At 60.8% G+C, this 57671-nt stretch carries 47 protein-coding genes (1 of these 47 only partly in view); 24 read left to right on the forward strand and 23 right to left on the reverse strand.

Annotated features, from left to right (window positions below; all coding sequences use genetic code 11):
• Window positions 1-1938, forward strand: a 1938-nt coding sequence (locus Q363_RS37350; RefSeq protein WP_245632668.1) for a beta-1,3-glucanase family protein, incomplete at its 5' end; no start/stop codon positions are given.
• A gap of 461 nt (window positions 1939-2399) precedes the next feature.
• Here Q363_RS37350 and Q363_RS34690 read toward each other — a convergent pair.
• A complete protein-coding gene (locus Q363_RS34690; RefSeq protein WP_169747252.1) occupies window positions 2400-4013 on the reverse strand; it encodes a hypothetical protein in 1614 nt (537 codons plus the stop codon).
• Window positions 3971-4348, reverse strand: a complete 378-nt coding sequence (locus Q363_RS47415) for a DUF1330 domain-containing protein (RefSeq protein ID WP_425387834.1) — start codon at window positions 4346-4348, stop codon at window positions 3971-3973. The genes Q363_RS34690 and Q363_RS47415 overlap by 43 nt, the downstream gene beginning before the upstream one ends.
• 142 nt (window positions 4349-4490) lie before the next feature.
• Between Q363_RS47415 and Q363_RS34695 the strand changes: the two genes are divergently transcribed.
• Entirely contained in the window at window positions 4491-5834 is a 1344-nt protein-coding gene (locus Q363_RS34695) for a DUF3300 domain-containing protein (RefSeq protein ID WP_245632669.1), read from the forward strand.
• A 90-nt stretch (window positions 5835-5924) separates the two neighbouring features.
• Complete coding sequence (locus tag Q363_RS34700) at window positions 5925-6890, forward strand: DUF2950 domain-containing protein (protein WP_245632670.1); 966 nt, start codon at window positions 5925-5927, stop codon at window positions 6888-6890.
• A gap of 586 nt (window positions 6891-7476) precedes the next feature.
• Here Q363_RS34700 and Q363_RS34705 read toward each other — a convergent pair.
• Window positions 7477-7770, reverse strand: coding sequence for a DUF1330 domain-containing protein (locus Q363_RS34705; protein ID WP_035359697.1), 294 nt, complete (start codon window positions 7768-7770; stop codon window positions 7477-7479).
• A gap of 301 nt (window positions 7771-8071) precedes the next feature.
• Between Q363_RS34705 and Q363_RS34710 the strand changes: the two genes are divergently transcribed.
• On the forward strand, window positions 8072-9946 hold the full coding sequence (locus Q363_RS34710) for a glycoside hydrolase family 2 protein (RefSeq protein WP_051979769.1): 1875 nt from the start codon (window positions 8072-8074) through the stop codon (window positions 9944-9946).
• A gap of 50 nt (window positions 9947-9996) precedes the next feature.
• Here the strand turns inward: Q363_RS34710 and Q363_RS34715 are convergent, their stop codons facing one another.
• Window positions 9997-13401 (reverse strand): TonB-dependent receptor, encoded by a 3405-nt coding sequence (locus Q363_RS34715; RefSeq protein ID WP_035359699.1) that lies wholly within the window; start codon window positions 13399-13401, stop codon window positions 9997-9999.
• Between the two features lie 471 nt (window positions 13402-13872).
• Here Q363_RS34715 and Q363_RS34720 point away from each other — a divergent pair, with 471 nt between their 5' ends.
• From Q363_RS34720 to Q363_RS34750, 8 genes are all read left to right on the forward strand, one after another.
• A complete protein-coding gene (locus Q363_RS34720; protein WP_035359700.1) occupies window positions 13873-15027 on the forward strand; it encodes a DUF2264 domain-containing protein in 1155 nt (384 codons plus the stop codon).
• 358 nt (window positions 15028-15385) lie between these two features.
• Entirely contained in the window at window positions 15386-16294 is a 909-nt protein-coding gene (locus Q363_RS34725; protein ID WP_035359761.1) for an OmpA family protein, read from the forward strand.
• A 277-nt stretch (window positions 16295-16571) separates the two neighbouring features.
• Entirely contained in the window at window positions 16572-16916 is a 345-nt protein-coding gene (locus tag Q363_RS34730) for a monooxygenase family protein (protein ID WP_245632671.1), read from the forward strand.
• A 1-nt stretch (window position 16917) separates the two neighbouring features.
• Window positions 16918-17583 carry a hypothetical protein gene (locus Q363_RS34735; protein ID WP_051979770.1) on the forward strand — a complete coding sequence of 222 codons (666 nt, stop codon included), beginning with the start codon at window positions 16918-16920 and terminating at the stop codon, window positions 17581-17583.
• A 419-nt stretch (window positions 17584-18002) separates the two neighbouring features.
• Window positions 18003-18242 carry a hypothetical protein gene (locus Q363_RS41850; RefSeq protein WP_157468271.1) on the forward strand — a complete coding sequence of 80 codons (240 nt, stop codon included), beginning with the start codon at window positions 18003-18005 and terminating at the stop codon, window positions 18240-18242.
• Window positions 18243-18296: 54 nt separating this feature from the next.
• Window positions 18297-18917: a KdsC family phosphatase gene (locus Q363_RS34740; RefSeq protein ID WP_245632672.1), complete on the forward strand. Its 621-nt coding sequence runs from the start codon at window positions 18297-18299 to the stop codon at window positions 18915-18917.
• Between the two features lie 106 nt (window positions 18918-19023).
• Window positions 19024-23439, forward strand: a complete 4416-nt coding sequence (locus tag Q363_RS34745; RefSeq protein WP_051979771.1) for a DEAD/DEAH box helicase — start codon at window positions 19024-19026, stop codon at window positions 23437-23439.
• Window positions 23439-23630: a C1orf53 family protein gene (locus Q363_RS34750; protein WP_245632673.1), complete on the forward strand. Its 192-nt coding sequence runs from the start codon at window positions 23439-23441 to the stop codon at window positions 23628-23630. Before Q363_RS34745 ends, Q363_RS34750 begins: the two co-directional genes overlap by 1 nt.
• Window positions 23631-23643: 13 nt before the next feature.
• On the opposite strand, the gene Q363_RS34755 is transcribed toward Q363_RS34750, so the two are convergent.
• From Q363_RS34755 to Q363_RS34770, 4 genes are all read right to left on the reverse strand, one after another.
• Window positions 23644-24549: a tetratricopeptide repeat protein gene (locus tag Q363_RS34755; RefSeq protein ID WP_035359703.1), complete on the reverse strand. Its 906-nt coding sequence runs from the start codon at window positions 24547-24549 to the stop codon at window positions 23644-23646.
• Between the two features lie 83 nt (window positions 24550-24632).
• Complete coding sequence (locus tag Q363_RS34760) at window positions 24633-26789, reverse strand: VWA domain-containing protein (protein ID WP_035359705.1); 2157 nt, start codon at window positions 26787-26789, stop codon at window positions 24633-24635.
• 18 nt (window positions 26790-26807) lie between these two features.
• Entirely contained in the window at window positions 26808-30305 is a 3498-nt protein-coding gene (locus Q363_RS34765; protein WP_035359707.1) for a TonB-dependent receptor, read from the reverse strand.
• 60 nt (window positions 30306-30365) lie between these two features.
• Window positions 30366-31154, reverse strand: a complete 789-nt coding sequence (locus tag Q363_RS34770) for a hypothetical protein (RefSeq protein WP_157468274.1) — start codon at window positions 31152-31154, stop codon at window positions 30366-30368.
• A 126-nt stretch (window positions 31155-31280) separates the two neighbouring features.
• Between Q363_RS34770 and Q363_RS34775 the strand changes: the two genes are divergently transcribed.
• Complete coding sequence (locus Q363_RS34775) at window positions 31281-32051, forward strand: VIT1/CCC1 transporter family protein (RefSeq protein WP_084081058.1); 771 nt, start codon at window positions 31281-31283, stop codon at window positions 32049-32051.
• A 126-nt stretch (window positions 32052-32177) separates the two neighbouring features.
• Complete coding sequence (gene egtB, locus Q363_RS34780) at window positions 32178-33563, forward strand: ergothioneine biosynthesis protein EgtB (RefSeq protein ID WP_035359709.1); 1386 nt, start codon at window positions 32178-32180, stop codon at window positions 33561-33563.
• 6 nt (window positions 33564-33569) lie between these two features.
• Here egtB and Q363_RS34785 read toward each other — a convergent pair whose 3' ends face one another.
• Window positions 33570-34334: a ThuA domain-containing protein gene (locus tag Q363_RS34785; protein ID WP_035359770.1), complete on the reverse strand. Its 765-nt coding sequence runs from the start codon at window positions 34332-34334 to the stop codon at window positions 33570-33572.
• On the reverse strand, window positions 34331-35104 hold the full coding sequence (locus Q363_RS34790) for a ThuA domain-containing protein (protein ID WP_035359711.1): 774 nt from the start codon (window positions 35102-35104) through the stop codon (window positions 34331-34333). Before Q363_RS34790 ends, Q363_RS34785 begins: the two co-directional genes overlap by 4 nt.
• 131 nt (window positions 35105-35235) lie before the next feature.
• Between Q363_RS34790 and Q363_RS45210 the strand changes: the two genes are divergently transcribed.
• Both Q363_RS45210 and egtD read left to right on the forward strand, forming a co-directional pair.
• Window positions 35236-36300 carry a YncE family protein gene (locus Q363_RS45210; protein ID WP_051979773.1) on the forward strand — a complete coding sequence of 355 codons (1065 nt, stop codon included), beginning with the start codon at window positions 35236-35238 and terminating at the stop codon, window positions 36298-36300.
• 124 nt (window positions 36301-36424) lie between these two features.
• Complete coding sequence (egtD, locus tag Q363_RS34800) at window positions 36425-37477, forward strand: L-histidine N(alpha)-methyltransferase (RefSeq protein ID WP_035359713.1); 1053 nt, start codon at window positions 36425-36427, stop codon at window positions 37475-37477.
• 88 nt (window positions 37478-37565) lie between these two features.
• Here the strand turns inward: egtD and moaC are convergent, their stop codons facing one another.
• The 11 genes from moaC to Q363_RS34855 form a co-directional block, all read right to left on the reverse strand.
• Window positions 37566-38030 carry a cyclic pyranopterin monophosphate synthase MoaC gene (gene moaC / locus Q363_RS34805; RefSeq protein WP_035359715.1) on the reverse strand — a complete coding sequence of 155 codons (465 nt, stop codon included), beginning with the start codon at window positions 38028-38030 and terminating at the stop codon, window positions 37566-37568.
• Complete coding sequence (locus Q363_RS34810; protein ID WP_211256495.1) at window positions 38027-38239, reverse strand: hypothetical protein; 213 nt, start codon at window positions 38237-38239, stop codon at window positions 38027-38029. The genes moaC and Q363_RS34810 overlap by 4 nt, the downstream gene beginning before the upstream one ends.
• Window positions 38240-38276: 37 nt before the next feature.
• Complete coding sequence (locus tag Q363_RS34815; protein ID WP_051979774.1) at window positions 38277-39545, reverse strand: molybdopterin molybdotransferase MoeA; 1269 nt, start codon at window positions 39543-39545, stop codon at window positions 38277-38279.
• Between the two features lie 72 nt (window positions 39546-39617).
• Complete coding sequence (locus tag Q363_RS34820) at window positions 39618-40799, reverse strand: tetratricopeptide repeat protein (RefSeq protein ID WP_035359719.1); 1182 nt, start codon at window positions 40797-40799, stop codon at window positions 39618-39620.
• A 97-nt stretch (window positions 40800-40896) separates the two neighbouring features.
• A complete protein-coding gene (gene queC / locus Q363_RS34825) occupies window positions 40897-41622 on the reverse strand; it encodes a 7-cyano-7-deazaguanine synthase QueC (RefSeq protein WP_035359721.1) in 726 nt (241 codons plus the stop codon).
• On the reverse strand, window positions 41619-41906 hold the full coding sequence (locus Q363_RS34830; protein ID WP_035359722.1) for a putative signal transducing protein: 288 nt from the start codon (window positions 41904-41906) through the stop codon (window positions 41619-41621). Before Q363_RS34830 ends, queC begins: the two co-directional genes overlap by 4 nt.
• 8 nt (window positions 41907-41914) lie before the next feature.
• Complete coding sequence (locus Q363_RS34835; RefSeq protein WP_051979779.1) at window positions 41915-42679, reverse strand: DUF3108 domain-containing protein; 765 nt, start codon at window positions 42677-42679, stop codon at window positions 41915-41917.
• Window positions 42680-42891: 212 nt separating this feature from the next.
• On the reverse strand, window positions 42892-43446 hold the full coding sequence (locus tag Q363_RS34840; protein ID WP_035359726.1) for a methyltransferase family protein: 555 nt from the start codon (window positions 43444-43446) through the stop codon (window positions 42892-42894).
• Window positions 43447-43589: 143 nt separating this feature from the next.
• Window positions 43590-44687: a glycosyltransferase family 9 protein gene (locus tag Q363_RS34845; RefSeq protein ID WP_245632674.1), complete on the reverse strand. Its 1098-nt coding sequence runs from the start codon at window positions 44685-44687 to the stop codon at window positions 43590-43592.
• Between the two features lie 29 nt (window positions 44688-44716).
• Window positions 44717-45754 (reverse strand): tetraacyldisaccharide 4'-kinase, encoded by a 1038-nt coding sequence (gene lpxK, locus Q363_RS37355; protein WP_051979775.1) that lies wholly within the window; start codon window positions 45752-45754, stop codon window positions 44717-44719.
• The gene (locus tag Q363_RS34855) at window positions 45751-47043 is read right to left on the reverse strand and encodes a 3-deoxy-D-manno-octulosonic acid transferase (protein ID WP_035359728.1); all 1293 of its coding nucleotides are present in this window, start codon (window positions 47041-47043) and stop codon (window positions 45751-45753) included. The genes lpxK and Q363_RS34855 overlap by 4 nt, the downstream gene beginning before the upstream one ends.
• Before the next feature lie 57 nt (window positions 47044-47100).
• On the opposite strand from Q363_RS34855, the gene Q363_RS34860 reads away from it, so the two are divergent.
• Both Q363_RS34860 and Q363_RS34865 read left to right on the forward strand, forming a co-directional pair.
• On the forward strand, window positions 47101-47799 hold the full coding sequence (locus tag Q363_RS34860) for a hypothetical protein (protein ID WP_035359730.1): 699 nt from the start codon (window positions 47101-47103) through the stop codon (window positions 47797-47799).
• Window positions 47800-47917: 118 nt separating this feature from the next.
• Window positions 47918-48424 carry a GNAT family N-acetyltransferase gene (locus Q363_RS34865; RefSeq protein WP_035359731.1) on the forward strand — a complete coding sequence of 169 codons (507 nt, stop codon included), beginning with the start codon at window positions 47918-47920 and terminating at the stop codon, window positions 48422-48424.
• Window positions 48425-48676: 252 nt separating this feature from the next.
• Here the strand turns inward: Q363_RS34865 and Q363_RS34870 are convergent, their stop codons facing one another.
• Window positions 48677-49177, reverse strand: a complete 501-nt coding sequence (locus tag Q363_RS34870) for a YqjF family protein (RefSeq protein WP_342667488.1) — start codon at window positions 49175-49177, stop codon at window positions 48677-48679.
• Window positions 49178-49519: 342 nt separating this feature from the next.
• Here Q363_RS34870 and trmFO point away from each other — a divergent pair, with 342 nt between their 5' ends.
• A complete protein-coding gene (gene trmFO / locus Q363_RS45215) occupies window positions 49520-51025 on the forward strand; it encodes a methylenetetrahydrofolate--tRNA-(uracil(54)-C(5))-methyltransferase (FADH(2)-oxidizing) TrmFO (protein ID WP_035359733.1) in 1506 nt (501 codons plus the stop codon).
• A gap of 311 nt (window positions 51026-51336) precedes the next feature.
• Here the strand turns inward: trmFO and der are convergent, their stop codons facing one another.
• Entirely contained in the window at window positions 51337-53133 is a 1797-nt protein-coding gene (gene der, locus Q363_RS34880) for a ribosome biogenesis GTPase Der (protein ID WP_035359735.1), read from the reverse strand.
• A gap of 125 nt (window positions 53134-53258) precedes the next feature.
• On the opposite strand from der, the gene yoaA reads away from it, so the two are divergent.
• The 5 genes from yoaA to Q363_RS34905 form a co-directional block, all read left to right on the forward strand.
• Window positions 53259-55304, forward strand: coding sequence for a DNA repair helicase YoaA (gene yoaA, locus Q363_RS34885; RefSeq protein ID WP_051979776.1), 2046 nt, complete (start codon window positions 53259-53261; stop codon window positions 55302-55304).
• 8 nt (window positions 55305-55312) lie between these two features.
• Window positions 55313-55558, forward strand: a complete 246-nt coding sequence (locus Q363_RS34890; protein WP_035359737.1) for a hypothetical protein — start codon at window positions 55313-55315, stop codon at window positions 55556-55558.
• A gap of 100 nt (window positions 55559-55658) precedes the next feature.
• Window positions 55659-56036 (forward strand): 6-carboxytetrahydropterin synthase QueD, encoded by a 378-nt coding sequence (queD, locus tag Q363_RS34895; RefSeq protein ID WP_035359738.1) that lies wholly within the window; start codon window positions 55659-55661, stop codon window positions 56034-56036.
• A gap of 8 nt (window positions 56037-56044) precedes the next feature.
• Window positions 56045-56728 (forward strand): 7-carboxy-7-deazaguanine synthase QueE, encoded by a 684-nt coding sequence (locus tag Q363_RS34900; protein ID WP_035359740.1) that lies wholly within the window; start codon window positions 56045-56047, stop codon window positions 56726-56728.
• A gap of 42 nt (window positions 56729-56770) precedes the next feature.
• Window positions 56771-57671: the 5' portion of a purine nucleoside permease gene (locus tag Q363_RS34905; protein ID WP_064742785.1), read on the forward strand. Its footprint extends 152 nt past the window's final position; the window shows 901 of its 1053 coding nt (coding positions 1-901); it begins with the start codon at window positions 56771-56773; its stop codon lies off the right edge, out of view.

A 57671-nucleotide genomic window follows, 5' to 3' on the forward strand; every position in this document is an offset into this window, starting at 1 on the left:
CGGTTGCACTTCGCTGAAAACTACTGGACTCAGCCGGGACAGCGCGTGTTCAACGTCAGCATCAACGGCACGCAGGTGCTCAGCAACTTCGATATCCTCGCTACTGCTGGTGGGAAGAACGTCGCGCTCGTCGAGCAGTTCACGACGACCGCCGATGCCCAGGGCCAGATCGTGATTCGGTTCACCACGGTCAAGGACAATGCGGAGGTCAGCGGCATCGAAGTACTCTCATCGACTCCGACGAGCGCGCAGCCGGCGGCTCCGAGCAACCTGACGGCGACGGTGGCTTCGTCCAGCCAGATCAACCTGAGCTGGACAGCTTCGGTGACGTCGGGAGTTACTTACACGGTGCTTCGCAATGGAACCGCCGTGGCCAGTGGCCTGATCGGAACCACCTACACCGATACCGGCCTGACGGCCTCAACCAACTACTCCTACACCGTCGGGGCGGTAAATGCGGCCGGCACATCGCCGGTCTCCAACACCGCCACGGCCACCACGTCCGCTGCAAACACGTTGACCATCACCACGCAACCTGTAAATCAGACTGCTAATGTGGGCAGCTCCGCGACCTTCACCGTGGTCGCGGGTGGCACGGGTCCTTTCACCTACCAGTGGCTGAAGAACGGCTCTCCGATCGCCGGAGCAACGTCTGCGAGCTACACAACGCCCACACTTGTATCCACCGATAGCGGAGAACAGTTCAGCGTCATCGTCGGCAATGCGACCAGCACCGTCACTTCAACTGCAGCTACTCTCACGGTCAACAACTCCGGATACCCCATCTTTCCCGGCTTCATCGGAGTCGATCTGAACAACAACACCAACGGTGTATGGGCCGATAACCAGATCTACGTCACTGTGATCGGCATCGATTCCAGCAACAACAAATTTGCCTATTTGAAGTTCGATGGCACAATCGTTGATTTCGCATTGAACGATGCTTCCGCAGCAAATCACCTGACAGGTCCGAACGGCCAGAATTACGGCAACTACTCATTCACACTCGCACAAAGCAAGCTGTTGAAGATTCCAACCTTTATCTCCGCCCGTGCGTACATTTCGCTCGGCAATCCTCTGTACGTGCAGGTCAACGGAGACGGTAATGGCAACGTGACGGGTTACGCAGGTCCAAACCCGCAGAACGGTACCGATCCAAATATCAACACTCACTTTGACTGGTATGAGTTCAACAACAACAACGGTATCTTCATCAACACAACGCAGGTAGACGAGTTCGGTCTGCCGCTGCTTCTCGATGTCTGGGGCGCAGGCGGCGCCTTCCACCAGCAGGTCGGCATCACCGAGTCGATCGCACAGATCGACAGCGAATTTGCCGCTGAGGTACCTGCGCAATTCCAGCCACCCACGATGTCCAACCTTCGCATTTTTGCGCCGGCGAAGCTTTCCATGGCTTCCGGCGGAACGAATGCGCACTACTTCGACAACTACATCGCAACTGCGTGGCAGCAGTTCAGCACGACCCCACTCACGGTAACCCTCAATGGTCGCCAGTTCCGCGGCACCACGTCGGGATCGACCTTCACGTTCACCGAGGTCAACCCGTCGTCGGCTCACGTTGGTGAGGTCTTTGTTGTCCAGCAACCCTCCACCCAGGACCTTCTGGGGTGCGCAGGAACGATGGCAACCGGAGTTCCGGGTACCACTCCGCAACTCCAGGATGAAAATGCAGTGCAGTTGCAACTGGAAAACCAGATCTGCTCCGCGACGAACCGCGGCGTCCTTCTCAACCCCGCGAATTGGACGAACGTATCGGCCTACTACGGTACGGCGCCGGCCAACTTCTACTCCCAGTTCTGGCACAAGCACTCCATTGGAGGGCTGGCATACGGCTTCTCCTACGACGACAACAACAACCAGAGCACAACCATTACTACTCCGCAGCCGGAGCATATGGCGTTCGGCATTGGCTGGTAGAGGCAATCGAAGACAGGGCGAGGCGGTCACTCCATGGCCGCCTCGCTTCTTTTTTAATATGGTGAATTCTGCTTTCTGCCCTTTCTCATTGCATACAGCAAGATCCGGTAGCAGGATTTTCTTTATCCTCTGCCCCAGACCATCTCCACCCGGGAGAGTAGTGGTCGACGTCTCTCGTCTTATCGGTAGCTTACTGATCGAACCGCTTGCTGATGTGCTCGACGGCTTGGTGGAACTTCAGCCTTATGGGTAAAAGCTCGGCGGAACTTCAGGATTATGCGGTAGTTTGCTTCAGTGTTATGGGGAAACGCGGCCGGAAAGTTATTGAAATATAAAGCATCCAACTTCAGCCTTATGGGTCAACCGACACGTTGTGGGTTTGCGCATAAGGTGAAACTTTCGTCGCAGCCGATTTCGCGAAAAAGGTTCCATCCACGATGCATAGTTATTGAATCTGCCATCTATTTGAGTTGCCACATTTCGTCCCGATTCGCAAACACTTGAATGCGCACATAATGATTTTTTATATAGTCACGAACGCGTTGTAGGTTATCCGCTTCCGGATGTTTGGAATCGGGTTGAAGCCAAGGCGACCATAGGATGTACGGAAGCTGGCTTTGTTCGATCTGTTGAATTGTTAGCGCTGCAAACTCTGGCGAGGTTCGTTCTGGAAGGAGCGTTTCCACGAAAACCGGGCTGCGAAGCCCTAGTGGCAAATACATGCTCGGCCACGTCGCTTGAAAAAAATCTTCCCCGGGTTTTGTGTGTGCCTCTAACCACTGAAACTCTTCCACGTCCGTGTGAGCAATGGCCATTGTTCCGCCATGAAGTTTTAACATCGTGTATTGCTGGCGGCGAACACTTCTTACCTGTAGTGCCGCGAGGCATACGGTAGCGCCGTACAGACTCAAGATCGTCCAGCGGCGGAGCTTGTGTGGGGTCAGTTTTAGCAGAAATCTCATCCAAAGGATGATCGCTGGCATTGAGACGGCATAGAGACGAGTCCAGTTGGATCTGGTAATGACGCTGAGTAAGAGGAATAGTCCTGCCGTTGCTAACAGCAGACTCTGGATGCCCTCCCTTGATCCTCTTTGTTGGTTACGCCAGCAGCCCCAAAACACCAACGGGTATACCGAGACGAGAAGGATGTAGATGAACAGCCGTTGGATCAACACGAGTCCGCCGATTCCTCGAAGCGAAGGAATGAGAAATCCGCGCGTGTGATCTATGTAGTGCCAGGGGTATATGACTTGGAAATACCACAGAGCCTTGAAACCGGCAGTCGCAAGGAAGTACGCGTTCAGGACTAACCATGCGGTACAGAATGAAACTAAGAGGAGTGACTGATTCCTGAAAGTGGTATGACATGACTTCTCGCAATTGTGCTCCCAAGCCGATACGAGAAGCATTCCAACTCCGACCGCCACACCGGCCGTTTGCGTAAAAGAAGACGCAACAGCGAGAAGTATCCCGGCCCCTACTAGCCGAGGGACACTTCTGCTCTCCATAACGAGCCTGGTAGCGCCCAACGCCGCAATGAGACTAAACCAATGATGCGTTACGTCGAGTCGTCCTCCATAGACAAGGACGATAAAAAACATGGCTGTAAGTAGTGCTTCTGATCTCCTCATGAACTTGGAGGCGAGAGTGAAGCAAATGACGCTGAGAGCGACTCCCAATAGAATTGCCGCGAGGCTAGTCACCCATATCTTTTTGTCAAAGAGACGAAATAGAGCAAGAAAATACAGATCAAGTCCGGGCGGCGTGAATTGAAAGAAGTCTCTGTAGACGTGTTCGCCATTGGACATCCGTAGAGCATATTGCCAGAAGAATGTCTGATCCGCTGTCACAAGATACGGAACGCCAGGAGAATAGAACAATCTGGAGTAGAGATAAGCACAAACAAAAAGTGCGAGAAGACAAGCATCTTTTAGAATCGGTATCAAGCTTTTGACATATTGAGATTGCTTTACTTCTGTAGGAGGCAGGTTTTCAGAAGTCGGCTTGGAATCGACCAGTGTGAATAGTGGCATCAATTGTTGTGATGATCTCGGCATTGAGTCGGGCTTATGCATCGGTCTAATAAGAATCCACGATAATTTGGTCGACCGCATGCAAAAATTATGTCTTGTTTAGGTCGCCAGTTTGTTGAAGGTCCGAATTCACTCCCAAGGTGCTGTATTCGAGCGAGGCTCGGACCCCAAGCCCCTTCAGTAATCCGAAAATCCCTCTCCACTTCAGGCCAAAGCGCCGCCAGCGCCTTCTTATAATCCTCGCTCTCAAACGCAGCCAGAGCGGCCTCGTAGCTGTCGAACTCCACCACCACTGTCATCTGCTTCAGCCCTGCTTCGTGAGCCGTAACCGCGCTCCCCGGCGCAGCTAGGGGTTTTACTAGTAGACGTTCGGAGATGCATAGCTTTACATTATGTCGGGAAGTACGTCTCTGTCATCCCTGAAAGCGGGGACTGTAGCTTCGAAAATCCGAAGCCGATCTGGCGGGGCCGCACGCCGTACGAAGACAGGGGGAGATGCCTATGTACTCGAAGGGCGCAGTGTCCCGATCTGTATCGGCGATTCTCTGCATTCTTGCTCTCTTGCCCGGTGACACCCTCGCATATCAGTCGCCAACTCCGCAGGCGCCTGCATCCGCGCCGCAAAAACAGGCGCAGAAGATCTCACCCGAGCAACTCGACGCCCTCGTAGCGCCCATTGCTCTGTACCCAGACCCACTGCTTGCCCAAACCCTCGCGGCATCCACCTATCCTCTCGAGATCATTCAGCTCCAGCAGTGGCTGGAGAAGAACAAGAACCTGAAGGACAAAGCGCTATCAGATGCTGTAGCGAAACAGCCGTGGGATCCAAGCGTCCAGGCGATGGCCGCCTTGCCCGATGTGGTAAACCGCCTGGCGAACGACATTCAATGGACCACCGATTTAGGCAACGCGTTCCTTGCGCAGCAGAGCGATGTCATGGAAGCCGTTCAGCGGATGCGCAAGAAGGCCCAGGAAAAAGGCAACTTGAAATCCACCGAGCAACAGAAGGTGGAAACCAAGGTTGTCGAAAACAAAAGTGTCATCGTTGTCGAACAGGCCAATCCGCAAGTCGTGTACGTGCCCCAGTACGATCCTGTGATTGTTTATGGCCCGCCCGTCTATCCTTACCCGCCCATCTACTATCCGCCGGCATGGTACTACCCGGCTGGATTGGCTATTTCCTTCGGCGTTGGCGTCGCGATGGGGGCGTTCTGGAGCGGCGGTTGGTGCTGTGGATGCGGTTGGGGAGGCAACGACATCACCATCAACCGCAACAACAACTTCAATCGCAACGCGAACATTAATCGTCCCTCACAGCTCCCTTCCGGCGGTAATCGGGGCAACGTAGGCGATCGGGGGAACGCAGGCAACCGTCCCTCGCAACAACCAGCGAGCGGGGCCGGCGATCGATGGCAGCACAACCCTGAACATCGCGGAGGTGCGCCTTACCGCGACCGGGCAACCGCGGACAGATTTGGGGGTACCACACGTGGTGATTCGCTTGCCAACCGTCAGGCAAGCGCCCGTCAACAGCTTGGCCGCCAGGGCGGCACTCTTGCCAGCTACCGGGGAGGTGGAGCCGGTTTGAGCAACAGGTCCGGCGGCGGCGCTGGACTTGGCAATAGTGCAGGTGGAGGCGGCCTCGGCAACAGGACCGGCGCAGGGGGAGCGGACCGCATTGGAAGCCGGGATCTCTCGCGAAGCGGTGGTGGAAACAGGGATGCCTTTGGCGGAGGTTCACGGGGATACAACGGTTCGAGCGCGCGCAGCAGCAGCAGTCGTGGTTCCTCCAGCATGTCGTCCCGTGGAGGCGGAGGCTTCAGTCGCGGTGGCGGAGGCAGAGGTGGAGGAGGGCGCAGGTGAGCGGCTATGTCGCTAGAAAATGTTCACGGGAGCGCTGCTATGCATACGAGAATGACCTCTCCGAATCGAATTCGCTTTGGGAGTGCCTTGATGGCCGGCGCATTGGCCTGTGCGTGTCTGTGTGTGTCGCCTCTCGCCTCAGCGCAGCAATCCGGAGCGTCAAAAGCTTCCGCTCCTGCCGCTCCAACGACTCCGGCGGTCAAAGGCTTCGCGAGTCCACAACAGGCTGCGGATTCTCTGGTCGACGCGGCGGAAAAGTTTGACATTCCCGCGCTCCTTGAGATGTTTGGTCCTGGCGGCGAGGACATCGTGTTCAGCGGCGAATTCGCGCAGGACAGAAAGCATGCCGCTGATTTCGTTGCCGAAGCTCGCGAAAAGAAAAACGTTTCCGTCGGTTCAAAAGCTGGAAACCGCGCATTCCTTCTGGTTGGCAACGAAGATTGGCCTTTCCCTGTGCCGATTGTGAAAAGCGGCGACAAGTGGTTCTTCGACGCCAAAGCCGGCCGGCAGGAACTCGTCTATCGCCGCATTGGTGCGAATGAACTTGACGCCATTGCGATTTGTCACGGATACGTGGAAGCTCAATACGATTATGCATTTCGGAAGCGTCAAGGTTACGAAGTGAACCAATACGCCCAACGCATCATCAGCACTCCCGGCACCCAGGATGGCTTGGCCTGGCAAGACTCTGACGGTACATGGGCAGGCCCCATAGGCGAAAAGATTGCTCGTGCGATTGAACAGGGCTACACCATGGGCGCGGACCCCTACCATGGCTACTTCTTCAAAATTCTGAAGGGGCAGGGTCCTGCTGCGCCGCTGGGCGAAATGGACTACGTGGTGAAGGGCGTCATGATCGGAGGCTTTGCCCTTGCAGCTGTGCCGGCTGAGTACGCCGTGACCGGTGTGAGAAGCTTCATCGTCAGCCAGGACGGCGTCGTCTATGAGAAAGACATGGGGCCGAAGAGCATCGACGAGTTCAACAAGATGGAGCGCTTCAACCCGGACAAATCATGGGCTCCCGTGCAGGAAGCAGAACAAAGTACCCCAGACTAGCGGACTCGAGAATCGTTGAATCGCCAGATATCCCGGCAGAGACCTCAGTTTATTCAGATCCCGCGCCATCGCAACGTATGAGCTCGGCTGAGTTTTGATGGAGATCGCGCCAAACACAAACACCTGCGAAGGCCGGGGCGAATCGATCACCTTGGCCACAGCCTTGCCCCTGGTCAATCTGCGCCACCTCCGCATCGCTCAAGCCGATGTTCTATTGAAGAACCTGTGAACATCATCGGTAGCCTGGCCATGACACGTGGCTGAAGCAAACAGTAGAAGTGAACCAGCGAGGCATCCGATCGACACAACCTTCTTCAAAACCTGTGGCTTCGCCATCGTGCCACTCCTCGCAGACGTGAATTTCTCTCCCGGATTACCAATGGTGTTCTAGGCTACATCGAAATCCATGGAACCGCGGTCCCCGAAAGGAGTATCCGCATCATGAGCACACGCGAGACTCTTCCTTGCTGCCGGACGGGTGGCCCACATTTGACCCAACCACAGACGGGTGCCCCATCTTCGGCGCGAAGCGCCTAAGGTGGGCAATCGCGCGAAGCTCGAACCGTAAAAACACAAGGGGGCACAACTAAACCCCCTCCGCAATCCGAAGATCCCTCTCCACCTCAGGGCCAAGCACTGCCAGCGCCTTCTTATAATCCTCGCTCTCATACGCTGCCAGAGCGATCTCGTAGCTGTCGAACTCCACCACCACCGTCGTCTGCTTCAGCCCTGCTTCGTGAGCAGTAACCGCACTCCCCGGAGACACCAGAAGACGCGCCCCGAACTGCCCCAGCGCCGGCCCCGCCAGCGCAAGATAGCGGGTCATCATCGCCTCGTCACCAACCGTCCTGTACGCAACCACCCAGTAACCCTTCTTCATATCGCCTTTATCCTCTCAGTTCAAAGATTGGTTCGCCTCCGCTTGAGATCCAGCCGCGCCTCTCCCCGATCTTTGCCAACCCAGACCGACAAGGCTTCTCCTCTACCTTCACCAATACGGCAACGGGCCAAGAGGCAGTGAAACTTGTGCCCCCAATCGTACCAAAGCTGCTTGCGAACGATCTGGTAGGATGGCTTGCGATTGGTGAGGGCATTTTGAGGCTGTCCTTTGCTGCGGACATCCGTTTTCGCTTTACCCTTCGTTCTAAAATTCCCCAACTCCAGCAGAAGGTTGTGTGGCTATGACCCGTTTCTCGATCATCGCAGGCAGAAGCTTGCTTTGTCGCATTGTGTTCGGTTCTCTTACCTGCTGCGCTGTCGTTCTACCCGGACTCGCTCAGGGGCCTGCTAAAACGCTTCTCGTTGGTGTCGACCGCCGTTCGGTTACGTCGCTCAACGGAGACTGGCACTATCTTGTCGACCAGCCGCCCGCGAAGGGCCTCTATACCGCAGCCGGTAAGGTTCGCGACAACGGCTATGGTCTGAACACTCATCCCAACATCAACAGCGGACCACACAATGAAGAATATGACTTCGCCACCGCGCCCACGCTGAAGGTGCCGGGCGACTGGAACACCCAGGATCCTACTCTGTTTCGCTACGAAGGGGTCGTCTGGTATGAGCGCGACTTCGATTTTCAGCCTGTACCGAACACGCGCGCCTATTTACATATCGGTGCCGCAAACTATAAATCCTTCGTGTGGGTGAATCAGAAGCGCATCTGCGATCACGAAGGCGGCTTTACGCCCTTCGACTGCGAGGTCACCTCCGCACTGAAGCCCGGCGCCAATTTTGTTGTGATTGCCGTAGATTCGACGCGCGAAGTGGACGGTATCCCCTCCGTCGGTATCGACTGGTTCAATTATGGCGGACTTACTCGCGATGTGTCGCTGGTTACACTCCCCACCCGTTTCATCGATGACTACGATATTCACCTGAAGCACGAGAGTACCTTCTCCTCTTCCAACGCCAACACCCTTGCCGGTTATGTTCACGTAGAAGGCGCGGCTGAAGGCACTGCCGTCACTCTGCGAATCCCCGAGGCAGGCGTCAACACTACCCTGAAGACAGACGCCGACGGCCGGGCATCGTTCGAGGTGAAGGCTGCGAACCTCCAGCTGTGGTCACCGGAAACGCCAAAACTGTATAAGGTGGAGCTTGTCTCAGGTGACGACAGGCTTGCCGACGATATCGGTTTCCGCGACATTCGTGTTGACGGCACTCGTATCCTCCTCAATGGCAAGAGCATCTTCCTGCAAGGGGCCAATGCGCATGCCGAGGCTCCTTACCGCACGGGGCGCGCCTGCACCGACGAAGACGTCAAGAATATCTTCGCCTTTCTTAAGGACCTCAACGCCAACTTCGTCCGACTGGCACATTATCCGCACGATGAACGTATGGAGCGCACCGCAGACCGTGAAGGCATCATGGTGTGGTCGGAGATTCCTCTGTGGCAGCACATCTCCTTCGAAAAACCTGAAGTCTATGCCAAGGCGACCTACATGCTGAACGAGATGATCCGGCGGGACCGTAACAAGGCCTCTGTCATCTTCTGGTCGGTCTCAAACGAGACGCCCAATAATCCAGCTCGTACCCAATTCCTCACGAACCTCGCCAACGAAGCCCGGCGGCTCGATCCCACGCGTCTGGTGACATCGGCGCTCATTGGACCGCACGTTAAAGGCAATGAGGCAGTGCAGGACGATCCGCTTGCTGATGCTTTAGACGTTGTAGGCCAGAACGAATACATCGGCTGGTACGAGAGGCGTCCCGAAGATGCCGATAACGTTAAATGGACCCTTCCCAACAAGCCGATTCTCATCTCCGAGTTTGGTGCGGAGGCGAAGCAGGGTGTTCATGGCGGCATCGATCAGCGCTGGGCAGAGGAGCAGCAAGTCAATGTCTATGAACACCAGTTCGTCATGATCAATAAGATTCCCCAGGTGCGCGGTCTTGTTCCCTGGGTCCTGATGGACTTCCGCTCCCCCACACGCAATATTCCGAAGTTGCAGGATGGATTCAATCGCAAGGGACTCATCTCCGAGGACGGCAAAAAGAAACAGGCGTTCTTTCTCTTCCAGAAGACCTACAAAGAACGGAGCGTAGGTAAGGAGTAACCGTTCCACGAACAGGAATGCTGTTCCTTCTGTTTGTTGGTCCTCTCTGGTTAGAACAGTACCTTCAATCCCAATTGCAGCTGCCGCGGTGGGAAGGCAGACGAGATCGTACCGAAGTTGCTGTTGCTGGCCGTCAGGTTCAGGCCGTTGAAGTTCGTCCGGTTAAGGATGTTGAAGGCGTCTGCCTGCAGCTTCACCCTGACCTGCTCGGTGATGGGGAAGAACTTCGACACGGTTGCATCTGTCTGGGCCAGTCCCGGTCCTTCGATCGTGCCATACGGTGCGTTGCCAAAGCGGGCTTCAGTCTTCGGCACTGCCACGAATGGGCGGGTTGGACCATTGCAGCCGGTGCCGCTTCCGTTATTCAGATAACCGCAGACTCCGGCGTGCGGGTTATAGATGCGTGTACCTTTTACATAGTCGGGGCGAACACTGCCGAGGTTGACAAGGGAGTTGACCTGTAAGTTGTAATACGCGCCGCTCTGCAGACGGGCTACGCCGCTTACCTGCCAGCCGCCGGCGACCTCCCGAATCACAATGTTGTGTCCCTTGAGATCCGGCGCCTGAATGACGAAGCTGGCAACGAAGGCATGACGCCGATCATTCGAGAGGTAGCCGTAGTTGTAGTGGTTATCGGTCCAGTTCTCCAGCGTCTGGTTGTTTCCGTTCGAATCACCCAGTGCCTTCGAGAAGGTGTAGGCCAGCGTAAACGTCATAAAGCCGGCTCGCTTCGAAGCGAACATCTGCAGAGCGTTGTAGTTGTAGTTGGAATCGAAGCGATTTGAGTTGATTGCGGCAAATCCCTTATAGGGGTTGAAGATCGCCGTGGAGGAGTTGACGCTGGAGCTGTTAGCGTTTGCAACGACCGCGTTCAGGTCGGCGAAGTTTACGTTCGGTTGACGCAATTGATGATGCGAGACACTGCCGACGTAATTCATCTCGACGAGCACCGTTCGCGTGACCTGCCTCTGCACACCGAAGCTATATTGCCAGGTGTATGGATTTTTGTTGAGCGGGTCGATGGCGCTGATAGCTGCCTGCAAACCAGTATTGTTGGCTGCGAGCGAGCCGACCGTCGCCAGGTTCCCAGTGTCGAATTGCGTGTTTGCCAGGAAGGGAGCAAGGTTGAGCTGGCTGAAGATCAGGTTGCCCTGCGCGCGATAGTAGAACAGACCGATGCCGCCGCGGATGGCCGTCTTGTCGTCAGCAGCGTAAGCGAAGCCGAAACGAGGGCCCACAGTACCGTTCATCTTGTAAAAGCCGCGTGGAGCTCCAGCCGGGATCAGCGGGAACAGTGCCGTATTCACGTTTGGAACGCGAATCTGCTGATCGGCTGGAACTCCGCCACCGGCGCGAATCAGGCCGTTGTACGGATTGCCCGAGCCAAGGACAATACGGCCACCCGTAGTTACTGTGACGGCATTGGCAGCATTGTAGACGGATTTATCGAAGTTCGAAGCGTTGTTTCCCTGCAGGTAGAAAGGCTGAATCCACTGGTAACGCAGACCGATCTCAAGGCTCAGTCTGCGAGTAGCCTTCCAGCTGTCCTGCGCGAAGCCTTCGATCTGGTTGAAGCGGAAGTGACCCATCGGATCCGCACTGGCCTCCGAGTAGCTCTGGAAGTTGCCTAGGAAGGCATCGGCCAGAGAATAACAAGTGGTATTAGAAGTAGCGTTCTTGCACAGGCTGGAGGTTGGCACAACGTTGAACGTCGCTGTACCGGTGTAGTTGGAACGGCCGTTCTGATCGACGCGGTCGCGGATGTATGCGGCGCCAAACTTGAAGTTGTGGGGGCCCTTGATCCAGGTGATGTTGTCGGCAACTTGAATGTCAGTGGAGGGTGAAAGCAGCGCAAAGTTCGGCCCCTGGAACCCGGCGTAGTTGGTGATGTTTACGATCGGTATGCCGTTGGGGTATGGCCCGATGCCCGGGTAGATCTTGTTGTAGGCAAAACCATAGGTCTCGCGCTTCCAGTTGTTGCCATAGGGTGGGATTCGCTGCGCAGCCCAGCTGGTGTTCGCTGTCGCCTGGTTGATGAGGTGCGAGCTGATGACCCAGGTCTCGGAGACAAGATAGCTTTGGCCGGGACGATTGCGCGTCGTCGGCGTTGTGTTCAGAATGCCGGCGTTGGAGAAGGTTCCGTAAGGATCGATGAGTGTGTTCTTGTCATGAATCCACCGGCCGAAGATGCTGTGTTTTTGGTTAATGACATAGTCTAGCCGGATCAGGTCCTGGTGAAAGTCCAGCGGGTTCGACGGAGCCAGCGTGAGATTGTTGCTGGGGATTCCGCCATCGCGGAAGCTAAGGCCCGCCGCGGAGATTGTCTTGTAGACATTGGCGATGGCCTTGCCGTCCGTCGTCATCAACGAGGCGATGTTGTTGTTGGGGATGGGAGTTGAGGTCCCGGGACGGTAGAGCTGAATGGGATTGGGGCCGGAGAGCAGCGCCGAGAAGTCACCATTCAACATGGCCGTCGTGGGTACTGTAAAGGTCGTGGCAACGGCCTGCTGGCGAAGGCGCTTCCACTCTTCACCGACGAAGAAGAAGAGCTTGTCCTTGAGGATTGGACCACCGACGTAGAAGCCGAAGTCGTTGTAGATGAGCTGAGTCTTCTGCCTGGCGATGTAGTTTGTGGCGTCAAGGTAGTTGTTGCGAAGGTACTCGAAGGCGCCGCCATGAAACGCGTTGGAACCACTCTTGGTGACGATGTTGAATGTCGGACCTGAGGTACGGCCATACTCCGCGGAGGCGTTCGATGTGTCGATCTTTACCTCGCCGATGAAGTCGGGGCCAACGTTGTTCATCAGCGAGCCATTGGAGCCGGCCACCTGGTTATACGCGCCATCCACTGTGAGGTTGTTCGTGTCGCTGCGGTTGCCGTTGATTGTCTGGTTGGTCGATGCCAGCGAGGTCGTGACGGAGAAGATGTCGGGGTTGGTCACGACCGCCCCGGGCACGAGGGTGAGAAGCTGAGTGTAGTTGCGCCCGTTCAGTGCGAGGTTTTCAACCTGCTTGGAATCGATTACACGAGCGAGTTCGCCAGACGTGGTATTGACTGTCTCAACCGTCCCAGCCTGAACCTCAATCACCTCTGTAGCTTGACCAGGAGAAAGTGTGAAGTTTGAGGTGACCTTGGCGTCGGCGCTGATGGTGACGTCGGACTGCTGCGCAGTTCGAAATCCGGTCTTGCTAACGGAGATCGAATAGGTAGCAATGGGCAGGTTGGTTACGATGTAGTTACCGTCGCCATCGGACATGATAGTGCGCTTCACCTGAGTATTCATGTTGGTGACAGTGACCGTAGCTTCGGGTATGGCCGCGCCTGTTGAATCGAGGACGGCGCCTGAGATCTGGCCAAAGCTGGTCTGCGCGTGCGCCTTCAGACCGGAGAAGGAGAAGAGGAGTGCGATTGCGAGAATAAAAATGCCCCAATCTCTCCTAAATTTGTATTGCATCGAGACACCTCCAGAAACTGGGTAGCCGAATTGTTTGCGTGAGAGCTGCACTGCTTTCCGATGCAATCTCCCCGAACTGACAAACGCCCATTCACGGCGTAGAAGACGCTCACAAGAAAACGCATTAATATGAAGCCGCAACATTAAGAGGTCTGAGAGGCACTACTGTCAAGAGAAGAAGTCTTCCTGTCGGAACCAAAACTATCGAATTCCCTCGTTTTAACGACGGGTGGATCGTTCCGAGTCAAGACATCCTTCCTTCCGTCGCGTCGTTGATTGTGGGCAAAAAGTATTTGCGGTATGGTGGCAATGATCCAGAGAGGCGACGCACGCAGCGCGACAGAGTGTGGTGAAAGAGTGGGAATCAAGCCGCAAGAAAACATCACTTCGAGACGAGAGTTTTTGATAGCTGCCCTGGCGGCTGGCGCCGCATCGACTGTGCCGACACGGACTGCAGCAAGCGAAACGAGGATGGCGGCAGACGGGGACAGGGCTTACTGGATCGATGTTGTTCGGCGCGTCTCGACGCCGGTACTCGAAGCAGCGGGCAGGGGACAGTTGCGTGCCATGATGCCTGTGGAAGCCGCAACAGGATTGGAAGGGGAGCGAAGCAAATCAACTCACCTGGAGGCGTTCGGAAGATTGATCTCAGGGCTGGCTCCCTGGCTGAATGCCACTGTGGAGCAGAGAGACGAAGCCTCGCTGCAGGCGAGCTATCGAGAGTGGGCACGAGCGGGAATCCGATACGGAACGGACCCAACCTCAGCCGACTACATGAACTTTGGAATGACTCCGCAGTCTGTCGTGGACGCGGCCTTCCTCGTGTTGGGGATTCTGCGCGCCCCGGAGCAGCTCTGGGAGCCGCTGGACAAAGCAACCAGGGCGAACCTGGTGAAGGCGCTCCAGGCCACCCGGCAGGTGCTCCCCGGACAATCGAACTGGCTGCTGTTTTCGGCAATGGTGGAGGCCGGACTCTGCTTTATGGGGGAGTGGTGGGATTCCATGCGCGTCGACTACGCGCTCCAAATGCACAAGGAGTGGTTTGTCGGCGATGGAACCTACGGGGACGGAAAGAACTTTCACTGGGACTACTACAACAGCTTCGTTATTCAGCCCATGTTGCTGAAGGTGCTGGAGACAGTGCCGGCGAAGTCTCAGATGTGGACCTCGCTGAGGCCCGTAGTACTTGAACGGGCCCGGCGGTATGCAGCGATCCAGGAGAGAATGATCAGCCCGGAAGGGACGTTCCCAGCGATCGGGCGGTCGCTGACTTACCGGTTCGGAGCCTTCCATCTGCTCAGCGATATCGGCCTGCGAAGAGAGCTGCCGGACGGGATCGCTCCGGAGCAGGTACGGTGCGCGCTGACGGCGGTGATGCTGAGGATGATCGAATCTCCGGGCACATTCGATCAAAAGGGATGGCTCACGATTGGGTTTGCGGGCCATCAGCCGAGGCTGGGTGAGACCTACATCTCGACCGGTAGCTTATATCTCTGCGCGGCGGCCTGGCTGCCGCTGGGCCTGCCAGTGACTGACCCGTTCTGGGCATCACCGGCCCGGCCCTGGACCGCGGTGAGAGTGTGGGGCGGAGAAGATGTAATGGCCGACCATGCCTCCTCCGCGTAACGATATCCATGCAGCTAGCTCGAGCGTTCCTCCTCCGCTTCGTGATTTGCTCTTGGCGTTACGCGCTGTATCTGGTCACCATCGCATCCGTCCTCGTCCCACGCGCTTTTACGCAAATCACCGCCAGTTCATAGGTGAACGACAGCACAGGCGGAATGACCGATACGAAGTTCGGACAGCGCGTTATCCAGTTTGCGCTGAAGTACAACTTCTAGTTCACGCCTGCCATATCTGACTGGCCTGGTATTGCTGATTCCCAATCATCAATACCAGCCCGGTGCTTCGTTCTTACATCTCGCACAGCATCCGCCGCCTGCTCGCCACTGCGGTACACTTATCGGCAATCGAGGTGACGACCATGTGCAAGCAGCCCCGTCTCGCCAGGTCCATAGCGTTCCCCGCCCTCCTCCTCACAACCTTCCTCCTAACCAACTCCACCGCCATCGCTCAATCCACCCAGATCCAGGGAATCATCGACGGGCGAACCGGCGCCACCATGTCTATCAAGGTAGCTGGCTCCCCCGACACCACGGTCCTCCTCTCCGACACGACCAATGTGCAGGAGGTTGAAGGCGTCTTCCACGGCCGCAAGAAGGAGATGCCCATGACCTCTCTCATCCCCGGCCTTCCCGTCCAGGTCAGCGGAACCATGAACGCCCAGAACCAGCTCGCCGCCGACAGCGTCAAGTTCAAAGGCTCCGACCTCAAAGCCGCCATGGACGCGCAGGCAGGCCTCAAGCCCACCACACAGCAACTTCAGCAAACCCAGCAGCAGGTCGACCAGCAAAAGGCTGCTCTTCAGGCCCAACAGGCCCAGCTCACAGAGGAGCAGCAGAAAGTTGCCGCCAACAAAGCCGCAATCGCCGCAGCCAACAAACGCTTCGGCGAGCTTGGTGACTACAACATCCTGGGCGAGGCCACCGTCTACTTTGCCAACGGCAAAACCACCGTCGACAGCGCAGACAAGGCAAAGCTCCTGCAGCTGGCACAGCAGGCGAAGGGAATCAAGGCGTACATCCTGCAGGTGCAGGGATACGCCTCTGCGGTCGGCAGCGCCGCCCTCAACCAGCGACTCAGCAGCGAGCGCGCAAACGCCGTCACTGAGATCCTCGAGCAGCAGGGCGGGATTCCTCTCACCAACATGCTCGCCCCTGGTGCCATGGGTACTACGTCGCAGGTAGATTCCGACAAAACAGCGGAAGGCCAGGCTCAGAACCGTCGCGTAGTCGTCAGAATCCTCCAGAACAAAGGAATCGCAGGGACCTAGGGCCATCACAGCTAATCCACTCATTCACGGTGGGTCGGACGGGTGGCCCACATCTAACCTCACCACAGACAGAAGCCCATCTTCGGCGCGCAGCGCCTAAGGTGGGCATGCGACCGAAGCCCGAACCGCTGTATCCTTCCCTCCATATGGCCACCATCTTCCCAGGCCGTTACACTTCCCGCATCGAAGGCCCGTTCGTCGTCTTCCTCATCGGCGTGCGCATCAACCGCCTCCTCGCCCCGCACAAGTGGCTCCCAACCGTCCGAGCCATGCCCCCATGCTTCGCGAGCTCTACGCCAACTCCTCGCTCGGCTTCCTCTCCGCCGAGATATGCCTCGCCTGGCGCGGCGTCACCCTGATCCAGTACTGGCGCAGCTTCGACCACCTCGTTGCCTACGCGCAGTCCCGCGTCTCCAAACACCTCCCCACCTGGAAGGCCTTCAACCAGAGCGCCGGCAACGCCGACGCCTCCGTCGGTGTCTGGCACGAGACCTACCAGGTCGCCGCCGGCCACTCCGAGTGCATCTACGCCAACATGCCCCGCTACGGCCTCGCCATCGCCGGTACGCACGAACCCGCCACCGGCCACCTCCGCGACGCCCGCTCCCGCATGCAGACGTAACATGGCACGGATGATCGGTACCGCTCATCTCGTGCTGCTCCTCACGATCGCCCTCCTCACTTCGGAAGCAGCGTGCCAGACAACCGCGCCTCCACCGCCTCCCAACCCCGATGCATCCGCAGGAGACAACTGGTCGCTCGCCGCCACCGCCTATGGCTATCTCGTCCCCAACGACCGCTCCTACTTCTCACCCGTCTTCACCGCCGACCGCCGATGGCTGCACCTCGAAGCGCGCTACAACTACGAGAACTTCCAGACCGGGTCGTTATGGGCGGGATACAACTTCAGCATTGGCCACAAGCTCGAGTTCGACTTCACCCCGATGCTCGGAGGCGTCTTCGGAGACACCTCCGGCATCGCCCCCGGCTACGAGATGTCCTTGACCTACGGACCCTTCGAGCTCTCCAGCGAAGGCGAACAGCTCTTCACCATCAAGAGCCGCGCGAACGACTTCTTCTACAGCTGGAACGAACTCGTCTACTCCCCCAAGGACTGGCTCCACGCCGGCCTCGTCTCTCAGACCACTCGCGCCTACCAGTCGCCGCTCGACATACAACGCGGAGTGTTCGTCGGGTTTTCCCGAAAGAAGATGGACTTCACCACCTACGTCTTCAACTTCGGCTGGACCGATCCCACCGTCGTGATGGGACTCTCCTGCAAATTCTGAGTGAGGCGCAGCCGCCTCACGGCCGTTGACCGATCTCTTTCCCTGCCAGATCCAGCTGAAAACCGTGTCAAGCCCCAAAACGAGCTAAGTTTAAGAAAGCAAAGGATATACAGGTTGCCGATTAATTACCCTCAACCCGCTACAATAAGAGGAGTGGTCCAGAAAAGCGCGAAGCCCGAACACGCCACGGGCATCGCCGCCAGTTGAAGAGAGACCGAAGTACCAGGCTAACTCTCAATTTTTGAATACTTTGCGCAAAAAGTACGGGGGGGGACCCCCAGTCGCCCCGGATTACCGAAGATTTACCAGAAAGATGACGATCTGTGATGACAGGTCCCACCGAGGTGCTATATTCCAGAACGAATCCCGGCCACTAGTCTCACGCTTAGCCCTTTATCCCTAGGAGGCTCAGTAAGCCGATGCCGTCTGTGACCCCGGCCGTCCAGCCTGAAGTACATTCAGAACCCAACGCACGGAGCAAATCCAGACGAATCCCCCTCTCCCTCGTCGCCTGCACCCGGTGCGGCGGATACCACACCGCGCGCACTCGCCGCCGAACCTTCCTTCAGAGAGAGGTACTCTTCCGGCTCGGCTACTTCCCCTGGAAGTGCATCGACTGCGCGAACCGCTTCCTGTCCAAGGACCGCGGTCACTACTGAGAGGGACCGTTCGCAGCGGGGCCGATCCGAAGCCGACAAGCGATGAGCCGCGGCGTGAGACTGGTGGGCCCCGTCACACGCTATCATCGACAGATGACCGCTGAAGCACGTGCTAAAAACATCAAAGTCCTCGTCTTCGACGTCGACGGCGTCCTCACCGACGGCCAGATCTTCGTCGTCCCCGGCCCTGACGGGAAGGGAATCGAGTCCAAAGGCTTCGCCGCACACGACGGCCTGGGCATCACACTCGGCCGCCTCGGCGGGCTGCGCATCGGCATCATCACCAAGCGCAACTCCCAGACCGTAGCCATCCGCGCCCGCGACCTCAAGCTCGAGTTCGTCTACCAGGGCCAGGCGCACAAGATGAACGCCATCCGCGAGATCCTCGCCCAGACTGGCTACTCCATCGACCAGCTAGCCTACGTCGGCGACGACATCATCGACCTCCCCGTGATGCGCCAGTGCGGCCTCGCCGTCGCGACCGACAACGCTCGCCAGCAGGTCAAGGACGTCGCGCACTACATCACCCCCAGCCCCGGGGGCCACGGTGCCGGCCGCGACGCCATCGACTTCATCCTCTCCGCCCAGGGCTCGCTTGAGAGGGTCATCGAGGAGTATCTCGATGAGGACAACAAAGCGTCGGAAGTCGCCGACGTCGGCGTAGGAAATATGTAGAGCGAGTCTGCGAGTCAGCAGAGATCGGATCATCGGCTGACTCGCTGACTGTTGACTCGCTAACGCAAGCGAATAAAGATCGAAGAGATTCGCGTTAGAATACAACATGCTCCAGGCCGCCGAAGCCCTCGAAGTCCTGACCTCGCTCGCCTGGGCGCATCCGGTTACGGCCGAGTGGTTTCTCCGCCGGTTCGGCTCGCCCACCGAGCCGCAGGAGCAGGGCTGGCCCAGCATCCTCGCCGGCGATGCGACGCTCATCTCCGCCCCTACCGGCAGCGGAAAAACGCTGGCGGCCTTTCTCGTCTGCATCGACAAGCTTCTTCGCGACGCGATAGCCGGAACGCTCGCGCCCACGACGCAGGTCGTCTACGTCAGTCCGCTCAAGGCGCTGTCGAACGACGTGCAGAAGAACCTCGAGCAACCGCTGCGCGAGATTCAGCAGCTGGCGTTCGAACGCGGCTATCTCTCCACCGAGATCCGCACCGCGGTCCGCACCGGCGACACGCTCTCGAAGGAGCGCGCGGCGATGCTGCGCAATCCTCCGCACATCCTTGTTACTACGCCGGAGTCGCTCTACATCATGCTCACCGCGGGCAAGTCGCGCGAGCATCTGCGCCGCGTCCGCACCGTCATCGTCGACGAGATTCACGCCGTGGCCGACGACAAACGCGGTGCGCACCTTGCTCTCTCGCTCGAGCGGCTGGACGCGCTCGTTCGCGGCGAGAACCGCCTCTCGCCCGGAGCCTGGCTCACAGGCCTCGCAACTCCACCGCAACGCATCGGCCTCTCGGCCACGCAGAACCCAATCGAACTCGTCGCCGACTTCCTCACCGGAGTGCACCCTGAGCGCAAGCCCGCGACGATCGTCCAAGTGGGCCAGCGCCGCCAGCTCGATCTTGCGATCGAGGTCCCGAGCGACGAGCTCACCTCGGTCCTCACCACAAAGATGTGGGAGGAGATATTCGACAAGCTCGCCGCCTACACGCAAACCCATCGCTCGACACTTGTCTTCGTCAATACGCGGCGACTGGTGGAGCGAGTCGCCTTTGCCCTCGCCGAACGTCTAGGCCCGGAGAACGTCGCCGCCCACCATGGTTCACTCTCCCGCGCGCTTCGACTCGACGCGGAACAGCGGTTAAAGAGCGGCGAGATCAAGATCCTTGTCGCAACGGCTTCGTTGGAACTCGGCATCGATATTGGTGACGTCGATCTCGTGTGCCAGATATCGACGACGCGCTCTGTCGCTATTGCCATGCAGCGCGTGGGTCGTGCCGGTCACTGGCGAGGAGCCGTTCCCAAAGGCCGCTTGTTCGCCACCACGCGGGACGACCTGCTCGAGCAGGCCGCGCTCATTCGAAAGATGCGCTCCGGCGAGCTGGACAAGCTTGAAGTTCCGCCTGAGCCGATCGATGTTTTGATGCAGCAGATCGTCGCAGCATGCGGTGCAGAGCCCTGGGAGGAAGATGCTCTCTTCGCCATGCTCACGCGCGCTCTGCCATATCGCAACCTCACCCGCGCCCGTTTCGACGAGATCATCTCTCTGCTGGCCAACGGAATCGAATCCAGCCGCGGACGCTACGGGGCCTACCTGTTGCGTGATGGCATCCATGGCCAGCTACATCCGCGCCGCGGCGCACGCATGATCGCCATCTCCAACGGCGGCGCTATTCCGGAGACGAACGTCTTTCCGGTGATTCTCCAGCCAGAGGGCGTGCAGATCGCTACGCTCGATGAGCACTTTGCGGTTGATTCTTCACCGGGCGATGTCGTGCTTCTGGGAAGTGCGAGCTGGCGCATCCAGCGCATCGAGGCCGCCGGCCGCGTACTCGTGGAGGATGCGCACGGCGCACCTCCTAGCCTTCCGTTCTGGTTTGGCGAGGCCCCCCAGCGGACCGAGGTCTTGTGTGATGGTGTGGGCGAGCTGCGCGCGACGATCTCAGAGATGACGCGCAATGTTGTGCCTGGCTACATCTCTGCTGCGGATCCCGAGGTCGATACCGCCATCGCATGGCTGATGGAAAACTGCGGAGTCTGTGCGAGCGGTGCGATACAGCTGATCTCCTACATCGTTACAGGGCGCGCCGTGCTGGGAGCTGTGCCATCGAAGACCACTATCATCGCCGAGCGCTTCTTTGATGAGGGTGGAGGAATGCAGCTCATCCTTCACGCACCCTTTGGCGGTCGCATCAACAAGGCCTGGGGACTCGCGCTGCGCAAACGTTTCTGCCGCGGCTTCAACTTCGAACTGCAGGCCGCAGCGACCGACAACGGCATCAACATCTCACTCGCCGAGCAGCACAGCTTCCCGCTCTCCGACGTCTTCCAGTTCCTCACCGAGCACACCGCGAAAGATCTTCTCGAGCAGGCCTCGCTCGCCTCGCCCATCTTCAAGACGCGCTGGCGCTGGGCGGCTAACCGCAGCCTGCAACTCCTGCGAAACTCCAAAGGCAAGCGCATTCCGCCGCAGATTCAGCGCACTCGCTCAGAAGACCTCCTGGCCAGCGTCTTCCCGCAGGCCGCGGCCTGCTTCGAGAACATCGAAGGCGACATCCAGATTCCCACTCATCCGCTGGTCGATGAGGTAATGAAGGATGTTCTGCAGGAGGCGATGGACCTTGAAGGCCTGATCGAAGTTCTTCGCTGCATTAAGGACGGCAGCATCCGTTGCCTCGCCGTCGATACGCCGGTGCCCTCGCAGTTTTCCCACGAACTGCTCAACGCCAACCCCTACGCCTTCCTCGACGAGGCAGGCCTCGAAGAGCGACGCGCCCGCGCCGTCTCGCTCTCACGAACGCTGCCCACAAGCGTGCTCGAAGAAGCGGGACGCCTGGACCAGAACGCCATCGACGAGATCCGTCGCGAATGCTGGCCCGATATTCGCGATGAGCACGAGATGCACGATCTTCTACACTCGCTCATCGCTCTGCCCGTAGCCTTCTTTGCGGAGAACCCCGAGGCCCGCCACTGGCCCGCCTTCTACGACCGTCTCCTGAGCAATGGCCGCGCTCAGACCATCGATTGCGGCACCGTCCGCTTCTGGACATCCGCAGAACGAGCCGCGCATCTCGCCGCACTCCGGGAAAAAGAAACGGATACAGTTACAAAAGAGCAGGCCCTTCGCCAGTGCGTCCAAGGCTGGATGCAGATTCTCGGTCCAACAACCGCTAGCGCCTTCGCTGAACTCCTTGACCTCTCCACCTCCGATGTCTTTCAGGCCTTCCTCGCCATGGAGATGCAAGGCCTGCTGATGCGCGGTGTATTCGAGCGCAGCAAGCCCGCAGACGATCATGAGATCGAGTGGTGCGAGCGCCGCATCCTGCAGCGCATCCATCGCCGCACGCTGCACACGCTGCGCCGGCAGATCGAGCCTGTCGCGCCGTCGGTGTACATGCGCTGGCTTCTCCAGTGGCAGCATCTCGCGCCGCAGATGCAGCTCACCGGCGAGGAAGGCGTGCTCGAGGCCCTGCATCAGCTCGAAGGCTTTGAGGCGCCGGCCATCGAGTGGGAGCGCACGCTGCTTCCGGCCCGCGTCGCCAACTACGATCCTCGCTGGCTCGACTCTCTGTGCCTCTCAGGAGCCGTTGGCTGGGGACGCATCTCACCGCACCCGGCCTGGTCGAACGCCGATGGCGTCGGGCCCCGACGCGTCGTTCCCACAAATGCCGCGCCCATCACCTTCTACATCCGCGAGTCCGCCGACTGGCTCCCGCATGCACTCGCGCGCGAGCGCATCGAAGAAGCGCGTCTCGAACAGTCGCTCAGTCCCGAGGCCCTTCAGGTCCGCGCCGTGTTGCAGCAGCGCGGAGCATGTTTTGCCAGCGACATCCAGCGCATCATCGGGCTCTCCCGGCAGCAGGCCCAGCATGCTCTGTGGGAGCTTGCTACCGCAGGGATCGCCGCTGCGGACGGCTACGACCAGCTTCGTGCGATCATGGATCCTCGCCGCAAGTCCGCGGCAATCACCGGAGCTCCCGGCAAGCGCCCCGTCCGCTCCACGGCCGGCCGATGGTCGCTGCTGACCGAAGAGATCCATGCTGCGCCCACCGCGATCGAGCAGGCCCGGCGCACTGAAGCCGCGCTTGAGTCCTACGCGCGCATGCTTCTCGCTCGCTACGGTGTGCTCTTTCGCGACCTGCTCGTGCGCGAATCGAATGCTCCGAAGTGGCGCGATCTCCTCGGAATTCTGCGCCGGCTCGAGGCACGCGGCGAGATTCGCGGCGGCCGCTTCGTCACCGGCTTCGGCGGCGAGCAGTACGCGCTTCCGGAGGCCGCCGACTCTCTTCGCGCCGCGCGCTCCCGCGAGAGCACTGCAATCATCTCCGTTGCTGCCGCGGACCCCGCCAACCTCGCCGGCATCGTGCTTCCAGGTGAACGTATTCCCGCGATTCCCGGCAGGCAGGTCGTCTATCGTAACGGCGTGCTGCATGGCAATGAGGCGACGCCGACCGCGGATCTCCCCGTCGAACTCGCAGCGGTTCAAACCGCAGTCCAATCCACTCCCTCCAGCGTTGCGCTGTTCTGATGATGATCAAAAATCCCGACGACCGCGACAGCAGCCCCGCTCCTCAGGCGGACAACACCACCGGCGAAACGCAGCCGCTCGCTCCACTAGACTTTTATTACGAAGGACCCTACCTCGTCTTCACCGCGGCCTACCACCTGAAGCGCGGCTACTGCTGCAACTCCGGCTGCCGTCACTGCCCCTACCGGTAAGGTTCTTGGCGAGCTATTGCTTCTCTGCCGGCGGCAATGGCGGAGGAGGCTCAGCGCCCTGAGCGAGCGAGGTTCCCCGGTTACGCAGCTCCTTGGCGTTCTGCACCAGCAAGAGTACCCGCGGATCCTTGCGGTAGTTCGAGAACACCGAATCAGAGCCCATCTCCCTCAGCACATCGAACCCGGCCTCGCTGGCCTTCGTCAGATAGCGCAGCATCATCTGTTCGTCTCCGCGCTGCGCGTACAGTCGGGCCAGCTCAAAGGAGAAGCGCGCATGGTCTTCCGGCGACAGCATCCGCGTCGTCACACCCACGGTGCCGTGATGATTCAACATCTCCGGGTCGAGCTTCAGCGCGATGTCATACTCCTTCCGCGCGTTCTCGAAGTCTTTCTTGTCGAAGTAAGCTGTCCCGAGGTTGGAGTGATACGTCGACGAGGTCTTGTCCAGCTTGATCGCTCGCTTGTAGTTGCTGATCGCGTTTCCGTAACGGCCTGTCAGGTATTCGATCGCTCCCAGATTGTTCCACCCCTCCGGGTTCTTCTTCTGCACCTTCACCACTCGCTGAAAGTAGGCGCGCGCCTGTGCGACATTTCGCAGCTCAAGCTGCGTGACGCCCATCTTGTTCAGCAGGTGCGCCTCTTCGCCGCCGCGACGCAGGGCGTAGTTGTAATAGTCCAGCGCATCTTCAAGAAAGCGCCGCGCGCGAAGCACATCGGCAGCGGACTCCAACTGGGCCGCGGTCGCAACTCCGGGATCGGGAAGATGGGCGCGAATGGACTCCCACACTGGATTCTGATGATCGAGAGCACGAGCTTCCTCGTGGCTCAACCCGGTCCTCTGCGCAGATGCGGGCACGCCAAACATCAGAAAAGTTACGAGGAAGACTGGAAGGATGGAGGAGCGGACGTATCGGCCCATGGCATACCTCCGAGAGGTACGAACACATCATCCACCTTACGTCAACCACTGTCAAACAACTCCGTCACGCGGAAACCTCCATTTCACTGCGCGGCGGTTGCCGTCGATACCGCTGGGGGTGCCGGGGCAGGGGATTGCACCCGCAGTGCGAGCCGGGGGAAGCTGAAGCTCCCTCCCGCATCGTCGATCACATTCACCTGGCAGACGTAGGTTCCAGGTTTGAGCTGCGACAAAGGCACGTCGAACTGAAACGCCACTGCTCCGCGCTCGGGCACGTTGATCGCCTCGGCCGAAACCAGCGGAGTCTCATACACCTTCACCCCTCCGCTCAGGAACTCGATGCTGGTCAGCACCTTGACCGTTCCCGATGGCCGGCGGGTCAGCCCGGGCGACGCTGCCGGCGCCGGACCCTCGGTCTTCACGCGAGCCGGATCATAGACCTCGTACAGGAAGTAGATGTGCTGATCCTGCCGGAAGACGTGCGGTACGTTCGGGATCCACTCCACGCCGTCCCGCACCAGCGGATTCACCGTCTTCTTCGCGGCACTCGCCGCCTGCTGGCTCGACAGCACAATCGAGCTCAGCTTCAACGGAATCTTCTTGAGATCAGGAACCTGTAGGTCAGTCTCGAAGCTTCCCATTCGGCCTGTCTCGTTCTCCCGCACCACAAACTTCAGGTGATAGCGCCCGGGAGCCAGCGTAAAGCCCGTCGAGTACTGGATGTTCTTCCGCTCCACCTGCTGGGCTGAGTTCAGCGCAAGCTTCACTGTGTCGCGAACATTCCCCACCGCGATGCCTTGTGCATTCTTCGCCTGACCAAGCACGTCGATGTTCGCCTTGTCGCGGTCGCCATTCTTCACAAACGGAATCTGCGACCCCGGCACGATCAGTGAGACCGGGACGAAGAACCGATTATCCTCCTGTCGGAAGTAAAGCGCCTGCAGGTAGATTGCGACATCGGTCGCCGGCAGCCCGCTCTGCATCTGCTCGTTCAACGCCTGCTCGCGGTCCTGAGTCTTCTGGTGCTGGAAGTCGGCCGGAGCGTAGTAGCCTGGGCGATACTCCAGCTTCACATCGTTGCGGTTCAGCTTCACCGTCAGCCGCCGATAGCTTCCGTCGCGCGCCGTGTTGGTCGAACGGAACCCGATGATGTAATACGCCTCGGTATCGTGCTGAATCTGCTGAAACGCAGGAGCAAAGTCATTGGAGTCGAAGAAGGCCTTGCCGCCCGTGTCGCTCGAAAGCGTCGCCAGAACCTCCTGCGAGCCGAAGTTCGCATCCAACTGGCTCTGCATCGCACCGCCGCTGTAGGCCGCGGTGCCACGCAAGCTCCCCTTCGAGGCATCGCCCACAGGAGGCAGTGCCTGCAGTCCGCGGGAATCGACGCTGTAGATCGCCATGTTCGCCCGCACGGCAGCATTCGTCGCCGCGCGCATACTTGCCTGGTTTTCAATGCCCTGCCGGGTCAGTCCGCCGGAGAAGTAAAGCAGGCTCTTGCGCTGATCCACACGCTCCAGGCTCTTGGCGATCGTTCGAATTGCATACAGCTCGCGGTCCGTATTCAGCGCGTTGTACTCGGAGTCGTCGGCTGTAAAGCTCGACGCATCGTCCGATGTTCCGCCCGAGTTTCCGCCCTCATTGCCATTGGCAAAGCCCGTGCCTTCGGTTCCGTTATACCGCGCCACACCCTTCAGCAGCGCGGCCTTGTCTGCGGTGAAGTCCTGGTCCATGCTCAGCGCGGTCGACATGCTCACCAGCGCAACGAGATCGGCTGGCTGCATCTTCTTGTTGATGTAGTCCTGCGCGGCCTCGACCGCGCGATCGATGTCCTCCGGCTGCATGCTGCTCAGGTCGAAGAACATCACGATCAGCCTATGATCCTTCAACTGCGACGGATCGGCGGCGAAGTTGCGATTCACCAGATCGGCGACCGAAGGCGTCTTGCCGCTGACCGTGGCGTTCTCCTTGAGCGCCACTGCCTCATCGACGCTCTGGTAGTCGAAGCTCGAGAGCTTCTGCGGCTTTCCGTTCTCAAAGATCGTGAAGTCGCTCGCCTTGAGCCCCTTCACCACCTCGCCCGTCTTCTTGTCGCGCACCACGACATTCGTCAGTACGATTTCGCTCTGCACCTTCAGGGTAAAAGTGCCGTCTCCCGCGTCCTGTTGCGCCACGGCCGTACGCAACCCTGGCGCGCCCGCCATCGCCACCACCAGAATCGCCGCCGTCAATCGCTTGATCATGCTCTGCCTGCCATTCGTTTAGAACCGGTACCGCGCCATGAATGTGATCCGCCGCATCGGCGCCGCCGACGTCACCTGTCCGAAGGTGCGCGAGTTCAGCGTCGCATCGATGCCCGAGTACTGAACCGTATTGAAGACGTTGTTGGCCGTGATCCTCGCCTCGAAGGACCGCGTCTCGCCGAGCGAAACCGTCTTCGCCAGCGAGCCATCCACCGCCACCGTCCCCGGCCCCTCGATCGATCCGCGCGAGGCCGTGCCGAATACATTCGCTGGAGTAGTAAATGCTGCCGCATTGAACCAGTTCAGAATCGTTCCCGCGCCGTGGATCGGCTGCGAGAAGTCCCGATCCGGCCGCAGCGAGTTGTTCGTTCCCGTAGCCGTCTCCGCTACCGTCGCGACATAGTGCGGCGTGTAGTACGTGCCAGTCGCAAAGGTGAAGTCACCGGAGAGCGAAAATCCATCCAGTGCCTTCGACCAGAAGCCGCCCTTCGACAGATAAGCACGATTCGGCCCGAAGGGAAGTTCAAGTACCCAGTTGCCCGTAACCTTGTGGCGTATGTCGAACGCGCTGTTGCCCTCTTCGGCAGCCAGGTTCTTATCGTTCTGCGCCGGCACCGCAATCGAGCCACCGATCGACGAGGCGTTGTCGATCGAGTGGCCATACTGATACGTCGCCTGCAGCGAGACGCCCTTCTGCATCCGCTTCCTCGCGTTGATGCTCAGCGCATTGAACCGCGAGAATCCCAGCGAGTCTTCGTAATTGAAGGGCTGCGCCGTCGGGTTCAACACGCTCGCAGCCGTGCGGTTCGGCGCGCGAACGATATCGAGGTCGCCGCCTTTCGCTCCGTTGTAGCCGATGTTCAGCACCACGCCCATCGGAAGCGACCGCTGTATGTCGAGATTCCAGACCTGCACATTGCCTAGCCGGTAGTTCAGATTCACGCTGTAGTTGTTCTGCACCGCCGCAGTGGAGCAGTTGAAGGCGTTCGCCAGCGCGAGCACGCCGCAGCCCTGTCGGTTCGCTATGTTTGTCTGCGTCACCGCAAACGGCGGCTGAAACGCAAGCTGCCGCGCGAAGCTTCCGAACTGCTGCGTGTTGTAGTTGATCCCGTACCCGCCACGCACCACCGTCTCCTTGAACACCCTTCCCTTCGGCCGGTATGCAAAGCCGAAGCGTGGCGAGAACATCGTCCTGTCGGGATTCACCAGCGAGCGCGGAAACGTGCTTCCACTATACGGTCCTATCTGCCCCGGCTCCACGGTAGCCACCTGCGTGAAGTCCGCGTTGTGGTCCAGGTTCACCAGCCGGTCGTTCTTCTCCACGTAAGGAGAGAAGTACTCATAGCGAAGCCCGTAGTTCAGCGTGAGGTTCGGCAGAATCCTCCAGTCGTCGTTGACGTAGAGGTCCCATACGTTTGCGCGCAAGTAGCTCTTCTCAAGGCCCGCCTGCACCGCTGCCTGCTGCGGCAGGCCAAGCAGGAAGTCGGCGAATCCGTAGCCGCTCGCCGGCACCGGTCCTGTTCCCGCGTTCGCATGCTGCGTTGCGTACCCAGTAAAGGTGAACGCACCCAGCGGGCTCGCACCACTTTGCAGATTTCCCGGCGCCGTCAGGCTGTCGGCGTGCACACGGCGAAAATCCCCGCCAAAGCGAAAATTATGCTTCTTGTGGTTCCAACTCACGAAGTCCGAAAAGGAGATCGTCTGGTTAATCAGATCGCTCGGAGGCGTCTCGTTGAGTCCCGTCAGCCCGGTGAACGTCAGCGACGGAACGCCATAGTAGAACGGGTTGGACGCAATCGCAGCATTGCCCAGCAGCACGCCGGCGTCAGCTGCCGGATTCACAGTGCCATTCGTAAAGTAGTTCAGCGTCGTCGCGTGCGAGCGGTTCCACGTCACCGTCGCATTGTTCGTCAGCCTGCCATAGCCGATCGTGTATCCCGCCGAGACGTTATAGCCGTCCGAGGCCGTCGATCCGCCCAGCGGCAGAAAGATGTTTCTGTTGTCCGAGGCCGAGTGACTGTAGCTTCCGCCGAAGTTGATGTTCTGCCGCAGCGTCTTCGGCCCGTTGCTCTGCTGCTGGCCGCGTCCACCGCCACCTCCTCGTCCAAAGCCACCGAAGCCCATACCCGCATTCTGCCCAAAATTACGAACATAACGTCCCGTGGCGCTCAGAGAGTTCTGCCCCGCCGTCGTAATCGTCTGGTAGTTATACCCCTGCTCGCCGGTAGCCGGAATATTCGGAGTTGGATAAAACTTCAGCAGCGACGAAGCCTGCGGCGAGATGCGATTCGCGCAGATCACATTCAGCGTGCCGTTGCACTGAAACTGCTGCCCGGTCAGAGGATCGTAGAGCGGCAGGCTCAGTTGCGAGAAGTCGCCGTCCCGCTCTGCAGCCGTCGGCACCGTGCCATATAGGTTCTGCGGCGTCGTGTTCCGCTGTCCCGTCACATTGAAAAACACAAACTGCTTTGTACTCGCCTTCAGCACGCCTGGAATAAACGGCGACCCCGCAAAGCTCATGCCAAAGCGATTCGAGCTGTACGCCGGCTTCACCACAGGAGCCCCCGTCAGCGAGAAGTTCGTCGCATCCAGCGCGCCGTTGCCGCCCTGATAGAAGATCGCTCCATGCGGCTGCGTCGGATTGAAGCCACCCCTGCCGCCTCGACCTCCTCCTCCGCGTACTCCAAACGCTCCTCCTCCACCACCGAATCCACCGCCTCCCGGTCCGCCTCCCATCATTCCACCCAGCATTCCGGCCACAGCATTGGCCACATCGCCCGCCGCGCCGCCCTGCTGCCGCGCCCGCGTCATCGCCTCCTGCACTCGCTCACGAATCTCGTCCTCGTTGAAGTTCGCAAGCCCATTCGTCTGTCCCATCTGCCCGCTCACCGCCACCGAATCGGTCGCCGCCGCGTCTCCGCCCAGCCCCGTCAGCGTCGGCATCTGCGCGCCCGCGTTGCCGCTTCCGGCGCTTGCATCCGCGAGATCGTTCACGCCGCCCGTCAGACTCAGCGACTGCACGCCGCGTCCCAACACTCCCGCCAGCGCGTTCGCTCCCTGCTGTGCCTGCTGTTGCTCCTGCTGCTGCACACGCGAGGCCAGCTGCATCGTGAAGTCGGCCACCTGCTCCGGCTTGCCGCCGTTCTCACCGGCCGAGTTGATCAGCACCTCTTTCGTCTCGCTGGCAAAGGCCGCAAGCTCCGCCTTCACTACGTACCGCCCGTTGCGCGGAATCGCCATCGCGAAGATGCCCGTCACATCGGTCGTCGTCGCATACTTCTTCCCGGTAAGCGTATTGGTCGCCGTCACGGCAACGCCGGGCAGAGGAACTGCACCCGCCTTCACCACGCCCTTAATCGTTCCGCCAGCAGGAGCCGCAGGCGCAGCAGGCGGCACAGCAGATTGCGCGGGCGCTGCCGGTGCCGCATCGGGCTGGGCTTGTGCCTGCGCCAGCCGCGCATTCACCAAACCAAAGAGCATAGCCCCAAACACCGCACGTCGAAACACTCTCTGCACAAGGACCTCGTTCCAAATCCTGCAAAAACCAACGCAGCCAGATCACACAATCGAACGCCGCTACTGCTTCGGAGTCTCAGCTCCCTGAGTCACTGCCGGAGCTGTAGTCCCCGCTTCGCCGCCGCGACGTCCTCCCCGCGGCCCCATCGCACCCGGAGGCATTACAGTCAGGTTCGTCGGAACAAACACACCATGCTTGATCGACCCCTGCCCGGCCACCACATCTCCCACATTCACATCGGCCAGTGTGATGCTCTCGCCGCCCCCGCTCGCGCCCGGCGCTGGTGTGGCGCTCCCTTGCTCAACGGCTACCGGCGATCCGCCACTCTCCATCACCATCGCTCCAGCACCTCTGCGGCCGCCTTTGCGAAACGAGGTCGTCTCGTCCACCTCGATCACCTGGCTCACGTTATCCGGGCGCTGCACCGTGATCTTTACATCGTCGATCGCCGTCACCTTGCCCGTGATGTAGGTCTTCCCCAGATCCTCGCGCAGCTTCTTCACCTGTTCGGCGTCCATCACCGCGACGAACAGCGCATGCACTGTCTTCTTCGGAGCATCCAGCTCACCCATGGCGCCTACGCCATCACCCACCTTCACATCCTCGGGCTTCACAGGCTGGCGATTCTTCATCACTCGCGTGTTCGGCGTGATGGCGACCTCATAGACATCGCCCGCGTCGGTCTTGATCGTGAGGTGATCTGCCGCGGCGGCTGTTACTGTTCCGCGAATCATCCTCCCGCCGCCCATCGCCATCTCGCCGCGCCCCGGACCCTCCTGCGCGGCCGCCGTTCTCAACCCCGCCAACACCAATACAGCCAACAAATACCGTGCCAGTCCCGTTCTCATTTTGTTCCCGCCTTGCAATCCGGAATCTGTGTGATACAGACGCGGTTCGCCACTGAAAGACGCTGTTGCTGCCTAAAAAAGTCCCGTTCTCCACGCCCTTTCAGCATGTGGAACTACACTTAACTCATGCACCAAATCGCCGGCAGACCCCAAAGTCTCGACGTTACTCATGCACACGGTCATCCCCCTCACGGCCACATCCCGCATATCGAAGGACACTTCGAGTCCGGTCCCACCGTTCGCGACATCGTCATCGGCCTGTCGGATGGACTGACCGTTCCCTTCGCTCTCGCCGCCGGTCTCTCCGGAGCCATCGCCTCCTCACGCATCGTCGTCCTCGCCGGCCTCGCCGAGATCGCAGCCGGCTCCATCGCCATGGGCCTCGGCGGTTATCTCGCCGCCCGCGGCGACGCCGAACACTATGTCTCAGAAAAACAAAGAGAGCAGCGCGAGATCGTCGAACGCACACGCGACGAGGAGGAGGAGATCTACGAGATCTTCGAGCAGTACTCCGTCCCGCGGTCCAGCGCCGCGTCCGTGCTCGAGTCTCTCAAACAGAACCCTGCCGCTTGGGTCGACTTCATGATGCGCTTCGAGCTCGGCCTCGAGGAGCCAGCCGCCAACCGCGCTCACCGCTCGGCCCTCACCATCGCCTTCTCCTACGTCGCAGGCGGGTTCATCCCTCTGCTCCCGTACATGCTCGTCTCCGACAACATGATCGCCCTCAAGCTTTCGGTCGTCATCACGCTGATTGCGCTCGGCATCTTCGGTGCGCTCAAGGGAAGAATCGTCGGAACCGGCTGGCTCCGCAGCGCCTCGCAGACCGTGCTCATCGGCGGAATCGCCGCCGCTGCCGCCTATCTCTTGGCGCGTCTGCTCAACGGCAACCACGCGTAAGATAAAACGAAGACCGACGATCGGTGTCAGACGGGAAGGGAAGTCGCAGCAGTCTATCCTTGGGGCAATAAAGCAACAGAACCCTCTGCATGCCCATCCCATACAACACCGAGTGAGAAGACAAACATGGCCCTCTCCGCTGAAACTGCCGCCTCCTCCCTGCTCGCGCGTTACAAGACCGTCCGTAACGCCACCACGGCCCTCTGTCGCCCTCTGTCGCCCGAAGACATGATGGTGCAGTCCTGTCCCGAAGCCAGCCCCGTCAAATGGCACCTCGCCCACACCAGCTGGTTCTTCGAGACATTCGTCCTTTCCGAGTTCCTCGCCGGCTACACGCCCTTCCACCCCGACTTCCGCTGGCTCTTCAACAGCTACTACAACACGCTCGGCGACATGCCCGAGAAGAAGCTCCGCTCCTCCTTCTCCCGCCCCCCGCTCGAGCTCATCCTCGCCTACCGGACTCACGTCGACTCCGCCATCGAGCGCCTCCTCCAGCATCAGGCCGAAGACGATGCCGCCCGCCGCATCGCCCTCGGCATCGAGCACGAGCAGCAGCACCAGGAGCTCATCGCCACCGACATCAAGCACGCCCTCTTCACCAACCCGCTTCACCCCGCCTACATCGAGCGCAACCGGCAGCCGTCCGATTCCACTGCCATCGCCCCGCCTCTCGACTGGCTTACCTTCTCTCCTGGCCTCACCGAGATCGGCGTCACCCCGGACCCCACCGCCATCGACGCCTTCGCCTTCGACAACGAAACCCCACGCCACCCCGTCTACATCGCCCCCTTCCGTCTCGCTACGCGCCTCGTCACTTGCGCCGAGTACCTCGCCTTCATCGACCAGAACGGCTACAACCGCCCCGAGCTCTGGCTCTCCGAGGGCTGGACCACCATGCGCGCCGAAGGCTGGCAGGCTCCGCTCTACTGGCATCGCGACAACGAGACCCGCTCCGACTGGTGCCTCTACACCCTTCGTGGCTTCGTTCCCCTCGAAGACCTCTCCGAAACGCCCGTCTGTCACCTCAGCTTCTTCGAGGCAGACGCCTACGCCCGCTGGGCCGGCCATCGCCTCCCCACCGAGTTCGAATGGGAGTACGCCGCCTCCCAGCTCGGCATCCTACGCAAAGACCACTCATCCCAGCCCACAACGCTGCTTACCTACCCGCCGCCCGCGCGCAAGACCGACGCCGTCGCAGCCACCCAGGCCAACCTGCTGGAGACCGGCAACCTCCATCCCACAATCGCCAGCCCGCTGCCCGGCCTGCAGCAGATCTACGGCGACGCCTGGGAGTGGACCGCCAGCCCCTACACCGGCTACCCCGGCTACATGCCGCTGCCCGGAGCCCTCGGCGAGTACAACGGCAAGTTCATGAGCTCACAGATGGTCCTTCGCGGAGGCTCCTGCGTCACGCCCGCAACCCATATCCGCTCCACCTATCGCAACTTCTTCTCGCCCGCCACCCGTTGGCAGTTCTCCGGAGTCCGCCTCGCGCAGGATGCGCCAAAATAGCGCACGCTACTTCGGTGTCTTCTGCGGCCCCACCCACAGGATCATGTCTTCGAGCATCCTGTTCTGCACGTCGCTCGTGAAGATCCTGTCCCCGTGGCCAATATTCGTGTAAAGCATGCGATAGCGCGTGTTCGTCCACGTCACCGGAAGATCGCCGCCCTTGATCACGTCCTTCATTCCGATGGGATAGTTGGAGGGCGCAAGCGTCAGCAGCACCTTCACGTCCTTGTTCTCGCGCGGCGAAGGCTTCCAGTTGTACCACTCGTTCGCCGGCGAGACGAAGCTCTTCGGGACATGCTGCATCGCAGGATGACTCGGATCATCGACAATCAACGTCGCCGGCAGCGGAGGCCAGTTGTTCCCATAGAAGACTCCGCCTCCGAGAAACGAGACATACCACGGCCACTTCGTTCCGCGGTCGTTGTATGCCGCAATGTGAAAGCCCAGCCACCCGCCTCCATGCTCCATATACTGCTCGAAGGCCGAGCGTTGCGCAGGCGTATGCGGAAAGTCGTTCAGCCACACCACCAGGTCATAGTCCGCCAGCTTCGCGGCGTTCATATCCTCCCAGTTGGTCGTTGTGGCGAAGGTAAAGTGGTCCTGCTCTCCAGCGGCCCTGTAGAAGCGTATTGCGTCGTGCGCGAAGTCCACATGATCGTGTTCCACCTTCTCGGAGTAAAAAGCCAGCACGCGAAACCTCGGCTGCTGCTGGGCAAGCATCGGAATGGTCGCCGCCGCCACAAGAAGGATGAGCTGGAGAAGTCGCTTCATCGGCCCGCCGCCCACAGAAGCGCATTGTGAAAGATCGTTGTAAACGCGGTGTTGTGAAACAGCTCTCCATGGTGTCCCATGAAGATGTAAACGTTCCTCGCCTTCACGTGCTCGTTCGACCAGATCACCGGGTGATCGCCGCCCATCTTCACCGGAGAGTCCGGCGAGTAGCTGTCCTCATCCACGTTCGCCAGCACATGCACGTTCGGCCGCGGCGAGCGGTTCCACTGGTACCACTCCTCGTTCTCGATGGTGAAAGTGGCCGGCACGCCCTTCATCACTGGATGCGCCGTAGTCTCCACGTGGACGGTCGCGGTCGCAAACTTTGGGATGTAATTACTGAACCTGATATCTCCCATAAATCGCGAGAACCACGGCCACATCGGGAAGCCGTCAAATTCGCCCAGCAGCGTCGCATGGTGGAACCCCACCCACCCGATCGTGCCCTTCTCGATTGCCTCCGTGAAGGCCGCCGCCGCCTCAGGCGTCCAGTTGTACGGCGGATAGTTCAGCTGCACGAAGACCTGGTAGCGCGCCAGGTACGCTGCATTGATCTCTTTCGTATCCTCGATGTACTCGACCGTGAAGTGGTCGATCGCGGCCTGCTTGCCAAGCCATATCTTCGCTGCATCCACAAATGGCTGATGGATCCCCCCCTTCTCCGCAATCGCCAGGACGCGAAAGCTCGTCGCACTCTGTTGTGCCCAGGCCAGAGCTGCGGGCAGCATCGCCACAAAAAGGACAAAAAGATACCTTCGAAATCGACGCATGCGCTCTGACTTCCTGTAAGGAGAAGATGGCCTGCTAAAATCGTTCTCCATTGTAGACAAACGTTTGCTTCCGCCGTCAGAAATCATTCGCAACTGCTGAACTCGACCGTTGCATCAAGGATCCGATGCCCATGCCTAATCTCCGGACTAGCACGTCCTTTCACATTGCCGCATCGTTCACGCTGTCTGCCATCGCAACAGCCTTCAGTCTCCGCGCCCAGACCCCGGAGCCGCAGGTCAGCCTCATCAACCGCGACGCTGCCGTCTACAACCAGGCCACCGGCAAGGTCTACATCCTCGACGCCACCCACAACGCTGTCTCAGTCATCTCGCCCTCAAACGCCGCCGCCAGCGTCACCGTAGGCTCCGGCCCTGTCTCCATTGGCGCAAACAACCGCACCGGTATGGTCTACGTGGTCAACTCCAGCGAACACTCCGTCTCAGTCCTCGACGGCAGGACCGACAAAGTCGTCGCGACCATTCCCACGCCAGCGCGCTCCTACGCCGTTGCAGTGGACGAGGCCAACAACAAGATCTACGTCTCGAACATCTTCAGCAACATGGTCACCATCATCGACGGTGCAACCAATACTGCGTCCAACATCCCCGCAGGCTCCGCCGACGGCATCATCGTCGACAACGACCGCAGGCGCGTCTACCTGCTGCACTACGAGGACACCGTCGTCACCGAGTTCGATCCCGCCACTAGCGCCACCACCAAGATCCCCACCGGCGCACTGCACGAGTGGGGATTCCTCCGCGCCGGCAAGACCCTCTACGTCGGTCACGTGCAGGATGCAGACGTCGCCGCCATCGATCTCGAGACCCGCGCCATCCGAAAGCTCCCGACCGGAGCCATGCCCTGCGCGCTCGCTTACGACGCAAAGAAGGGCGAGCTCTACGTCGCCAGCTACGCCGCCGGAACCGTCACCATCTTCGAGAAAGACTCGGCCGTTGCGACCATTGAGGTGCCCGCCCACCCGCAGGCCATCGCGCTCGACTCGGAGAAGGCCCTGCTCTACGTTGCCAGCCCGCAGCAGAGCGCCGTCGCTGTCATCGATCTCAAAGCCCGGCGCGTTCTCAGGACCATCACCACCGCCGACCGCCCCTACGCCATCGCCATCAACCCCACGACACACGCCGTCTACACCGCCAACCTCGGCGACACTCCATTTACAACTCTCGGCAAACAATAGGGCGTTCCCTACTGACACCATACCGTCAGCAGATTGTGATTTTTCGTTACCCCCAGGGCGCAACTTGCATCCAATTTCGAGAAGCGGCCCTGGACCGCGCACTCCAAGAAGGGAAGCCCTCAAGGTGCCATTTACCCCCGCGGTCTCCGATGCCCCCGAAGCAACGCCCCAGGCAGTTCTTACCTCCGATGTCGTCGAGGCGGTAGCCTCCGAGGTCCGTGTCGGCCTTACCGCGACTGCCAAAACCCTCTCCCCCTGGCTCTTCTACGACGAGGAAGGCTCGCGTCTCTTCGAGCAGATCACCGAGCTGCCCGAGTACTACCTCACCCGCACCGAGCGCAGCCTCTTCACCGCTCACGCCGACGAGATCATCGCCCGCGCGTCCGAGCCCTCAGGCCGCGACCCCGCGCCGCTCCTTACCCTCATCGAGCTCGGCGCCGGAACCGCCACCAAGACCGGCATCCTGCTCGCTGCCGCCGTCCGCCGCCAGCGCACAGTCGTCTATCAGCCCGTCGATGTCTCCGTCACCGCGCTCGAGGCCGCTACAGAGAACATCCGCGCCAACATTCCCGGCGTCACCGTACGCTGTCAGGTTGCCGACTATACCTCGCAGCCGCTCCCGCTCAACCGCCTTCCCAACACGCGCACGCTCGCGCTCTACATCGGCTCCAGCATCGGCAACTTCTCCCCCGAGGACGCTCGCGGCGTTCTTCGTAACCTCCGCGCGCAACTGCTGCCTGGCGATCGGCTTCTCCTCGGCACCGACCTCGGCCCCAGCTCTCTGAAAAGCGTCGCCACCATCGAGGCCGCCTACAACGACCGCGCCGGCGTCACAGCGGCCTTCAATCGCAACGTGCTCTTCCGCCTCAATCGCGAGCTGGGTTCCGACTTCGATCCCAGGGCATTCACCCACCTCTCCCTCTGGAATGCAGCCGAATCGCGCATCGAGATGCATCTGGTCTCGCGCAGAGCCCAGCAGGTCCACATCCCCGCCAACTCCGCCGGTCCAGCACTCAGCTTCAACTTCGCATCCTGCGAGACCATCCACACCGAGAACAGCTACAAGTTCACGCCAGCCCGCGTCCGGCAACTCCTCGCCTCAGCCGGCTTCGAGCTCACCCACACATGGCAGGATGAACAGCGGCTCTTCGCCGTCAACCTAGCCACCGCGATCTAATCAAAGATTAAGAGATAAAGTTTGTCATTCCGACCGGAGCGGAGGAATCTGCTGTTTGCCCGCAGCGCCGCTGACTAAGGCGCGAGACCTACGACCGCCGCCACTCCCCGCTCTTGCCCCCGCTCTTGCTCACCAGCTCCACCTCGCGGATGCGGATGCCCTTATCCAGCGCCTTCGTCATGTCATACACCGTCAGCGCTGCAATCGAGGCCGCCACCATCGCCTCCATCTCCACTCCCGTGCCCGCAACGGTCGCCGCCGTCGCTTCAATCGCAACCCCGCCCTCGACCACTGTCGCCGTCACATCGACAAAGCTCAATGCAAGCGGATGGCACATCGGGATCAGCGACGAGGTCTGCTTGGCTCCCTGGATTCCCGCAAACCGCGCCACCTCGAGCGGATTGCCCTTCGGATTCTCCGGCAGCGCAGCCAGCGTCTCACTCGAAAGCTCGACGAACGCCCGTGCCCGAGCCTCGCGCCGCGTCGCGGCCTTCGCGCTCACGTCCACCATGTGGGCCTTGCCCTCTTCGTCGTAATGCGACAGCTTCGTCAACGAGCACGTCCCCGAGTGAGCGTAAACAGCACCGCCAGCTCCGCAACGACGGTACCGCCCATCATAACGCCCACCCCTGCCGACAGAGGATCGTTCCAGTCTCCAAAGACGTGCTGGTGACCGGGCGCGAAGAACAGCACGTACGCCAGCACAAGATTCGCAGCCAGCGCAATCAGCGACCAGTTTTCGTATTTGGACAAATGCCTCATGCTCTCCATGATACTGGCGCATTTGTGTCAGGGGTATTTACCGAAGAAGTACCGTGATCACGTCGCCCGCCTGGAACCGCTCAACCTCCTGCGGCAGAACGGCGTAGCAGTTCGAGCGCGCAAGCGCCGCCATATCGCCCGAGCCCTGCGACACCACCAGCTTCACCTCGGGCCGCGAGCGATTCGAAACCAGCCGAGCGGGAAGCACGCGCGTCAACTCAGGCCTGCCCTGCACCGCGTCCGCCAGCGTCGCCTGCACAAATCGCGGACCGTCGCCACCCGCTCCACGCATCGCCCCCAGCATCGGCTCCACAAAGCAGGCAAACGTCACCTGCGTCGAGACCGGATTGCCCGGAAGCCCAAAGAAGTACACCCCGCGCATCCCATCTCGCTCCGGAATCCGCCCGAAGACCGCCGGCTTGCCCGGCTGCAGCTTGACCCCGGTAAAGAAGAACTCCGCGCCCAGGCCCCGCAGCACCTCTTCGACAAGGTCAAACTCGCCCACCGAGACCCCACCCGACAGCAGCATCAGGTCCGCTGTGAGCGCCTGGAGAATCAGCGCCTCCAGCTCCTCACGCCGGTCCCGCGCAATCGGCAGCCGTTGCGGCGTACCTCCCGCCTGAGTCACCAGCGCACCCAGGCCGTAGCTGTTCGAGTTGCGAATCTGCTGCGGCCCCGGAGCATCATGCAAATCCACCAGTTCGTCGCCTGTAACCACAATCGAGACCGTCGGCCGCGCAAACACCTCCAGCATGCCGGCCCCGCACGCAGCGGCCAGCGCGATCGCGGCGGCGTCCATCTGCGTACCTGCTGGCAGCACCTCATCACCCGCTCGCGCCTCGGCCCCTCGGCACACGATATTCTCCCCGGCCGAGATCCTGCGGCCCTCGGCCAGCCGGATCGCCGGCTTATCGACGGTGCCACTCCGCTCCACATGCTCCACCATCACCACGGCATCTGCTCCCTCCGGCACGGGAGCCCCCGTCATGATCTCGATTGCACCGTCTCCCCGCAGAGCACCCTCCCACAGTGTCCCCGCTCGCACCTGTCCGGCCACAGCGAGCCACGTTCCCGCATCCACATCCGCGGCACGCACTGCAAAACCATCCCGCGTCGAGCGGTCGAACGGCGGCTGATCCCGATCCGTCGTAATCGGAACCGCGAGCACCCGCCCCACCGAAGCCTCGAGCGCTATCCGTTCCACCCTCGGCGTCCTCGCCCACGAGGCCTGCTGCAGCACAATCTCCAGCGCCTCATCGAAGCTCACCACCCGCTCGCCCCTCCCCACCCGTGCCTCGGCCTTCATCGCAACCTCCCCGAAAGCAAAGGCCCCGGCGCAACGCCGAGGCCTTCGTCTCTTGTATCCAGATCAACGAGCCTACTTCTTCTTGCCCGCCTTGTAGCTCGACTTGACCTCAGCTCCGATTCCGGCCAGGATGCCCTTCACCTCATCGGAACGCGGACCCTCCGGCACCAGCTCCAGGTACTCCTGGTAGGCCTCGACGCATCCCGGAGGAGCGACAATCTTCTGCGTCTTCGGATCGACCGTAGCCTTCGGGATCAGCGACTGCGCCTTGATGTAGTACGCATCGGCACGCTTCGGGTCGGCTGCGATCGCCTTATCGGCGGCCGCGGCGGCCTCATCCAGCTTGCCCGCGTTGTACAGCGTCGCGGCCTCGTTGTAGAAGTACATCCCTGCGTTAGCGGGCGCCGCCTTGGCGGCCTGCTCGTACGCGTCGGACGCTCCCTTGCCGTCGCCGCTCTTCGCCAGAGCCTGGCCGAGCTGGTTGTACGCAGCGGCGGCCGTCTCAGGATTCGGCTTCTTCGATACCGCATTCGCATCAGCGGCCTTCTTGTACGACGCAGCTGCATCGGCATACTTCGTCTGAATCGTCGCATCCACCGGCTTGCCGGCTGCCTTCGCGGCCTTTGCCGCAGCATCGGCCGAGCCCAGCTGCGCATCGCCCAGAGCTACCCACAGAATGCCCTCGTCCGGCTTCTGCGTGGTCGCCTGCTGCATGGCCGTAATCGCAGCGTCGTAGTTGCCCGCCTTGGTGTCCGTGCGCGCCTGCGTCAACAGCGCATTCAGGTTGGCGATCTTCTGGTTCGCCGCCGTCACCTCGCTGTTCTTTTTCTTGTACTCCTCCAGCTGCTTCTTCTCCTCCGGAGACATCTTGTCAATGTACTCCTTCCGGGTCATGTCGAAGTCCACCATGCGGTCCTCGCCAGCGGCGAAGTTCACGTTGTCTTGGAAATCGACGCTCTTGTCGGCCTGGAACACCACTACCAGGTAGCTGCCCGGTGCGATCCCCGAACCCTTGTAGCTGCCCGTCGCGTCGAGCGGGAAGGTGTACAAAAACTTCCGGTTCTTCTCCTCCGACGATCGGTCCTGGGTGAACCGAACTTCACCCGCGGTAACCGGCCCGCCCACCGCGTTGGTCACTTTTCCATGAACGCTAGCCGGCGCCGGCTGCGCCAATCCGGTCTGGGACGCCAGAGCAAGAATCAGCGCCAGGCATGCTCCCAGCCCTATGCTCCATGTTCTTCCGTTACGATTCATCACTTCCGTTCTCCTGTCTCAGATCTTGTCCGGCCCGCAACCCGGGCGCGGCTGAAGCTCAAAAAATCCTGTTTTCAAAGTTCCTGCGGCAAACTCGCTACCTGTTGGATGCCGCTCCAGAGCCGGCATAAGGTATGGGGTCAACAGCCCCGGACTCGCGAAACGCCCGCAGGCGCAGAACGCAGCTCTCGCAGACGCCGCACGCCTCCCGCTCGCCGGAATAGCATGACCAACTTACATGGAACGGAGCGCCAAGTTCAACTCCCAACCGCACGATCTCGCTCTTCCGCAGGTGGATCAGCGGCGTCTCCACACGGATATCGCCCTCCTTCGTCCCCCGCCGGATCAACTCGTTGAAGGCGTCATAATACACTGGCCGGCAGTCCGGATACCCCGAGCTGTCCTGCTCCACCGCCCCGATGAACACCCGTTTCGCGCCCACCACCTCCGCCCAGCTCACCGCCGCCGACAGAAAATGCGCATTGCGAAACGGAACGTACGTCACCGGAATCTCCGCCCCGATCTCCGCCTCCTCCGCCGGTGCGTCCGGCACGGCAATCGCAGCGTCGGTCAGCGCAGACCCCCCGATCCTCCGGAAAAGGTCCATCTTCAGCGGGATGAACTCCTTGGCCCCCGTCAGCCGCGCAATCTCCGTCGCGGCGGCTAGCTCCCGAGCCTCCGTTCGCTGCCCATAGCTGAAGTGCACCGCATACACGTCATAGTCCCGCGCAGCCAGTGCCGCGCACACCGTCGAATCCATCCCGCCCGAAAGGCATAGCACCGCCCGTGGCCTGGAACTCGTTTCTTTTGATTGAGCCGTCATCCCTCGTTATCCGATGCCTCTGCTTCACCCTCAGATGCGTCGCCCTCTTCCGCCGGAGTGCTCAGCAGCTCCCTCGCCGCCGCCTCGTCCCTGCGGTGAACCAGCAGCCGCGCCCGGAACGCCGCTCCCAGCAGGTTGTTGGCGTTCTCCCCCTGAAGAAAGCACTCCAGATTCGCCGACTCCAGCACGCCCTTTGCAATGTGCGCCTCTACCGGGTCGATAAACCGCGCCACAGTCACAAACTGCTCCGGGTCCAGCTCAGCCTTCGTCGTCAGGTCATCCATAGCCCGCCTCACTTCGTCTCATACGACTGCAGGTGGAAGGTGATCGTACCCCAGAACAGGCTCGCCCGTATCTGCACCGGCATATGTCGCGCGTCGTCCGTATACCAGATCCAGATACGCCCCCGGTTCTTCACAACTCCCTCATCGGCGGTCGGCTGTACCCGGATCGTCTGAAAGGTCCCCGCCGGAGTCTTGATCTCCTCCTTCGCCTCCACCTTCATTGTCACCGTCACGGTGCGCATCGAATCGGCCAGCGGAAACCGCACGCTCTGCCCCACCATCAGCGGCTGCGACGCCGCATAAAAGATCGCCGACAGCGAGTCCGTCACGCAAGCCGGAATCGACGCTGTCTGCTGCTTCGTCGTGCCCTTTACCAGGTTGCGCTCCACCAGCGCCTGTTTGCCCTGTCCGTAATCGAAGCTGAGGTCACTCGAGATCTTCCGCCGCCCCTCCTGTATCTGCTTCGAAAATCCGGTCGAGCAGCCCGTACGCGTGTCGAACCCCGACTGAAACTTGTCCACCACCGGAAACAGCATCGTCACTCCGCCGACTGTATCGGCGGTCGCCGTAATCTTCTGCACCCCGCCCTGCTGCTCCAGCTGAAACACGGCAAGCCCGGCCGTGAACACCCTCCAGTCCACCGTAAAGCTCAGCGTCTGCTTTGTAGGAAACGTATAGCCTGGATGCGGAGGCTCAAGCGTAGGAATCGTCACCGGCGCCGCGGGAGGGAAGAGACGCTGCGTCAGCGACTGCGCTCGCCCAGCGGCGCACATCAGCCACAAAGCTATCGGGAGAAAGAGAACCGTGGAACGTTTCGACAGAGGCAGCTCACAAAGGTTGGAATTGAATAGGTGACGACTGAGCCCGTGGAAAAGACCCTCAACCGTTCACCGCATCGCTTCAAGAACTTACTGAAAAACTCCCGCTATGTTAAGGGCAATTCCGCTGCCCGCAAAAAACTCTCGTTCACGCCTTTCGTCGCTCTCTATCGAAGCAGCAGGCGAACCGCCAGCACCGCATAGATCGCCACGGCGCCCATAAGGGCATTGTACTCGCGGTGGTGCAGGTATCTCTCCCGCGAAAACCTCCCCGGCTCCACATCGCTCTTCGCCGCCGTCAGCCGGGGCAGAAGCCGCGGAACCTTGCGCGCATACTCCTCAAACCCCGCAAAGTGCGACCGCAGATACTCCTCCTCCGAGAGAATCGTCGGAAGATAGATCGCCAGAAACAACGCCGCCAGCACCACAAAGATCACCCAGCTTCCCGCCGCCCAGGCAAACCCGAACGCAATCAACATCGACCCCAGGTACAGAGGATTGCGCGTATACGCATACGGCCCCGTCCGGGTCAGCTCCGCGTTCTTCTTCACATAGCCCGCCGCATAGCCCCGCAGCCAAACCCCCGGAACCACTAGCAGCAAACTCAGCGCCATCGTCTTCCACGTCGGCCGCGCCAGCCACAGAAACACGCCGGCAACAACAAATCCCAATGGCACGCGGATGCGCCGGGCAATGCGCTGCCAACTCGTTCGTTCACTCACTCATCTACCTTACCTCGTTCGGCCGCCACGATGTCTCCTTTGAAATACCAATGAGTTGTCATCCTGAGCGGAGCGCGCAGCGCGCAGTCGAAGGACCTGCATTTCGGCCGGGCCCCCGCTCAAAAGCTCGGCGAAGAGAAGGGCTACGCGCCCAGCAACTCCACCGCCGCCGCCACCACCTCATCCACCGTAATCTCCAACAACCCAGCCTCAGGCTCCTTCAACCTCCTGTGGTCTCGCCGCTCCGGCCCATGCCGCAGAACGCGCGACCGCGTCCTATACGGCCCATTGCGCGCCGGATCGGTCGGCCCGAACAGCGCCACCACCGGCCGCTCCAGCGCCGCCGCCAGATGCAGCGGCCCCGTGTCTCCCGCAATCACAAGGCTCGCCCGCCTCGTCAGCGCGATCAGCTGCGGCAAATCGCACGGAAACAGCGCGGCGAACCCCTCGCTCGACCCCTTCACAACCTCGGCCGTCGTATCGTCATCCGCCAGTGAGGCGTTCACCAGCACGCGATACCCCCGCCGCCCCAGCTCCGCCGCCACCACCCCATACCGCTCCGCAGGCCACTGCTTCGCCCCCCAGCCCGCGCCCGGAGCAATCAGCACAAACCTCTCCTCCGCGCCCAGCGTTCGCGACAGCAGCTCCGCGCAGGTCTCTTCGGCAAACTCATCCAGCGGCAACTCCACCGGAGCCGGCCGCAGAACCTCGCCCACCGCGCCTCCCAGCAGCTCACACCCCTGCTCCACCACATGCGCCGCGCCCATCGCCACCTGCTCGCCATAAAGCCAGCCCGCCGGAACCTCCCGTGGCTCTGCCGGCCCCGCCAACCGCCGCGCACCCCCCATCCGCCCGATCACCGCCGACCGCACCGACCCCTGCATATCCACGCACACGTCGAACTGCCCACCCCGCAGCTCCCTTCGCAGCGCAGCAATATCTCCTATCGTGCCTCGCGAAAACGGCCGCTCCTTCCACTCCCGCGTCGCGGCAAGATACACGCGGTCTACCAGCGGCATCCTGGCTCGCACCCCCACTGGAAAGGACCCGCCGTTCCTGGCCCACAGCAGCGGAGCCCACTTCGGCTCCACCACCCACCCGATAAACCACTCCGGATGAGCCCTCCGCAGCGCCGCCACCGACGGCATCGCGTGCAGCACATCCCCCATCGCGCCCACGCGCACAATCAGAACGCGCCGATATCGCCTCGAGTCTGTCAGAGAGTGGTCGCCCCTAGCCAAGCGCCTATTTTCTCACGCACGTCCAGCCCTCACGCACGTCCCAGCCCCTTGCGCCGGTCCAGCTGCCCCACCATCGCCACCAGCTGCGCCAGAGCCTCCTTCTCGTCCAACAGCTCCACGTTCAGCCGTGCGACGATCAGCGGTCCCACCGCCTCCAGATGGTCGCGCATCTCCGACGTAATCTTCACCGAGTCCTTCTCCGTCGTCACAAAGCCATTCGCGCCAATATGCCGAGCCCGCTCCAGCAGCCGCGCAATGTCGGGGTCCGCATACGGATGATGATCCGCGAACGCCACCGTCTCCACCGGCTCATAGCGCGAAGACGTCAGCATCTTCGTAAAGTTCCCCGGCCGAGCGATCCCGCAGAACGCCAGCGGAAGCGTCGGCAGCCGCTCCCCCAACTCGCCCAGCGTCAGCGAGCGCCGGATCTCCCACACCGCGAACTCATGGCCGCGCCCGCGCAGATCATCGAGCGTCCCCTTCAGCGCCGCCTCCTCTTCCTCCCGCACCACCACCACGTCGGCCTCGCCCACCGCCGCAATCGGCTCGCGCAGATTCCCCGCCGGCAGCAGCGTGTCCTCGACGTCCTCGCGCGTCAGCAGCACGATATTCACATCGCGTGCCAGCCTCAGATGCTGAAACCCATCGTCCAGCAGGTGAACCACGATCTTCTCGTCGTGCCGGTCCTGCTCCGCCAGCAGCCCCGCCTTGTAGCGATCCGCCCCCGCAAACACCGGGGCCCCCGAGCGCTGCGCCAGCAGCACCGGCTCGTCCCCATGCCATCCCGGATCGTCGTACGGCTCCACCCGCTCAATCAGCTCCGACGTCCGCCCATACCCGCGCGTCAGAATGCTCACCGCATATCCTCTCCTCCGCAGAATCCCCGCCAGCATCGCCACAAACGGCGTCTTCCCCGCGCCCCCCGCCGAGACACTCCCCACGCTGATCACCGGAGCCGGCAGCCGTCTCTGCCTCAGCCATCCCCACGCGTACATCCGCCGCTTCGCCGTCACTACCGCGCCGTACATCGGAGCCAGCGGCGCCAGCCACGGCCTCCGCGCGCTCATGCCCGTGCCTCTTTCACCAGACCCAGCAGAGCCTCCACCGTTCTCGCCGTTGCTCCCGCCTGCGCATCGAAGACCCTCCGCCCGCGCTCGCCCACAGCCCGGCCCTCCCCGCCGTCCTTGAGCAACTCCACGAGCGTCTCCGCCAGCCCCGACGGCTTCACCACACGAATCCCGTCGTCGGCCCGCATCGCCTCCACAATCTCGCGAAAGTTCTCGCTCGACTCCCCCATCACCACCGGAACCCCAAACCGAGCCGGCTCCAGAGGATTATGCCCGCCCGTCGCCACAAGGCTCCCACCCACAAACGCCGCCGTCCCCAGCGAGTACACCGAAGCCAGATCCCCAATCGTATCCAGCAGCACCACCCCACCCGGAGCAACCGCGCCCGCACCCTCGCGCAGCTCGCTCGCCCGCACCACCGCAAACCCGCTCTCGCTCACCAACGCCGCCACGACTTGAAACCTCTCCGGCCGCCGAGGAGCCAGCACCATCACTGCTCCCGGCGCAGCCTCCAGAACACGCGGCCAAGCCTCCAGCAACATCCTCTCCTCGCCCTCGAGCGTGCTCCCGGCCACCACGACCTTCGCCCCCCTTGGCAGACGCTCCGCCATTAGCTTCGTCATCACGCTCTCGCCCGCGGCCTTCACGTCATACTTCAGGTTGCCCGTGACTCGCACCCGCTCCGCGCGGGCCCCAATCCTCACCAGCCGCCGCGAATTCTCCTCGCTCTGCGCCAGAAACAGCGAGACCCGCTCCAGCAGCGGCCGCCACAGGCGCCTCAGCCGCAGATATCGCGGCAGCGACCTGTCCGAAACCCGCCCATTCACCACGGCAACCCGAACGCCCTGCTCCGCGCACACGTCCATCAGGTTCGGCCACAGCTCACTTTCCATCAGGATGATCAAATTAGGATGCAGAACCGAAACATAACGCCGTACCACGGACGCAAAATCCAGAGGCAAATAGAACACCGGCAAGCTGGCGAACCGCTCACGAGCCAGCCGCTGCCCCGTCTCAGTCGTAGTGGAGACGGCGATCACCCACTCCGGCAGCACGCGACCAAGCTCACGCACAAGTTCACTTGCCGCCATCACCTCGCCCACCGAGACCGCATGCAGCCACACCACACGCCGCCCCTTCACCGCCTCCTCGAGCCCCGCCGGAATCATCCCCAGCCGCCCCGCAAGCCCCGCGCGATACCGCCCGCTCGTCGCCATGCGAGCAAGCCACCACGGCGCTCCCAGCACCAGAACCGCCGCCAACAGCGCGCTATAGACCCCCAGAATCAACCCTCTCTTCCTCTCCCTTTACCAGCCCCACCAGCGAAGATCATAATCAACTTACCCATGAAGTCCTACCGGTCCCGTACCTTGCAGACATTACTTTTCGTTCTCGTCTCCCTCGGCCTCTTCGCCTCACCCGCCTTCGCCTCCGGCAAAAAGGCCCCGCCCGCGCGCGCCGCCAGCCAATACCCCGCCTTCGACTCCCACCCCGACGACCACGTCTCCATCGCCATCGACCCCTGCACCCGTCCCAACGACTGCGAGTTCTTCCGCCTCCCTTACATCCGCCACTCCTTCATCCCCGTCCGCGTCATCATCACCAACGAATCGGACACCTCGCTCGACCTCACCGAGGTCCGCATGCAGTTCATCTCCGCCAACAACGACAAGCTCCCCGCCGCCACCCTCGACGACCTCAACCGCCGCCTCTTCTCCCTCAAGGAGGCCAAGGGAACCAAGATCCCCCTTACCAGCATCCCCCTCCACCACGCCCCCGTCGACAAGAAGATCATCGCCGACGACGACGACTTCGGCTTCAAATCCACCACCATCGCGCCCCACTCCACCGAGGCAGGCTACCTCTTCTACGACATCAAAGACCTCGACGACGACTCCAACATCTCCCCCCTCAAAGGCGCCCAGATCTACGTCAAGATGATCCACACCGGCGCCGGCAAAGAGCTCTTCGCCTTCTCCATCCCCTTCAACAAAGCCCTCGCCGCGAATCCGTCCCCATCCCAGAAGGACTCGACGAAAAACTAATCTCTTCTCTCGATCGAACCCTAAAATTCAAAGTGTCATCCTGAGCGAAGCCTCTCGCATCGCGAGAGGCGCAGTCGAAGGATCTGCGTTTGCCTTCACCCGGCTAGACTGTCAAAGCATGGCAACCGACCAGACAACATCGTCTCTCCTCATCCGCGAAGCCACCCCCGCCGACGTCCCCGAGATCCTCGCCCTCATCCGCGACCTCGCCATCTACGAGCGCGAACCCAACGCCGTAGTCGCCACCGAAGCCGACCTCCTCCGCGACGGCTTCGGCGAAACAAAAGTCTTCTCTTGCCTTATTGCCGAGTGGGAAGGAAAACCCGCCGCCTTCGCCCTCTACTTCCCCTTCTACTCCACTTGGCGCGGCAACGCCGGCCTCCATCTCGAAGACCTCTTCGTCCGCGAAGAGTTCCGCCGCCGTGGAATCGCCAAAGCCCTCTTCGCCCGCCTAGCCCAGATCGCCCTCGCCCGCGGCGACCGCTTCCAGTGGCACGTGCTCGACTGGAACCGGCCCGCCATCGACTTCTACCAACGGATGGGAGCCCACATGCTCAACGAGTGGCGCATCATGCGAATCGACGGCGAAGCCCTGAAAGCTCTTGCGGACAACGATCCCCAATAGCCGTGCAAACTATCTGTTTACAAGCGCAATGGCACGCTCTTCGTCTGCTTCAAGTCGTGTGCCGGAACGGACCAGTATCTCCGAACCCTCCGCCAGCAAAACGCTATAGGGTTTCATCCTGTTCAGGCATGAAAAGCCCTCACCGTAGACGACGGAAAAGTCCACATCAACGGAATGACTCTTTACCTCATAGACATTCCATCGTGGATGTGAAACTTCGTATTCTGAGGTCCATCCTCCGCGTCGTGCCGTTTAGCCCCAATAGTGCTCTGTAATGAACTCTTCTTCGCTACCGTGTGGTACCGGTACGGCAGTCGATGAGGCAGTCGCCTGTAACTGGTGCCATCGGCCACCAATTCTCCATCCGTAGTTCACCGTGAGTTCTTCACCACTCCGTTTCCACTCATGCCGCATTGGCGCTGTGACATAAGGTTCCCCATAAATGTGTTCGGCTACCAGCTGTAACGCCCGCCGAGGCACAATCTCTCTGATAAACACGACGCCACGGCGATTGCCCCTTCGGACGTAGAACCGCAGGTTCACTTCTTCGAACTCCACGTGAAACGGCACGCGAAATCCGCGCAACCTTGTGTTCTGAAAAAGAAATCCAACCAGACTCACGTAACACCTGTCTTCGTACAGATCTAGTACCGTGCCGACAGGCAGATAAGGTGAAAGCAGATTTTCATCCACAACGTAGTTCGCCATCAAGAGCTGGCGCCACTCCGCCGAGAGAAATGTCGTTGTCTTCATCAGCGCCTCGCAAGAACGATCTATCCTGAGGGGTACCCCATTCGTGGCGCAGTCTCACCGCGCCCATGAATGGGCTTCGCAGGACGTTTGACCTCAAAACTTTGAGTCGACCCACTCTCTCAGCTAAACTCAAAAACGAAAAGGAGAAATCTCAGATGAGTTCCCACGAATCAGAGCCCTGGATCGACACCTGGTGGCCCGTCCTCGTCATCACCTTCGGCGTAATCTTCGTCACCATCCTGGTCTCCTTCAATCCCACCATCTAATCGCCGTCCCTCCGGCGAACCACCAGCACGGCGCAAGCCGTGCTTTTTCACGCACGCGAAGCGCAAGGAAGTAAAGTTGCCCAAGAAGATCAAAGTCATCGGCGGCGGCCTAGCCGGCCCCGAGGCCGCCCTCCAGGCCGCCTCCCTCGGCTGCGAAGTCACCCTCTACGAGATGCGCCCCCTCCGCTCCACCGAGGCCCACCAGACCTCCGACTTCGCCGAGCTAGTCTGCTCAAATTCGCTGAAGTCCGAGAGCGAGAACTCCGCCCCCTGGCTCCTCAAGCAGGAGATGCGCCGCGCCAACTCCTTCCTCCTCTCCGCCGCCGACGCCTCCGCCGTCCCCGCCGGCCACGCCCTCGCCGTCGACCGCGTAGACTTCTCCGCGCGCGTCCAACGCCTCATCGAAGACAACCCGCGCATCACCGTAGTCCGGGAAGAGATCACCAGCCTTCCCGAGGAATCCGAAGACCCAGACACCCTAACGATCCTAGCCTCCGGCCCCCTCACCTCACCGCCGCTCGCAGCCGAACTCCAGCGCATCACCGGCTCCAGCCACCTAGCCTTCTACGACTCCATCTCTCCCATCGTCGACGCCAGCACCATCGACATGGACAAGGTCTACTTCGCCGCCCGCTGGGACAAAGGCACCGCCGACTACATCAACTGCCCGTTCACCAAAGAGGAATACGACACCTTCCTCGAAGCCCTCACCGCCGCCGAAACCGTCCCCGCCAAAGAATGGGAACAAATCCCCGGGAGTGCTCTCAATGCTCGTCATTCTGAGCGCAGCGAAGAACCCCCGCATTTCTCCGGTGACGCCGAGGCTGCAGAAGAAAGGGCAAGCAGCTCAACTGGCAACCCGCAACCTGCAACCGCCACCCCCCAACCCAAATACTTCGAAGGCTGCCTCCCCATTGAAGAGACCGCCCGCCGAGGCCGTGACACCCTCCGCTTTGGCCCCATGAAACCCGCCGGCCTCACCAACCCAAAAACCGGCAAGTGGCCCTACGCCGTCGTCCAACTCCGCCAGGAGAACCTTCGCGCCGACTCCTACAACCTCGTAGGCTTCCAGAACCACCTCAAGTTCGGGGAGCAGGCCCGCGTCCTCCGCCTCATCCCCGGCCTCGAGAACGCCAAATTCCTCCGCTACGGCCAGATCCACCGCAACACCTACATCAACTCCCCCTCCGTCCTCACCGAAACCCTCCAGCTCCGCGCCCGACCCGACATCCTCATCGCCGGCCAGCTCTCCGGAGTCGAGGGCTACACCGAATCCATCGCCTCCGGCCTCCTCGCCGGACGCTTCGCCGCCGCCCTCGCCCAAGGCCGAACCCCCGCCCCTGCCCCCCGCCTCACCGCCAACGGCAGCCTGACCCACTACATCACCCACAGCGAAGCCAAATCCTTCCAACCCGCCAACATCACCTTCGACCTCCTCCCCCCACTCGAAGAAGACCTCCGCCGCAAGATCCGCGACAAAAAAGAACGCCACCGCATCCAGTGCGAACGAGCCCTCGAAGCCTGGACCACCTGGCTGCACGCACCAGGCCTTATCCGCAACCTCCTTACGCCGTCATTCTGAGCGCAGCGAAGAATCTCAGTAGTTCGCTCGAAGCGCCCCACCCCCCCCCGGCTGTGGAAAAACCTTGTCAAGCCCCACTTTCCCGTATCTCACACAAACCAATAAAGATCCAAGTTGCCGATGAATTACCATCAGTTCGATATACTGAATACAGCAATCGAGAAAGCCGTTAGGCCCGCGACAATCGCGGGCCTAACTCTTTTGTTTTCTACATTTTTGGTATTAAACCCTTTGAATGCAATATTTTACGCTGCACCCAAGAGACTAAGCCACGCAAAATCAGTACCTTGCGCAAAACAGGGGGGAGGGGGTCACTTCTTCTTCTTGTTCCGAGCCTTGATCTTGAACCAGATCGGCGAGCCGATAAACCCGAAGCTCTCCCGAATCTGGTTCGCGAGAAACCGCTCGAAGCTGAAGTGCAGCTTCACATCCTTGTCCGTGAACAGCACAAACGTCGGAGGCGCGACCGCAGCCTGCGTCATGTAGTAGATCTTCACCCGCTTCGACATCGGAACCGAAGCCTTCTGGAAGTCCACCTTCTCCAGAAAACGGTTCATGTTCCCCGTCGAGACGCGCTTCCGTCGCTCGCGAGCAACAAGTCCGACTTTCTTGAAGACCTGATCGACGCCCTTGTTCTCCATCGCGGAGATGAACAGCAGCGGAGCGTAGTCCAGATACTTCAGCGCATCACGAACCTGTTGCTCGTAAACCTTCTTGTCCGCCGCAGGTTTTCCATCGCTCCGGTTCGTCGTCACCGCGTCCCACTTGTTCACGACGATGATCACGCTTCGCCCGCTCTCATGCGCATAACCGCCGATGTTCGCATCCAGAGCCGTAACGCCCTCAACCGCATCGATCAGCAGCAGGGAAACGTCCGCCGCCTCAAGATGCTTGCGCGCCATGATGACCGACAGCTTCTCGGCCATCAGCTTCGTCTTGCCCTTGCGGCGAATTCCCGCCGTATCGACAAACCGGAAGCTGTGTCCGTCGCGCTGCACAACCTCATCCACCGCATCGCGAGTCGTCCCCGCAATTGGTGAAACAATCGCCCGCTTCGTGCCCGTCAGCGCGTTCAGTAGCGTTGACTTGCCAACGTTCGGCCGCCCGATGATGGCGATCTTCGTCTCGAGCTGCTCGTACTCGCCATGCGAACGCAGACGCCGCGGCTGAGGACCATCTTCGTCCTCGGCCATCTCGCCCTCGATAGTCAGCATCACCTCAGTCGGCTCCTCAGCAACCGTCTCCGCAGGCAGCGCCGCAAAGACCTCGTCCAGAAGGTCGCCGACGCCGGTCCCATGCTCCGCCGAGATCGGTAGAACATTCCGAAACCCAAGCGAGCGGAAGTTCTCCGCGCCCGCCAGCAACTCGGCCGAGTCCATCTTGTTCACGGCCAGAAACAACGGTTTGCCGCCGCGCAGCAGCAGCCGCGACAGTTCCATATCCGGCGAAGCCAGCTCTGTCCGCCCGTCGACGACCATCACGATCGCGTCAGCCTCTTCGAGCGCCACCTGAGCCTGTCGAAAGATCTCGCTCGGAATCAGCGCCTCATCATCAGGAATCACGCCGCCCGTATCGACGACCCGAACGATGCGCCCGGCCCAATCGATCTCGCCATAGATGCGGTCGCGCGTAATGCCGGGTTCGTCTCCGACGATCGAGCGCCGCGAGCCCGTAACTCGGTTGAACAAGGTCGATTTGCCCACATTCGGCCGCCCGCAGATGGCAATCAGTGGAGACTTCGCGTCAACAGCATCTGCGGACTCTTTACGTGCGCCGTCAGTGGTGTAGCGCGTCGCTTCGAACTCCGCCTCACGCCAGCCACGCTGCTCGTCCGCCTCTTCGTTCTGCGGGCGCGCAGTCGCGGGCCTGACGCTCTTCGGAGGTCGTCGTTGGTCGCCGCGCAACGTCACGCGAGCCTCGAACTCCGGCGACCGCTTCGGAACTCGCTTCAGCTTCTCGGCCTCAGCCTTCTTCGCCGCAAGCTGCTTACGCTTGCGCGGATCGATCGCTCCAGTCGTCGGCGCAACCTTCGGCGCGCGGCCCTTTTTGGGCCGTGTGCTGGCCTGACGGTGTTTCTTGCCCAGTCGTTTCTGCTCGTTCTTTGCCACGGAGGGTTCCAGCTTTCTCCCGCGCCCTCGGGCTGCGAGATGACTCCAAAATCGCCACTTAGCCGGCGGCGCAACATAACCTGTCTATTATAGAAACCAGCGTCGTCTTTGCCGCTTCTTCGCCCGTGTCCTCAACCACGCCCATCACGATCCTTCCCGCCGCTCTCGAACCCGGCGAGCGTCTGCCATCGCTGCACGAGTTCTTCGCGCCCGGCGGAATTCTCTCGCGCTCCTCGCTGGCCTTCGAGCACCGCAAAGGTCAGTATGAGATGGCGCGCGCCGTCGAGAAGGCCTTCGCCGACAAGCGCCACCTGATCGTCGAGGCCGGAACCGGAACCGGAAAGACGCTCGCCTATCTTCTGCCCGCTCTGCGCAAGGCCCGCGAGAACCAGCAGCGCATCATCATCTCGACCGGAACGAAGAACCTGCAGGAGCAGCTCTTCTTCAAAGACGTGCCGTTCCTCGAGTCGCTGCTCGGCCCGCTGAAGATCTGCTACATGAAGGGCCGCGGCAACTATCTCTGCCGTCACAAGCTGTATGCACTGCGCGACAATCCGCTGCTCAATGGTCTCGAGGAGATCGAGCAGTTCCACCACATCGCCGCCTGGGAGAAGACCACCGAGACCGGCGATCGCGCCGAGATCGACATGCTGCCCGAGACCTCCGCGCTCTGGCACAAGCTCGACGCGCGCACCGAGGCGTGTCTCGGCCAGAGCTGCCCCGATTGGGGACGCTGCTTCATCACGGCGATGCGCCGGAAGGCTCTCGAGAGCGAGATCGTCATCGTCAATCACCACCTCTTCTTCGCCGACCTGAGCATCAAGCAGCAGGCCGGAAACGCGCCCGATGCAGGCATTCTCCCTGAGGCTGCCGCAGTGGTCTTCGACGAGGCGCATGAACTCGAAGAGGTCGCGTCGAACTACTTCGGCATCGGCCTGAGCACGCAGCGCGTCGATGAACTGGTGCGCGACGTCGAGATCATGCTCCGGGCGAAACAGGCCTCGACATCGGCGATTGAGAGCGCCTGCTCAACACTGCAGAACCGCTCACGGATGTTCTTCTCCGCGCTGCCCGATCAGGCGAACGGTTCAGGCCGAATGCCGTTCCTCAACCGCGCCGACTTCCTTGAGGAGAGCGGCGATTACTACACCGCAACGTTGAACGCGTTGACGCGGCTCGAAGGCGAACTGGAGCGTGTGAAGAACGTTGAAGAGTCGGCGGGCCTGCGCAAGCGCGCCGCAGACATCCGTGCGCATCTCTCCTTCCTGCTCGAGTCGACAGACCACAACACCGTCTTCTGGATCGAGCGCCGGGCGGTCGGCGGCGTTCGTAACTTTGCGCGCGGCCACGGTCACACGGCCTTCAACACGCATCTGCAGGCGACGCCAATCGACGTCTCGGAGCTGCTCTCGACGGCGCTCTTCGACAGCTACTCGAGCGTGGTGCTGACCTCGGCGACCCTGACCGTCTCAGGAGGCTTCGACCACATCCGCAAGCGTCTTGGTCTTGTCACGGCACGTGAACTGGTTGTGCCCTCGCACTTCCAGTACGAGCGGCAAGCCTTGCTGTACTTGCCTCCAACGATGCCCGATCCGCGCGAACCCGACTTCACCGAGCGCGCGGCGGAGCGGATTCGCCGCGTGCTCGAGATTACGCAGGGCCGCGCCTTCTGCCTCTTCACCAGCTACAGCCAGATGCGGACGATCTACGAGCGAATGCTGGCCGAGCTGCCCTATCCGCTGCTGCTGCACGGAACCGCACCGCGGCATGTGCTGCTGCAGCAGTTCCGCGAGACGCCGAACGCTGTGCTCTTCGGAACGTCGAGCTTTTGGCAGGGCGTTGATGTTCAGGGCGAGCAGCTAAGCTGCGTGATCATCGACCGCCTGCCGTTCGCGGTGCCAACCGATCCAGTCGTCGAGGCGCGGATGCGCGCGATCGAGGAAGCTGGAGGCAAGCCGTTCTTCGACTATCAGGTTCCGAACGCGGTCATCACGCTAAAGCAGGGCTTTGGGAGGCTCATTCGCTCCCTCGAGGATCGTGGCGTACTGATGCTGCTCGATCCGCGCGTCCAGCGCCAGCGCTATGGGCGCATCTTCCTCGAGAGCCTTCCTCCATACCGGCGAACGGATGAGATCGGCGATGTCGAGGCGTTCTTTGCACCCGTAGAATAGAGTCAGCGATGGGACGGAACCTTTACATACTCGCTGGAACGCTGCTGGTGCTGGCGCTGATCTCCTGCGGCCTGGCGTATACGAACATTGCGCAGCAACCGGGTTCGCCAGGCGATGTCTCGCTATGGCGGACGACGGGACTGGCGCTGTTCGTCGTGTCGCTGGTGGTGGCTCTTGCAGGCATCCTGTCATCGCTGTTCGAGCAGGTGGAGCGCCGCGCCGAAGAGGAGCGGCGTCACCGGCGAGGGCGCTAGTTCGGCGCAGAGACGTTACAATAGAGAGTGGCCAGGCGCGCTGGATCACCCGCAAAAATCGAGGCTTTCGCGCGGCATGCTGAAAGGTATCTGAAATCCCATGTTTGAAGTCACCGTAGAAGCCGGTTTTTCCTCCGGCCACTACCTTCGCAACTATCGCGGCAAGTGCGAGAATCCGCACGGCCACAACTACAAGGTGTACGTCACCCTGGTCGGCGAAGAACTGGATGAAGCTGGACTGCTGCTCGACTTCAAGCTGCTGAAGCAGGTGATGCGCCCCGTGGTTGACTATCTCGATCACCAGATGATCAACGATCTCGAGCCGTTTACTACGGTCAATCCCTCGGCGGAGAATCTGGCCCGCTACTTCTACCAAGAGACAGCCAAGCAACTCCGCGACATGACCGCAGGCCGCGTGAAGGTGAAGGACTGCACCCTGTACGAGACCGACACGAGCTTCGCCCGCTACTACGAATAACATCTGCCATGCATCTAATCGAACTCTACAAATCCGTTCAGGGCGAGTCGTCCTTCGCCGGGCTGCCGTGCATCTTTGTGCGGCTCGCGGGCTGTAACCTGCGCTGCGCGTGGTGTGATTCGGAGTACACGTTTGGCGGAGGCAAGCCGTTTACGCAGGACGGGATCGTCGCGCAGATCGAGGCTCTAGCCCCCTGCAGGCTGGTGGAGTTCACCGGAGGTGAGCCGATGCTGCAGGCGCGTGAGCTTCTGCCCCTGATGGATCGATTGCTTGCCGAGAGCTACACCCTGATGATCGAGACCTCAGGCGAGCGTCCGCTGGCCGATGTGCCGAAGGCCGTGCACAAGATCGTCGATGTGAAGTGTCCCGGCTCGGGTTCGGCCGCGAACTCATTTCGGACGGAGAACCTCGATGCTCTGACAAAGCGCGATGAGGTGAAGTTTGTCGTCTCCGACCGCGCCGACTACGAGTTCGCGCGGGACTTTATCCGCGAGCATGCGCTCGAGCAGAAGGCGGGACAGATTCTGCTGTCGCCGGCGTTCCAGAGGGTGCCCTCTCCGCTGCGGACGGCCGACAACATGGCGCTCGATCCGCGCAAGCTGGTGGAGTGGATGCTGGAAGACGGACTACCGGCAAGGCTTTCGCTGCAGATCCACAAGTTCATCTGGGAGCCGCAGAAGAAGGGCGTGTAACTCGGCAACGTCCGAGTTCGCGCGTCTGCGCTAACATCAACTATGCGACTCTGTTTTGCCTCTCTCCTGCTGTTTGCGGTTACGTGTACCTCCGCCCAGATTCCTCAAAAGCCGATCGAGATCAAGGTCGTCGTCGTGAACATGTTTGAGGTCGGCGCCGATACGGGCGACGTTCCCGGCGAGTATCAGTACTGGGTGGAGCGCGAGCATCTGGACACGGTGCTGCCGTTTCCCGAGGGCTATCACGACCTTCGCATGAACAAGGATGGCGTGCTCGACGTGCTGACCGGCGTCGGTACGGCACGGGCTGCGGCGACGATGATGGCGCTTGGCCGCGATCCTCGCTTCGACCTGACCCACGCCTACTTCGTCGTTGCGGGAATCGCAGGGATCGATCCGGCGATGGGATCGCTGGGTTCTGCGGTCTGGGCCGACTACGTCGTCGATGGGGATCTGGCGCACGAGATTGATGCGCGGGAGATTCCGAAGGACTGGAAGACGGGCTATGTCCCGCTGGGCAAATCGACGCCCTATGAACAACCGCGTGCAGCGCGCTTCGGTGACGATGGCAACGCGTATCACCTGAATCCCGCGCTGGTCGACTGGGCGTTCCGGCTGACGAAGGACATTCAACTGGAAGACACAGCGGCGATTCGCGAGCGGCGGCAGCAGTTCGAAGATGCGAACGCAAAGCGTCCTCCGTTTGTGCTGCGCGGCGGCGATTTGTCGGCATCGACCTTCTGGCATGGAAAGCTGCTGAACCAGTGGGCACGCGACTGGGTAAAGTACCAGACCGATGGGAAGAGCACGTATGCGGTCTGTGGAATGGAAGACACGGGAACGCTTCAATCGCTGGCGTGGCTTGCGCGTGCCGGCAAGGTGGACGCGAATCGTGTTCTGGTTCTGCGGACGGCGTCTAACTACGACCAGCAGCGTCCGGGCA

This window comes from Edaphobacter aggregans DSM 19364 (assembly GCF_000745965.1).
In the GTDB taxonomy this organism is placed as follows: Bacteria; Acidobacteriota; Terriglobia; order Terriglobales; family Acidobacteriaceae; genus Edaphobacter; species Edaphobacter aggregans.

Bases quoted from the DNA above. Each gene is read 5' to 3' on its own strand.
- Q363_RS34690 (WP_169747252.1), bottom strand. From the start codon at position 4,013: ATGCATAAGCCCGACTCAATGCCGAGATCATCACAACAATTGATGCCA.
- Q363_RS34700 (WP_245632670.1), top strand. From the start codon at position 5,925: ATGGCCGGCGCATTGGCCTGTGCGTGTCTGTGTGTGTCGCCTCTCGCC.
- Q363_RS34705 (WP_035359697.1), bottom strand. From the start codon at position 7,770: ATGAAGAAGGGTTACTGGGTGGTTGCGTACAGGACGGTTGGTGACGAG.
- Q363_RS34710 (WP_051979769.1), top strand. From the start codon at position 8,072: ATGACCCGTTTCTCGATCATCGCAGGCAGAAGCTTGCTTTGTCGCATT.
- Q363_RS34715 (WP_035359699.1), bottom strand. From the start codon at position 13,401: ATGCAATACAAATTTAGGAGAGATTGGGGCATTTTTATTCTCGCAATC.
- Q363_RS34720 (WP_035359700.1), top strand. From the start codon at position 13,873: ATGGCGGCAGACGGGGACAGGGCTTACTGGATCGATGTTGTTCGGCGC.
- Q363_RS34725 (WP_035359761.1), top strand. From the start codon at position 15,386: ATGTGCAAGCAGCCCCGTCTCGCCAGGTCCATAGCGTTCCCCGCCCTC.
- Q363_RS34730 (WP_245632671.1), top strand. From the start codon at position 16,572: ATGCTTCGCGAGCTCTACGCCAACTCCTCGCTCGGCTTCCTCTCCGCC.
- Q363_RS34735 (WP_051979770.1), top strand. From the start codon at position 16,918: ATGGCACGGATGATCGGTACCGCTCATCTCGTGCTGCTCCTCACGATC.
- Q363_RS41850 (WP_157468271.1), top strand. From the start codon at position 18,003: ATGCCGTCTGTGACCCCGGCCGTCCAGCCTGAAGTACATTCAGAACCC.
- Q363_RS34745 (WP_051979771.1), top strand. From the start codon at position 19,024: ATGCTCCAGGCCGCCGAAGCCCTCGAAGTCCTGACCTCGCTCGCCTGG.
- Q363_RS34750 (WP_245632673.1), top strand. From the start codon at position 23,439: ATGATGATCAAAAATCCCGACGACCGCGACAGCAGCCCCGCTCCTCAG.
- Q363_RS34755 (WP_035359703.1), bottom strand. From the start codon at position 24,549: ATGGGCCGATACGTCCGCTCCTCCATCCTTCCAGTCTTCCTCGTAACT.
- Q363_RS34760 (WP_035359705.1), bottom strand. From the start codon at position 26,789: ATGATCAAGCGATTGACGGCGGCGATTCTGGTGGTGGCGATGGCGGGC.
- Q363_RS34770 (WP_157468274.1), bottom strand. From the start codon at position 31,154: ATGAGAACGGGACTGGCACGGTATTTGTTGGCTGTATTGGTGTTGGCG.
- Q363_RS34775 (WP_084081058.1), top strand. From the start codon at position 31,281: ATGCACCAAATCGCCGGCAGACCCCAAAGTCTCGACGTTACTCATGCA.
- egtB (WP_035359709.1), top strand. From the start codon at position 32,178: ATGGCCCTCTCCGCTGAAACTGCCGCCTCCTCCCTGCTCGCGCGTTAC.
- Q363_RS34785 (WP_035359770.1), bottom strand. From the start codon at position 34,334: ATGAAGCGACTTCTCCAGCTCATCCTTCTTGTGGCGGCGGCGACCATT.
- Q363_RS34790 (WP_035359711.1), bottom strand. From the start codon at position 35,104: ATGCGTCGATTTCGAAGGTATCTTTTTGTCCTTTTTGTGGCGATGCTG.
- Q363_RS45210 (WP_051979773.1), top strand. From the start codon at position 35,236: ATGCCTAATCTCCGGACTAGCACGTCCTTTCACATTGCCGCATCGTTC.
- Q363_RS34810 (WP_211256495.1), bottom strand. From the start codon at position 38,239: ATGAGGCATTTGTCCAAATACGAAAACTGGTCGCTGATTGCGCTGGCT.
- Q363_RS34815 (WP_051979774.1), bottom strand. From the start codon at position 39,545: ATGAAGGCCGAGGCACGGGTGGGGAGGGGCGAGCGGGTGGTGAGCTTC.
- Q363_RS34820 (WP_035359719.1), bottom strand. From the start codon at position 40,799: ATGAATCGTAACGGAAGAACATGGAGCATAGGGCTGGGAGCATGCCTG.
- queC (WP_035359721.1), bottom strand. From the start codon at position 41,622: ATGACGGCTCAATCAAAAGAAACGAGTTCCAGGCCACGGGCGGTGCTA.
- Q363_RS34830 (WP_035359722.1), bottom strand. From the start codon at position 41,906: ATGGATGACCTGACGACGAAGGCTGAGCTGGACCCGGAGCAGTTTGTG.
- Q363_RS34835 (WP_051979779.1), bottom strand. From the start codon at position 42,679: ATGTGCGCCGCTGGGCGAGCGCAGTCGCTGACGCAGCGTCTCTTCCCT.
- lpxK (WP_051979775.1), bottom strand. From the start codon at position 45,754: ATGAGCGCGCGGAGGCCGTGGCTGGCGCCGCTGGCTCCGATGTACGGC.
- Q363_RS34860 (WP_035359730.1), top strand. From the start codon at position 47,101: ATGAAGTCCTACCGGTCCCGTACCTTGCAGACATTACTTTTCGTTCTC.
- Q363_RS34865 (WP_035359731.1), top strand. From the start codon at position 47,918: ATGGCAACCGACCAGACAACATCGTCTCTCCTCATCCGCGAAGCCACC.
- Q363_RS34870 (WP_342667488.1), bottom strand. From the start codon at position 49,177: ATGAAGACAACGACATTTCTCTCGGCGGAGTGGCGCCAGCTCTTGATG.
- Q363_RS34890 (WP_035359737.1), top strand. From the start codon at position 55,313: ATGGGACGGAACCTTTACATACTCGCTGGAACGCTGCTGGTGCTGGCG.
- queD (WP_035359738.1), top strand. From the start codon at position 55,659: ATGTTTGAAGTCACCGTAGAAGCCGGTTTTTCCTCCGGCCACTACCTT.
- Q363_RS34900 (WP_035359740.1), top strand. From the start codon at position 56,045: ATGCATCTAATCGAACTCTACAAATCCGTTCAGGGCGAGTCGTCCTTC.